Consider the following 54,495-nt stretch of genomic DNA (forward strand, 5'->3'; position numbering starts at 1 on the left):
GCAGCCAACATACCCCCACCGCCGCGCCAACCCCTCCCCCCCCCCCCCCCTCCCCCCCCCCCCCCCCCCCCCCCCCCCCCCCGGCCGTGCTCGTATCCTGTGAGCTCGGGGTTCTGACGCCCGGCCCACCGCACGTTCCCCCACGTGCTTGGAGTCAGCCCATGCCGCACACGTCCGCCATGCTGCGCCGGGGGGCCTCGGTCGCCGTCGTGCTGGGGACGCTGACCATCCCCCTCGTCGCGGCCCCCGCCCCCGCACCCGCACCCGCCGCGGTCGCCGCGCCGTCGCCCACCCCGTCGCCGTCCGGCAGTTCCGGCGTCCGTGCGATGACTCCGGCGGTGGCCCGGCAACTCGACGCGGTCGTCCAGCACGTGATGCGCGAGGCGGACGTGCCCGGCGTGACCGTCGGAGTCTGGACCCCCGGGCAACGCGACTACGTTCGCTCCTTCGGGGTCGCGAACAAGACGACCGGGCAGAAGATGTCCCGCGACCTGTACATGCGGATCGGCAGCGAGACCAAGACGTTCACCGTGACCGCGGTGCTGCAACTCGTCGACCAGGGCAGGGTCGGCCTGGACGACCCCGTCGGCAGGTACCTCGACGGCGTGCCGGGCGGCGACCGGATCACCCTGCGGGACCTGGCCGGGATGCGCAGCGGGCTGTTCGACTACTCGCAGGACGCCGGCTTCTTCAAGGCCCTGACGTCGGATCCGCGACGCTCCTTCACGCCGCGGCAACTGCTCGGGTACGCGTTCCGGCACCCGGCGATGTTCCTGCCCGGCGAGAAGTTCTCCTACTCCAACACCAACCTGATCCTGCTCGGCCTGCTCGTCGAGAAGGTGAGCGGACAGCGGCTCGGGGACTACCTCGAACAGCACGTCCTGAAGCCCGCGGGCCTGCACCACACGCTGTTCCCGACCGGGAACGAGTTCCCCACCCCGCACGCGCAGGGCTACACGGACCAGACGGCGACCGGGAAGGTCGCTGAGACCGCCGGCTGGAACCCGTCCTGGGGCTGGGCCGCCGGCGCGATGATCTCGGACCTGGACGATCTGCACACCTGGGCGGGGACCGTGGCCACCGGCGTCTTCCCCGACGGTACGGCCATGGTCGGGCCGGCCGTCCAGAAGCAGCGGCTGACCACCCCGGCGACCGGCATCCGGGGCGCCGGGTACGGGCTCGGCATCTTCGACGTCCAGGGGTGGATCGGGCACAACGGCTCCCTGCCGGGCTACGAGTCCCTGACCGTCCATCTGCCCTCGACGCACACGACCCTGGTCGTGCTCCTCAACACCGACATCGCCTACAAGGGCGACATCGAGCCCAGCACCCTGTTCGGCGAGGCGGTCACCCGGATCATCTCCCCGGCCCACGTCTTCGACCTGCCGGTGGCCGCCTCCGCCACGCGGTGACGGAACACGGTCACGGAGCCTCAACTCACCTGTTCTGTACGGCATTTCAGACACTTGACACAGAAGCGAACAGTCACCGAACGGATTCGCAGTGATGTAGCGATTCACCGTGCGAGGCCGGTCAATGACGGTGTGTACTGTGCAGCGAGCGCCACACGGGAGGGGCCCGGGCTCCCCCCTGCCCACTGCCGCCCTACCCCCTGGAAACCGATTCCATGATCGAATTACCGGAACTGGTGGCCGGTGGTCTCGCCGCCGGAACGCTCACCGCGCTCGCCTTCGGCGGCAGCCTGCTCAGGTCCCGGCGCCAGAAGGCCGCGCTGCGCGCCGAGGTGACGGAGCTGCGCGCGCGGCTGGAGGGCACCGAAGGCGCGTTCATCACCGAGGTCGAGCATCTCGCCGCCCGCCGGATGCCCGCGGCCGCCGCCCAGCTCGCCCACCCGCACCTGAGGGTGCCGGGGCCTGCCGGGCAGCACACGCCGGGGACTCCCACCGGGATCGCGCTGGAGTACGTGCTCACCGCGCTGCGCGAGGAGCTGACCGCCCAGCGCACCCGGATCGACGCGGCCGCGCAGGCCGGACTGCGCGGCGCCACCAGGGAGATCCAGGCCGCCCTCTACCGGTTGCAGGACGCCCTGCGGGGGCTCCAGCAGCGCTACGACGACCCGGAGCTGGCGCAGACGCTGTTCGCGCTGGACCACGAGAACGAGCAGTCGCTGCGGCGGGCGCAGGTCGCGGCGGTGGTGTGCGGGGCCTGGGTGGGGCTGGCCCGCGAGGAGTCCCACGTGGTGGACGCCGTCACCGGCGGCCAGGCCCGGCTCTCGGGCTACCACCGGGTACGGGTCAACAACCACCTGGAGCCGGGCACCGCCCTGGTGTCGCACGCGGTCGAGCCGGTCGCCATCATCGTCGCCGAACTCCTCGACAACGCGCTGCGCCACTCGGCGCCGGACACCGATGTCGTGGTCGATCTGGAGCACGTCCACCACGGGGTGTGCGTGACCGTCGACGACGCGGGCCTCGGCATGACGCACGACGAACGGGCCCGCGCCCAGCGGCTGGTGGCGGGCAGCGACCCGATCCTGCTGACCGACCTGGGCGACCCGCCGCGCATGGGCCTGGCCGCGATCGGCCAGCTCACCCGCCAGTTCGACCTCAACGTCGACGTCTCCTCACCCTCGCCGTACGGCGGGGTGCGCGCGGTGCTGCGGGTGGACAGCCACCTGCTCGGCCGGATCGACCCGGGCGAACGGCCCCCCTCGGCCAGCGCGCCGCGGTCGACCCGGGAGCGCGCGGTGCGCCGGGAACCGGTGCGGGAGGCCGCGGGGCGCGCGACGCCCGTGCGCGCGGGAGCCGTGCCCGAGGTGCCCGTGCCCGAGGTGCCCGTGCCCGAGACGCCCGTGCCCGAGGTGCCTGGGCCCGGGATCATGCCGGCCGGGTTCCCGGCCGTCGCCGGGCCGGCACCGGACCGGGCCGGGCCGGCCGCCGAGCACGAGCGCACCCCCGCTCCCGGCCGCGGGGACCCCGGGGACCTGGCTGGTCTGCCGCGGCGGCGCCGCCGTACCCCGGCCGCCGCCCCCGACGCGCCGCAGCCGCAGCCGGCCGCGCGCCGGCCCGAGGAGGCGGCGGCCGCGCTCGCGGCCCTGCAGTACGGCACCGCGGCGGCGCGGGCCCCCAAACGGGCGAGCGCGCCCGAACCCCAGCGGACCGACGACGAAGGAGGGGCGGCCGGATGACCAGCCGCGAAGTGGGCGAGACGGCATGGGTGCTGGACCCCGTCCTGCAGGTTCCGCATGTACTGGCCGCCGTCCTGCTCACCCGGGACGGCCTCGCGACCGGCTACACCGACGGGCTGTCCCGGGCGAGTGCCGAGCGGGTCGCCGCGATCACCAGTACCGTGCAGGGTGCCTGCCGGGCCGCGGCGGCCGCGTTCGCGGACCGGGACCGGGCCGACGTACGGCAGGTGGTCATCGAGTCGGACCACGGGTACGTGCTGATCGTGCCGACCGACCACGGCACGTGTGTCGCCGCCTACGGCGACCCGGAGGTGCGCCTGGACCTGCTGGCGCACCGGGTGCACTCGCAGGTGGCCCGGCTGGGCGAGAAGGCGATGGCGGCCGCGCCCAGAGGCTCCGACGGCGGCGCGCCGGCATGACCGGCCGCCGTGGCGGCCGTCCCCTGGTCCCCGCGTACCTGTCGACCGGCGGGGTGGCCCGGCCCAGCCGTCCGCACCTGGAACGGCTGACCGTGCTCACCCGTGCCGGGACTCCCCTGCCCGCCGGTCTGCCGGCGGCCGAACTGGCCCTGCTGGAACTGCTGTTGGGCGGCGCGCTGACGGCGGTGGAGGCGGCGGCGCTGCTGCGGCTGCCGTTCTCCGCCGTGCGGGTGCTGGCCGCCGACCTCGTCGACCGGGACCTGGTCCGGACCCGCGCGCCGATCCCGCCCGCCGAACGGTTCGACCCCGACCTGCTGAAGAGAGTGGCCGATGGCCTCCGCGCCCTCAAACACCGGTGAGCTGCCCCGCAGGGGTGGCACCCATCTCCCCGACGGCGCCCGCGACCTGGTGAAGATCCTGGTCACCGGGCCGTTCGGGGTGGGCAAGACGACCCTCATCGACTCGGTGTCGGAGATCCGGCCCCTGCACACCGAGGAGCATCTGACCGAGGCTTCCGTCCCCGTCGACGACCTCGACGGGGTGCGGGAGAAGGACACGACGACCGTCGCCATCGACTTCGGGCGGATCAGCCTGTCCGGCGGGGTCGTGCTGTACCTGTTCGGGACACCGGGACAGGACCGGTTCCGGACGCTGTGGGACGACATCTCCTACGGGGCGCTCGGGGCGCTGGTCCTGGTCGACAGCCGCCGCATCGACGCCTCGTTCGACGTGCTCGGCCTGCTGGAGGAGGCGGGGCTGCCGTACGCGGTCGCCTTCAACGCGTTCCCCGACGCGCCGAGCCACTACACCGGCGACCAGCTGCGCGCCGCCCTGGACCTGGCGCCGGGCACCCCGATGGTGACCTGTGACGCCCGGGACGCGCACTCCTCGGTGGACGCGCTGCTCGCCCTCGTCCAGCATCTGATCGACGACCGGCCGGCGGAGGCCCGATGAGCGCTCAGCAGTCCTTCACCGTCTCGGGTCCGGTACGGCTGTGGGAGGAGGGGTTCGCCCGCAACCCGCACGGCTACTACGCGGCCCTGCGCGCCCAGGGCCCGGTCGGCTGGGCGGAACTCGCGCCGGGCACCCCGGCGTACGTGGTCACCGAACGCCGCGCCGCCCTCGACGTACTGCGGGACGTGGAGACGTTCTCGCACGACCCGCGGGACTGGGAGGCGACCGTGCCCGAGGACTCCCCGCTGCTCGGCATGATGCGCTGGCGGCCCAACGCCCTGTTCTCCGACGGCGACGCGCACATCCGCTACCGGACCACCCTCATCGACGTGTTCGACCTGATCGAGCCGCACGACCTGCGCCAGCTGGTGCACCGGGCGGTCCGGCTGCTGGTCGACCGGTTCGGGCCCAAGGGGGAGGCGGACCTCGTCACCGACTTCACCCGGCCCCTGATGGCCCTGGTCTTCAACAACCTGTTCGGGCTGCCGGACAGCCAGGGCGACCGGCTCAACGAGGGTCTGCTGAAGATGATGGAGGGCGGCGCCCAGGCGGCCGCGGGCGAGGCGGACTTCGCCGAGTACGTGCTGCGGCTGATCGCCGCCAAGGTGGAGGAGCGCGGTGAGGACCTGCCGAGCATGCTCCTGGACCATCCCGCCCGGCTGACCCCGGAGGAGGTCACCTGGCAGGTGTTCCTCACCCTCGGCGCCGGCTACGAGCCGAGCACGAACCTCGTCTCCAACGCGCTCTCCCGGATCCTCGGCAACCCGGTCTACTACTCCACGCTCACCAGCGGCGCCCGCCCGGTCATGGACGCGGTGATCGAGGTGCTGCACCACGAGACCCCCCTGGCCAACTACGGCATCTACTACGCCCGTCGGCCGGTCTCCTTCCACGGGGCGTGGGTCAGGCCGGCGGTCCCGGTGGTGGTCTCCTTCGGCGCGGTCGGCCTGTTCGCCGAGCGGGAGGTCACCGGCGGCCGGCGCGCGGCGGACGCCTCTCACCTGTCCTGGGGTGCCGGCCCGCACGCCTGCCCGGTCCGGCACCATGCGCTGCTCATCGCGACGGAGGCGATCGAACAGCTGACCCTCTGGCTGCCCGACCTCGACCCGGTCCTGCCCCGCGACAGGCTCAGCTGGCGGCCCGGCCCGTTCCACCGCTCGCTGACCTCGCTGCCCGTCCGGTTCAGCCCCCGCTCCCCCGACCAGCCTGGAGAGTCGCCGTGACCGTCACCGACCGCATCGCTCTCGACCCGTTCGGCTCCGACATCCCGGCGGAGAGCGCCCGGTTGCGCGCCCTCGGCCCCGTCGTGCCCGTCGAACTGCCCGGCGGCATACCGGCCTGGGCCCCCACCGGCTACGACGTCCTGAAGGAACTCATCCTCGATCCCCGGGTCAGCAAGGACCCGCGCAAGCACTGGCGGCTCTGGCCGGAGATCGGCGAACACCCCTCCTGGGGCTGGGTGGTGAGCTGGATCGGCGTGGTGAACATGCTCTCCGCGTACGGCCCCGACCACACCCGGCTGCGCAAGCTGGTGGCGCCGAGCTTCACGCACCGCCGTACCGAGGCGATGCGGCCGCGTGTCACGGCGATCGCCGCGGAACTGCTCGACGGCGTGGCGGCCGCGGGTGCCGACGGCTCGGTGGTGGACCTGCGGGCCGCTCTCGCGCAGCCGCTGCCCATGCGGATGATCTGCGAACTGTTCGGCGTGCCGGACGAGCTGCGGGACGACACCGGCGCGCTGATCGCGGCCATCATGGACACCTCCGACCCGGCCCCCGAGCACGCCGCGTTCGTGCAGGAGCGGATCGGCACGGTCCTCGGCGGGCTGATCGCGTACAAGGTGGAGCACCCGGGCGACGACATGACCACGGAGCTGATCCGGGTCCGCGACGAGGACGGCGACCGGCTCAGCGACGAGGAACTGCTGTACACGCTGCTGCTGGTGATCGGCGCCGGGTTCGAGACCACGGTCAACCTGATCGGCAACGCGGCCGTGGCGCTGCTGACGGATCCGGCGCAGCTGGCGGCGGTGCGGACCGGGGCGGTCGGCTGGGACGCGGTGATCGACGAGACGCTGCGGGTGCATCCGTCCATCGCCTCGCTGCCGCTGCGGTTCGCGGTGAGCGACCTGAAGGTCGGGGGCGTCACCGTTCCGGCCGGGGACGCGATCATCACGACGTACGCCGCGGCCGGCGTGGACCCGGCCCACTACGGGCCGGACGCGGCCGTGTTCGACGCGGCCCGGGGCGGTGACGACCACCTGGCGTTCGGGATCGGCGTGCACCGCTGCATCGGTGCGCCGCTGGCCCGGGCGGAGGCACTGGCCGCACTGCCCGCACTGTTCGAGCGGTTCCCGGGGCTGCGGCTGGCGGTCGGGGCGGACGAGCTGCGGCAGGTGCCGTCGTTCATCGCGTGCGGCTGGCAGGAGATCCCGGTACGCCTGGAGGCGTGAACCGGCGCCGTGGGGGCGGCGCAACGGGGACGGCGGGGGCCTCGACCGGTCCCCCGTTCCGGTCGTGCCCCCGCGCATCGTGACCATACGTCCGGCTCCGGCCGTTGGGTATCGCGCCGATGCCCGTTCGTGCCCGCTGAGGGCTCACCCGTGCACAGGTGAGTCCGGTTGGCCCGGATTCGCCCGCAGCAGGACGGGTGCGGCCAGGTCTCCGAGGGCGAGGTGGGCCAGCACCACCTCGTACAGGTCGGTGCCGGCGGCCAGCAACTGGCGTTCCAGGACGGGTTCGGCGCCCCGGACGTGTTCGCGGACGGTCTGGGCGTGCACGCCCAGGTCCTGGGCGGCGCGTTCGGCGTTGCCGCCGGCGGCGATCCAGGCGCGCAGGGTGCCGCGCAGGTCGCGGCCGTCCCTGACCAGGCGGTCCAGCAGGTCGCGCGCCCAGGCCCGCAGCCCCGGACCGGCCAGCAGGTCGCCGAGGCGGACGCCGGACGGACCCGGCACCGTGGCGGCGAGTTCCTCCGTCAGGGCCGCCTGGGTGTTCAGGGCCAGGTGGGCGGTGGCCCGCACGGTGAGGTCGGAGAAGTCCGCGCCCAGCAGCGCCTCGACCCGGTCCATGCGGGCGCGCACGGTGTTCCGGCTGACGCCGAGCACCTTGGCCGCGCTGACGGCGGTGAACTCCAGGCCGAGACGGGTGGTCGCGAGGAGTTCCGCGCGGGTGTGGTGGGGCAGGGTGTCCAGCGGCCGCAGCACGGCGGCGGACCAGGCGTGCAGTGCGCGCGGGTCCATCAGCCGCTCCGGGTGGGTGCGTTCCGCGTAGACGGCGGCCTGGCCGGGGCGGAAACGGGCGACGGCGAGCGCGCTGAGGGCCTGGCCGTAGGCGGCGGCCGTCTGGGCCAGGTTCTGCCGGACGCTGCCGCCGAGGAAGGTGCCGGGGCGGCCGCCGACGAGCGAGCGCAGCCGCTCCGCCGTCGCGGGCGCGGGACTGAGGACGATGACGTGGCCGTCCATCGCGGGGCAGCGCACGACGAGGGCCTGGCCGCGGGTGACGACCACGCAGTCCTCGGCGAGGCCGTCGCGTTCCGCCGGGTGCCCCTCGACGATGTAGACGCAGGCGCTGTCGGTGTCGAGCAGTCCGGGCCACAGGCCGGCGGCGACCCGGCGGGCGGAGACGGTGTCCTCCACCATCAGCAGCTGCAGGATGGCCAGGCGCAGGTCGGCGGTGGCCCGCCTCAGCCGGTGGCCTGCGGCCGTCAGCTCCCGCTCGCGCAGCAGGAGTTCGACGACGCCGGCGGTGTGGGTGACGATCTCCGCGGCGCGCCGGTCGAAGGGGGTCGCGCGGGCCACGGCGAGCAGTGCGGGGGCGGCCGGACGGGGACCGGGGGCGCGGACCGCGACCAGCCGCAGGTGGCGGTCGCCGTCCTGGACGGCGGCGGCGGAGATCCGCCCGGCGGTCACGTCCGCCACGACATCCGCGTCGAGGGGCACCGGGGTCCCGGCGAGCAGGGTGCCGTCGCCGTCCTGGAGGCAGACGGTCCCCTGCACGGCACCGGCGAGCCAGGCGACGACCCGGCGCGGGTCGCGGGCGCCGGGACGCAGATGGTCGAGGAGCCGCTCGGCCCAGCCGTCGCCGTTCAGTGCCGGGTGCTGGGGGCCCTCGCCTGCTCGGCCTGCCATCTCGCCCTGCCCCTCGTCCCTCGCGTCGGCCTCGGTCCACGGACGTTACCCGATGGCCGAAGCCCGTCCCGACCAGCGGGCACGGCTCCGCCGGCGGCCCTCGGGGGAAGGGCCGCCGACGGAGAAGCCTCACCCGGGGCCGGGGGGAGGGTCCCGGGGTGGCTGACTCTTCGGGTGCCCAGTAATCCACGGGGTATGCACACCGATTTCTGGCCCGCAAACTCCCGGTACGAGGGCAGCGCCCCCGAAGCGGCGCTGGGGGTGCCCCCGGCCGAAGGCTGGGGGAGGAACTGCGCGACCAGCCACAACGGCACCGCAGAGGGCATGTCGCGGCGCGGAGCGCCCGCGAAGGGGCGCGGGGAACTGCGCGACCAGCCACGACGGCGCCGCAGACGGCGGACGGCCTCTCGCGGCACCTGCGGACGGCCTCTCGCGGCACCTCCCGCGGAGCGCCCCGCCCGGCCGGAACTCGCCGTACGGCATAAGCTCGGCGGATGGCGAAGTACTTCGACGTGCACCCCGACAACCCGCAGCCGCGCAGCATCTCGCAGATCGCCGACGCGGTCCGGTCGGGGTCGCTCATCGCATATCCGACCGACTCCTGCTACGCGCTGGGCTGCCAGCTCGGCAGCCGGGACGGCATCGACCGGATCCGCACCATCCGGCATCTCGACGACCGTCACCACTTCACGCTGATGTGCCGGGACTTCGCGCAGCTCGGCCAGTTCGTGCGCGTGGACAACGACGTGTTCCGGGCCGTGAAGGCGTCGACGCCCGGCAGTTACACCTTCATCCTCCCGGCGACCCGGGAGGTCCCCCGCAAGCTGCTGCACCCGAAGAAGAAGACCGTCGGCGTCCGCATCCCGGACCACGTGGTCACCCAGGCGCTGCTGGCGGAGATGGGCGAGCCGCTGCTGTCCAGCACCCTGCTGCTGCCGGACGAGGACGAGCCGCTGACCCAGGGCTGGGAGATCAAGGACCGGCTGGACCACCAGGTGGACGCGGTGGTCGACTCCGGGGAGTGCGGCACCGAGCCGACCACGGTCATCGACTTCTCCGGCGGCGAGGCGGAGATCGTCCGCCGGGGCGCGGGCGACACCTCCCGCTTCGAGTGAACTCGACGATCCCCCGTCCGCGGCTCTCTCACCCTCGCGTGCCACGATGATCGTGACATGCCGCGCCGGGTGTCCCCCACCCCGACGCCGACTCCACAGAGAGGCACTTGCGCCATGACCGCCGTACAGGGAACCGACGTGGACGTCACCACCGAGGACGGCGTCGCCGACGCCTACCTGGCCCACCCCGCCGACGGACTCCCCCACCCGGGCGTGCTCCTGTACCAGGACGCCTACGGGATCCGTCCGCACCTGAAGTCGATGGCGGACCGGCTCGCCGGCGCGGGCTACACGGTCCTGCTTCCGAACGTCTTCTACCGCAGCGGCCGCACGCCGGTCATCGACCTCCCCGAGTTCATCGACCCCTCGGCGGACCCGACGATCTGGCAGCGGATCACGCCGATCATGATGTCGCTGACGCCCGAGCTCAGCGACCGGGACTCGGCCGCGTACCTGAACTGGCTGGCCGAGAGCCCGCTGGTGGCCGACGGGCCGGTGGCGATCACCGGTTACTGCATGGGGGCCCGGCTGGCCGTGCGCACCGCCGCGGCGTTCCCGGACCGGGTGGCGGCCGCGGGCGGCTTCCACGGCGGCCGGATGGTCACCGACGACGCGGACAGCCCGCACCTGCTGGCCGACCGGATCACCGCGGAGCTGTACTTCGGATTCGCGGACCAGGACCAGTCCATGACGGAGGAGCAGATCGCCACCTTCGAGGCGGCGCTCACCGCCGCCGGGGTCCGCAACACCTGCGAGATCTACCGCGGCGCCGACCACGGTTACACGCAGGCCGACACCCCGGCCTATTCCGCCGAGGCCGACGAGCGGCACTGGTCCGCTTTGCTCGACCTGCTGAAGCGCGCCTTCTGAGCCACCCGCCGCACCCGGTTCCGGGGCCCGCCGACCGGCGGGCCCCCATTTTGGTCCACATTGTTGACATGGACTCGACCGGCCGCCAACCTGAGAGCGCTCTCAGAACTGGTCCGGACCAATTTCCGGGCCAACCCCGACCCCACACGGAGGTGGAGAGTGCGCACAGGACTCGTACGCCGGACGCTGCCGCTCACGGCCGCGGCGGCACTGATCGGCGGAGTGCTCACCCTGGGCACGCCGGCACCGGCCGGGGCGGCCGTGCCGGACACCATCCCGCTGAAGATCACCAACAACTCCGGCCGCGGCGACCAGGTCTACGTCTACGACCTCGGCACCCAGCTCTCCTCGGGACAGCAGGGCTGGGCCGACGCGAACGGCACCTTCCACGCCTGGCCGGCCGGCGGCAACCCGCCGACCCCGGCGCCGGACGCCTCGATCACGGGCCCGGCGGCGGGCCAGTCGAAGACGATCCGGATCCCGAAGTTCTCCGGCCGGATCTACTTCTCCTACGGCCAGAAGCTCGACTTCAGGCTGACCACCGGCGGTCTGGTGCAGCCCGCGGTGCAGAACCCGACCGACCCCAACCGGAACATCCTCTTCAACTGGTCCGAGTACACGCTGAACGATGCGGGTCTGTGGATCAACAGCACCCAGGTGGACATGTTCTCGGTGCCGTACGCGGTCGGGGTGCAGCGTTCCGACGGCAGCACGGCGAGCACCGGACACCTCAAGTCGGGCGGCTACAACGCCTTCTTCAGCGCCCTGCGCGGTCAGTCGGGCGGCTGGGCCAACCTGGTGCAGACCCGCTCCGACGGCACCGTGCTCCGCGCGCTCTCCCCGCTCTACGGCGTGGAGACGGGGGCCCTCGCCTCGACCGTCATGGACGACTACGTCAACCGGGTCTGGTCGAAGTACGCGACGTCGACCCTGACCGTCACGCCGTTCGCCGACCAGCCGAACACCAAGTACTACGGCCGGGTCTCGGGGAACGTCATGAACTTCACCAACTCGGCCGGAGCGGTGGTGACGAGCTTCCAGAAGCCCGACGCGAACAGCATCTTCGGCTGCCACAACCTGCTCGACGCGCCCAACGACCAGGTACGCGGGCCGATTTCGCGCACCCTCTGCGCGGGCTTCAACAGGTCGACGCTGCTGACGAGTCCGAACCAGCCGGACACCAACCCGGCCGACTTCTACAAGGACTCGGTGACCAACCAGTACGCGCGCGCCGTCCACGCCCAGATGGCCGACGGCAAGGCGTACGCCTTCGCCTTCGACGACGTCGGCAACCAGGAGTCGCTGGTCAACGACGGCAGTCCGCAGCAGGCGTACCTCACGCTGGACCCGCTGAGCTGACCCGCACGAGTGTCCCGCACCCCGGCTCGCGGGTGCGGGACACTCGGCTGCCGTGCGTCAGCCGGTCGTGACGGCGGTGTCGTCGACGACGAAGCTGGTCTGGAGCGAGGAGTCCTCGGCACCGCTGAACTTCAGGGTGACGGTCGAGCCCGCGTAGGACCCGAGGCTGAAGGACTTCTGCACGTACCCGGAGGCCGCGTTGAGGTTGGAGTACGTGGCCAGGGTGGTCGAACCGGCGGTGACCGTCAGCTTGTCGTACTGGGTGCTGGTGGTGGTCTCGGCCGTGTCGATGTGCAGGTAGAAGGTGAACGTGGTCGCGGTGCAGCCGGACGGGATCGTCACCGACTGGGACAGCGTGTCGGTGTGGGTCGATCCGTAGCCGTCGAGCCACGCCTTGTAGGAGCCGGTACGGGCCGCCTCGCCGCTGTCGGTGGTGATGACCCCGCTGGTCGCGGTCCAGGTCGTGTTGCCCGACTCGAAGCCCGGGTTGCCGAGCAGCTGGGTCGAGGTGCAGGTGCCCCCGCCGCCGCTGGAACTGACGGTCCAGGTGAAGGAGGCCGTGCCGGTGGCGCCCGTCGAGTCGGTCACCGTGACGGTGGTGCTGTAGCTGCCCGCCGTCGTGGGTGTGCCGGTGATGGCGCCGGTCGAGCTGTTGATGGACAGGCCGGTCGGCAGGCCGGTCGCCGCGTAGGTCAGCGAGCCGCTGTTGGTGCTGCTCGCCGATATCTGCAGGCTCACCGCGGTGCCGACGGTCGAGGACTGGCTGCCCGGGTTGGTGACCGTGACGCCCGAGGTGGGCACGGTGATGTGGCTGCCGACGTTGATGCCGGCGAACGCGTTGCCGACACCCGCGTACTGGGTGGAGCTGGTGCCGTAGAGCGCCGCGGCCGCGTTCAGGGCGGCGGTGCGGGCTGCGGAGTAGTTGGTGCTCGACGTCATGTACGTCGTCAGCGCCTTGTACCAGATCTGCAGGGCCGCGGCCCGGCCGATGCCGGCGACGGCGACGCCGTCGGAGGTCGGGCTGTTGTAGGTGACGCCGTTGATGGTCTTGCTGCCGCTGCCCTCGGACAGCAGGTAGAACATGTGGTTCGCCGGGCCCGAGGAGTAGTGCACGTCGAGGTTGCCGACCCCGGAGTACCAGCTGTCGGCCGACGAGCCGTCCTTGCTCGGCTTGTCCATGTAACGCAGCGGCGAGCCGTCGCCGTTGATGTCGATCTTCTCGCCGATGAGGTAGTCGCCGACGTCGGAGGAGTTGTTGGCGTAGAACTCCACACCGGTGCCGAAGATGTCCGAGGTCGCCTCGTTCAACCCGCCGGACTCTCCGGTGTAGTTGAGACCGGCCGTGTTCGAGGTGACGCCGTGGCTCATCTCGTGGCCGGCCACGTCGAGCGAGGTCAGCGCGTGGGTACCGCCGGAACCGTCGCCGTAGGTCATGCAGAAGCAGGAGTCGTCCCAGAAGGCGTTGACGTAGCTGCTGCTGTAGTGGACGCGGGAGTACGCCGCGACACCGTCGTTCTTGATGCCGCTGCGCCCGAAAGTGTTCTTGTAGAAGTCCCAGGTCATCTGGGCGCCGTAGGCCGCGTCGGCGCCGGCGGTCTGGGTGTTGGAGCCGGATCCGGTGCCCCAGACGTCGTCGGAGTCCGTCATCAGGGTGCCGGTGCCCGACGTGCCGTTGTTGAGGTTGTACGTCTTGTGGCCGCCGCGCGTGGTGTCGTACAGCTGGTACGTCGAACCCGACAGCGTGGTGTTGAGCGTCACCGTGCCGCTGTACTGGGTGTTGCCGGTGCCGGTCTGGACGGCCTGGTAGCGGTAGAGCTCCTTGCCGGTGGTGGCGTCCGTGACGACGTGCAGCCTGCTGGGCGTGCCGTCGTCCTGGAAGCCGCCGACCACGGTCTCCCAGGCGAGCTTCGGGGTGCCGCTGCCGGCCCAGATCACCTTGCGGGCGCTGTCGGCGACGGGCTTCTGGGCGTCGAGGGCCTTGGCCGTCCTGAGCGCCTTGGTCTGGGCGGCGGACTTGCTGTAGGCCGCGCTGACCGTGGGCACCGCGACGGTGTGCCTGTTGTTGTTGAAGGTCGTGCTCACGGTGCCGGCCGCGAGCGAGGCGGGCGGGGTGTGCACGATCAGGTCGCCGCCGAGGACCGGCAGACCGGCGTAGGTGCGCTCGTAACGGGTGTGGACGGTGCCGTCGTTGTCCTTGACGACGTCCTTGACGACCAGTTTCTCCTTGGCGCCGAGACCGATGGTGCGGGCGGTCGCGGCGGTCTTCTGCTGGGCGCTCCTGAGCAGCGCGCTGTGCTGGGCGGGGGTGAGCTTGGCCGATACGCCGCCGGTGCGCAAGGGGCTGGGGTGGGGGGCGGCGGGCTTGGCGTTCGCCGGTACCGACTGGATGCCGACGGCGAGGAAGGCCGCGGTGGAGACCAGGGCGGCTCCTACCGTGGCCCGTCTGTGGGGAAGACGTCTCACTCGTACTCCTCCTGCTGCGGCCGCCGGGTCGCGGCCGGTGACAGACCGGGCAGACGGGGATGTGCTGTCCGGGAAGAGCTGAGCTGTGCGGGAACCGGGATCCGGGACCGGGGTGCGTGGTCCGTGATCCGTGGACACGCCGGGGAGAGGGCGCGTGCTGAGCGAGGATTCCAGATTTGACCCGCGCATGTCAGTCAGGCGGGGGCGTTCGAGGGTTTTCCCTATGCACGGCGGGGCGGCCGGGACGGAACGGCGCTCACGGGGACGGCGGACGCACCATGAACACGTCGACCCGGTCCTCGGTCTCGACCACGAACCCGTGGCGCTCGTACAGGCGCCGGGCCGCGCTGCCCTGCAGCACGTTCAGCCGGACGGGGACGCCGTCGCGGTCGCACCGCTCCAGCAGCGCGCGCAGCACGGCCGAGCCGATGCCGTCGCCCTGCGCGTGCGGAGCCAGATAGAAGTGCTCCAGCCACCGGGCATCCCCGGCCGGCCGCAGCGCCACACAGCCGGCGAAGGCGCCGCGCACCTCGATCACCCAGGTGTGGGCCGCACCGAACCCGTCCCGCAGCCGCTGCCTGACCCGCCGCTCGTCGTACCGCCCGAGCCGCTCCAGGTCGCCCCGCATGACGACGGCACGCAGTTCGGCCACCGCCTCGACGTCCGCGTCCGACGCCGGCCGCATCGCCCAGTCCCCCATGTTCGACACGCTATCCGACGCGGCCGGCGGACCGTCGACGCGCAGGCGGCTTCGAGCACCAGCCCGAGCCATGCCAGGCCGACCGATTTATCCTGGTTCAGGACGAACGGGACCGTCGGCAGCTCCCACCGCACGGAAGGGGCTCACGCATGCGGGTCTTCATCGTCGGCACGGGCAACATGGCGGGCGGTATCGCCACCCGGGCCCTGGCGGGCGGGCACACGGTCCGGCTGGTCGGCACGGACCCGGCCAAGGCCATGACACTCGCCGACGCACTGGGCGAGCGGACGCCGGGGGCGGACGTGGCGCCCGCGGTGCCGGACGCGGTCGGGTCGGCGGACGTGGTGGTGCTGGCCGTGCCGTTCGACGCGGCGAGGGAGGTCGTGACCGAGTACGGGGACCGGCTCGCCGGGAAGACCGTCGTCGACATCTCCAATCCCGTGGACTTCTCGACCTTCGACTCGCTGACGGTGCCCGCGGACAGCTCCGCCGCCCAGCAGCTGGCCGAGGCCGCGGCGCCGGGCACGCATCTGGTGAAGGCCTTCAACACCACGTTCGCGGGCTCGCTGGTCGCGGGCGAGGTCGGCGGGCTGCCGCTGGACGTGTTCATCGCCGGCGACGACGCGGCGGCCCGCGACCAGGTGGCCGAGCTGGTCTCGTCCGGCGGCCTCAATCCGGTGGTCGTCGGCGGGCTGCGGCACGCCCGGGAGCTGGAGGGCATCCAGCTGCTGCACATGGCCCTGCAGACCCGGCCCGAGGGGCACGGCTGGATGAGCGCGATCAAGATCGTCGCACCCTGAGCTTCCCGGGCCCGCCCGCACCGCGGCCCTTCGGCGGCGGTTGTGGCCCCTGGTTCCCGACAGGCAGCCGACGTCCCGGCGAATGCCCCGGCCCACACCCCCGGCGCGTAGTACCTTCCCCCACAACAGCAGTGACTCTGGGGGGAGTTGCACACATGCAGGGCACGACGGACGGTTTCCACTACGGCGCGGTGACTCCGGTCGCCGCCTACCTGACGGCCTGTCTGGGCGGGGCGCTGGGGCTGCGCTGCATCGTCAGGTCGCTGTACCACCACGGGGAGTCGTGGCGGCCCGGCTGGCTCGCCCATGGAAGCCGATCATCGCGACGAAGTGCATCGTCCAGATGCCGCAGCCGATCGAGGCCGCCCCCCAGGGGGAGCGACGACCCGCCGGTGGCGCCCGCGAGGACGGCGCGCTGGCGCCCGCCGGGCCGGCCCGGCACGCACACACCCCGGAACCGCACCGGCCGCTCGCCGCGCCCGGCACCCGGCGGCGCGGGCTCGCACGCCACGGCGGCGCACGCCGCGCCCTCCGGCACGGACCGGTACGGCACCCCCGGGCCGCACGGCACCCGGCGCGACCGGCCGGTTCGGCACCCCGGGCCGGCCCGCATCGGGCGGTAACGGCCGGTTCGGCACCCCCGACCACCCGGCGCCCGGTCCGCGGGGGCCGTACGGCGCCCCCTCGAACCCCTACGAGTGGTGACCGGGTCCGGCCCGAACCCCCGTCCCGCGGCCATCCGTTGATCGTTGTACGGTTCCCGCGTGTCTGACTCCTCACGCGATACCGCAGAAGGCGCCGGCTGGGGCGAGGCCGAGCGCGGCGCCTACCGCCAACTGATGCCGGACCATGTCGAGAAGCTGTTCTGGTTCAACCCGAGGACCATGTGGGCCGCGCGCAACGGTGTGCTGGCCTCCTGGTTCGGCGACCCCACCGGCCGTACCCGCAGCCGTTGGGTGGCGCAGCGGGCGGCTGCCGGGGCGCCCGCCGACAAGCTGATCCGGCGTCATGAGGCGGACCGGTTCTCGTTCATGGTGATCGGTGACACCGGTGAGGGCGACGACTCCCAGTACGCCGTCGTGCCGGGGTTCCTGCGGGTGAGTCAGGACACCGACTTCGCGGTGATCGCGAGCGATGTGATCTATCCGGTCGGCGCCACCGACGACTACGGCACCAAGTTCTTCCGCCCCTACCGGGACTATCCGGCGCCTGTCTACGCCATACCGGGCAACCACGACTGGTACGAGGACCTCGGCGCGTTCATGCGCGTCTTCTGCGACGACACCCCGGCGCTGCCGGCCGAACCGGGGCCGCGCCCGCTCACCCGCGCCTGGTGGCGCGCCCTGCTGTGGCACCGCCCGCGTCCTGCGGACGAACAACTCCTGGCCGACGCCAGGAAGATGCGGGGGCAGCAGGAACAGACGGCCGTGCAGCCGGGGCCGTACTGGGCGATCGACGCCGGACCGGTCCGCATCGTCGGCATCGACACCGGCCTGCTCGGCACCATCGACGCCGAACAGGGCGCCTGGCTGCGGGAGGTGTCCCAGGGGCCGCGTCCGAAGATCCTGGTCACCGGCTCCCCGCTGTACGTGGACGGCGAGCACCACCCGTGCGCGATCGAGGGCGGCGGCACGGTCGACGACATCGTCCGCGACCCGGCCCACCACTACGTGGCGGCGATCGGCGGCGACATCCACAACTACCAGCGCTACCCCGTCGACGTGGCCGGGCGCACCATCCAGTACGTGGTCGCGGGCGGCGGCGGCGCCTTCATGCACGCCACCCACACCATCCCCCCGGTGTCGGTCGCGAACGTCACCGAGGACGACTTCCGCTGCTACCCGCTGCGCGGCGACTCGCTAGCGTTCTACAGCCGGCTGTACGGCCGCCGGCTGCGGCTCCGCCGCTTCTTCACGCTCACCGAGGCGGAGGCGACGGCCGTGATCGCCGAGCGCCTCGGCATCCGGCCCGGCCGTACGCCCGCCGAGCAACCCCGGGTCACCCGCCGCGCCCGCCTGGTGGCGACCCTGCTGGGCGCCGGCAGCCGCCCGGACCGCGGGCCGCGCTTCCGGCTGCCCGTGAAGAAGATCTACACACAGCTGTTCTCCCCCGGCTCGGCCACCTACAGCCCGCCCTTCTTCAAGTGCTTCCTGCGCCTCGACGTCAGCCCGGAGGCGGTACGGCTGCGCTGTTTCGCCGCCACCGGGAACCGCCCGCAGGAGCTGGACCCGCCGGTCGAGGACGAGATCACCATCCCGCTGCTCTGATCCGAAGCTGATCACACTCCCGCAATGTTCGGGTGCCACAATCGGGGCAGAACTGACGTACGACCGCTGGAGGACCCGTGCCGTCCACCCCCCGTCCCCTGCGCAGACTGGGCTTCCTCACCATCGGCCTGTTCGACGGCGCGGATCCGGGCCGGGGGCACGAGTCCACGCTGGAGATCATCGAGCTGGGCGAGCGGCTGGGCTTCGACAGCGCGTGGGTGCGCCACCGGCACCTCCAGTACGGCATCTCCTCACCGGTCGCCGTGCTCGCGGCGGCCTCGCAGCGCACCAGCCGCATCGAGCTGGGCACCGCGGTGATCCCGCTGGGCTGGGAGAACCCGCTGCGGCTCGCCGAGGACCTGGCGACCGTCGACCTCCTGTCCGGCGGCCGCCTCAACCCCGGGGTGAGCGTGGGCCCGCCCATGCACTACGAGCAGGTCAGGGAGGCCCTCTACCCGGACACGGCCGACGTCGAGGACTTCAGCTACGAGCGGGTGCGGCGGCTTCTTGACTTCGTCCGGGGCAAGCCGGCCACCGACTTCAGCGGGGTGGAGGGCTTCGAGGTGTTCTCCGACGTCGTCCAGCCGCACTCCGCGGGGCTCGGGCGGCGGCTCTGGTACGGCGGCGGCAGTCTCGGCTCGGCGCGCTGGGCGGGCGAGCACGGCATGAACTTCCTGACCAGCAGTGTCGTACGGGCCGGGGACCCGGCGGACGCGTACGACTTCGCGGAGATCCAGCTCTCGCACATCCGCGAGTTCCGCGCCCGTCACCCGGACGGCGAGGCGGCCCGGGTCTCCCAGGGCCTGGTCGTCATCCCCACCGACTCCGCCACGCCCGAGCAGCGCGCCAAGTACGAGGCCTACGCGGCCAAGCGGCTGCCCCGCACCTCGGCCCCGCAGGGTCCCGGCCGGCTGCTGTTCGCGCCGGACATCGTCGGCACCTCGGCGGAGATCGCCGAACAGCTGCATGCGCACGCCGCCTTCCGCGAGGTCGACGAGGTGGCCTTCGCCCTGCCGTTCACCTTCGAGCACGAGGACTACGTGCAGATCCTCACGGACATGGCGACCCGTCTGGGCCCGGCGCTCGGCTGGCGCCCGGGGGCAGCGCCCTGAGTCACCAGCGGCGCACCTCCGTGCCGGTCACCGGTTCCGACGGCTTGCCGTCCACCCCGACCGGCACCTCGCCGTGCAGCATCACCCGGTGCATGACGCGGGGGAAGCCCAGGTGGGCGTTGTCGCCGGGCGCGAGGTGGATGGTGGCCCTGTTGTCCCAGAAGGCGACGCTGCCGGGCTCCCAGCGGAAGCGGACCGTGTACTCGGGCCGTACGGCCTGTTCGAGCAGCATCTCCAGGAGCGCGGCGCTCTCCGGGCGGGAGACGCCGGCGATCTGCTCGACGTAGTAGCCGTTGACGTACAGCACCCGCTCCCCGCTCTCCGGGTGGACGCGGACCAGCGGGTGCACCGAGGCCACCTGGTGGTCGAGGAGGTGGCGCAGGTAGGAGTCGTCGCCGGGGCGGGGCTGGTAGCCGACGCCGAGGCGGTGCTCGGCGCGCAGGCCGTCGACGAAGGCGCGCACGGGCGCGGAGAGGCCGGCGTAGGCGGCGGCCAGGTTGGCCCAGGTGGTGTCGCCGCCGTAGGGAGGGACGGTCTCGGCGCGCAGGATGGTCGCGGCGGGCGGGTCGATGCGGGCTCCGTGGTCGCAGTGCCAGCCGCGCAGCAGGGTGTGCCGGCGCCGCTGGAGCCACTCCTCGTGCTCCATCCCGAACCGGCCGCCGAGCTCCAGGCGGTCGGCGGTGGTCTCCACCTCGGGGAAGCCGGCCGGTGACGCGCTGCCGCGCCGGCCGAGCACGACCGGTTCGCCGAAGCGGCGGGCGAAGGCGACGTGCCCGGCGTGGTCGAGCCGCTGGTCCCGGAAGAAGACGACCTTCCAGCGCAGCACTGCCTCGCGGATCAGGGCGACCACGGCGTCGTCGAGTTCCGCGGTGAGGTCGACCCCGGTGATCTCGGCCCCGATGTGCCCGGCGACGGGCCTCACCTCGGCTCCGGCGGCGCCCGGTGCCCGTCCTGCCGTACCCCGGTCGGTCGTCATGCGTACTCCGCGTGGTCGTCGGTACCCGTCCAGGAAAGATCGTGTCAGCCCAGCCCGCACCGCGGAAGGGAGCACCCGGCCCGGGGTGATCATCTCCCGCCCGGTCCGCGAGGCCGGAGACACGACACAGCCGAGGGAAGGTCACATCGTGGTCAGCATTCCGGCGTACACGCTGAACGACGGTACGGCGATCCCCGCCACCGGCCTGGGCACCTGGCCCATGGACGACACGCAGGCCGAGCAGGCCGTCCGCCACGGCCTGGAGCTGGGCTACCGGCTCGTGGACACGGCGGTGAACTACCGCAACGAGTCCGGAGCCGGGCGGGGTGTCGCGAGCAGCGGAGTGCCCCGCGAGGAGGTGGTGGTGACGACCAAGCTGCCGGGCCGCCACCAGGGCTACGAGGAGACCCTCGCCTCCTTCGAGGAGTCCCGGCGGCGGCTGGGCCTGGAGTACGTGGACCTGTATCTGATCCACTGGCCCAACCCCCGGGTCGGCAAGTACGTCGATTCCTGGAAGGCGATGATCAAGCTGCGCGAGGACGGTCTGGTGCGCTCGATCGGCGTCTCCAACTTCACCGAGGAGCACCTCACCCGGCTGGAGAAGGAGACCGGGGTGCTGCCCTCGGTGAACCAGGTGGAGCTGCATCCGCTGTTCCCGCAGGAGGGGCTGCGGGCCTTCCACGCGGACAAGGGCATCGTCACCGAGAGCTGGAGCCCGCTGGGCCGGGACGGCCGGCTCCTCGACGACCCGGCAGTCGTCGCCGTGGCGGAGGCGCACGGCGTGACGCCCGCCCAGGCGGTGCTGCGCTGGCACGTCCAGCTCGGTGCCCTGCCCATCCCGAAGTCGGCGGACGCCGGACGGCAGCGGGCCAACCTGGACCTGTTCGGCTTCGAACTGGACGCGGCCCAGATGGCAGCCGTCTCCGAGCGGCGCCACCGGCGGCTCGGCGGCGACCCGGACCGTCACGAGGAGTTCTGAACCGGCCGCCGGGTACCCGGGGCGCAGGTCCGAGGGAAGGAGCCGTGGTGGGTGACAGCGACGACCGGTTGCGTACGTACCGGGACAAGCGGGACTTTCAGCGGACCGGGGAGCCGTCGGGGCAGGCGGCGGAGGCCGGTGACCGGCTCCGGTTCGTGGTGCAGATCCATGACGCGCGCCGGATGCACTTCGACTTCCGGCTGCAGGTCGGCGGCGTCCTGAAGTCCTGGTCGGTCCCGAAGGGCCCGTCCGCCGACCCCGGGGACAAGCGGCTTGCGGTGCCCACCGAGGACCATCCGCTGGAGTACGAGGACTTCGAGGGCGTGATCCCGAAGGGCGAGTACGGCGGTGGCACGGTGATCGTCTGGGACCACGGCTGGTACGAGCCGGTCAGTCACGACCGCAGGGGGCACCCGGTCGGCTTCGCGGAGTCGCTGGAGCGCGGTCACGCCACCTTCCGCCTGCACGGTTCCAAGCTGCACGGCGAGTACGCCCTGACCCGTTTCCGGGGCCGCGACGGCGAGGACGCCTGGTTGCTGGTGAAGAAGGGGGCCGGCCGCCCGGACGGCCACGGCACGCCCGATCCCCGGCGGGCCCGTTCGGTGCGCACCGGCCGCACGCTCGCCCAGGTCGCGGCGGACGCGGGCGAGGCGTGAGGGCGGTGTCCGGCCGGATGAGCGGCAACTCCTCCTGCGTGTACGCGGATTGAGCCATTCCTGCCCCGGTCGGCCGGGCGGGGGCCTATGTTCACGAAGATGCTCGATCTTCGGTTCAGGAGGCCCCCACACATGCGTACCGCGCTCCGTACCGCCGTGGCCGGGGCGGTGGCCGCCGGCACTCTGCTGACCTGCGGCACCGCCCATGCCACCCCCGCCGGACCCGGCGTGACCGGCAGGGTGATCAGCCAGACCACCGTCGGCGACACGGACTACGTCCTGCGGGAGATCACCGTCCCGCCCGGCCAGACCACCGGCTGGCACTACCACGACGGCCCGGTCTACGGGTACGTCCAGAAGGGCACGCTCAGCCACTTCCACTCCGACTGCAAGGAGGACGGCGTCTACCAGCGGGGCGGCACGGTCTACGAGTCGGGCGGGCCGGGCGACGTGCACCTGGGCGCCAACCTCGGCGACACCGACCTGGTCCTGGACGTGCTGTACATCCTGCCGCACGGCTCGCCGTACGCGGAGTCGGTGCCGAACCCGGGCTGCGACTTCGAGTAACGGCGCGCAGCCTTTCACTCGGCGACCGGCAACGAGCTTTCGGGCAGCGGTTGTTCGGCCCAGATCGTCTTGCCGCTGCCTGTCTGCCTGCTGCCCCAGCGCTGGGTGAGCTGGGCGACCAGGAGCAGGCCGCGGCCGCCCTCGTCGAAGGCGTGCGCCCGGCGCAGGTGCGGTGAGGTGGAACTGCCGTCGGAGACCTCGCAGATGAGCGCGCGGTCGCGGATCAGGCGCAGCTGGATGGGCGGTTCGCCGTAGCGGATGGCGTTGGTGACGAGTTCGCTGACGACGAGTTCGGTGACGAACGCCTCCTCGTCCAGGCCCCAGTCGGCGAGCCGTTCGACGGCCGCCTGCCGGAAGTGCGCCACCGCGGCCGGGTCGGGCGGCACGTCCCAGGTGGCGACCCGGTCGGCGCCGAGAGCCCGGGTGCGGGCCAGCAGCAGGGCCACGTCGTCGGCCGGCTGTTCCGGCATGACGGCCTTGAGGACGTAGTCGGCGAGGTCCTCCAGGGAGTCGGCGGACGCGCCCAGGGCGCGGCACATCTCCTCGGTGGCGCGGTCCACGTCCCGGTCGCGGTCCTCGACCAGACCGTCCGTGTAGAGGGCGACGACGGCTCCCTCGGGCAGTTCGAGCTCCGTCGCCTCGAAGGGCAGACCGCCGACGCCGAGCGGCGGCCCTGCGGTCATCGCGACCAGCTCAGCCGCGCCACCCGGCAGCACGACCGCGGGCGCCGGGTGCCCGGCGGCGGCGAGGCTGAGCCGCCGCGAGACGGGGTCGTAGACGGCGTACAGGCAGGTGGCGCCCAGCTCGGCGACCTCCTCGCCGGAGCCGTCGGCGGCCAGGTGGGTGACCAGGTCGTCCAGGTGGGTGAGGAGTTCGTCGGGGGGCAGGTCCACGTCCGCGAGGGTGCGTACGGCGGTGCGCAGGCGGCCCATGGTGGCGGAGGAGCGGATGCCGTGGCCGACGACGTCGCCGACGACCAGGCCGACCCGGCTGCCGGACAGCGGGATCACGTCGAACCAGTCGCCGCCGATGCCGGCCTGCGATCCGCAGGGGAGGTAGCGGTGGGCGACCTCGACGGCGGCCTGGGGCAGGCCACGGGGCAGCAGGCTGTGCTGGAGGGCGAGGGCGGTGGAGCGCTCGCGGGCGAAGCGGCGGGCGTTGTCGATGCAGACGGCCGCGCGGCTGGCGAGTTCCTCGGCGAAGACGGCGTCGTCGGCGACGTAGGCGTCGGGGTGGCGCATGCGCACGCCCACGACGGCACCGAGCAGGACGCCCCGGGCCTGCAGGGGTACGGCGATCATGGAGTGGACGCCCTCGCGGTAGGGCCGGCCGGCGGGCGCGCGGGCGTTGCGCTCGTCGACCCAGCGGTGGAACTCGGGCTCGCCGGCCTGTGCGACCACGGCCCGCCGCTCCCGCAGCGCCCGCGCCGGCGGGGATGCCGCCGGGTGCACCTCGGCGTCGCCCAGCCGGACGGCGGCCTCGGGGGTCCCCTCGGTCGCGGAACCGTGGGCGACCCGGCGCAGCACGATGTCGCCGTCCGGCACGGTGAGCGGTTCCTCGGCGCCGAGGACCCAGTCGAGCAGGTCGACGCCGGCGAAGTCGGCGTACCGGGGGACGAGGAGTTCGACGAGTTCCTCGGCCGTGCGCACCACGTCCAGGGTGGTGCCGATGGAGGTGGCCGCCTCGTTGAGGAGGGCGAGCCGGAGCCGGGCCAGGTACTGCTCGGTGCTGTCGAAGGCGGCGAGGGCGACGGCGGTGAGTTCGCCTGAGGGGTCGCGCAGCGGCCACATCTCGATGCTCCAGGCGTGCTCCCGGTTCAGGGTGGGGGCGCCGGTGAAGCTCTCGTAGCGGACGGGCCGGCCGGTCTCGGCGACCTGGCGCAGATGACGAAGGAAGCCCTCGCTGTGCGGGGCCTCCTCGACGGTGTCCGGGAAGAAACGGCCCAGCAGGGCCTCCTCGGGGACGCCCAGGACGTGGCAGGCGACGTCGTTGGAGCGGAGGTAGCGCTGGCGGAGGTCGAAGACCGACATGGACATGGAGGCCTGCTGGAAGGCCTGGCCGGCGAGGGTGGGGTCGGCCGGAAAGGGCGGGGCGGCGGTGAGCACGTAGCCGGTGGTGCCGCCGTCGGGGCCGAGGACGGGGCAGGCGGTCAGGGCGACGTCCACGCGGCGGCCGTCGGCGCGCCGCAGGGCCACGGTCCCGCGGCGGGCGGCCAGCGCCTCGGCGTGGACCTGCTCGGCGAGGAGGTCGGTGGCGGGTCGCCCCACGACCTCCTCCGCCCGGTGCCCGGTGAGCATCCGCGCACCCTCGCTCCACCCCGTCACCCGGCCCAGGGCATCGATGATCGCCGTGGCGGCGACACGCTCCATACGCCCCAGGATGAGACCTATGTCCCGGCGGATCAAGCGCGGACCAGCGGCGTCGGCTCAGCCCTGGTGGGCGCGCAGGGCGGCCAGCGCCCGGTCGGCGTGGGTGTTCATGCGCAGCTCGCTTCGGACGACCTCCAGGACGGTGCGGTCCTGGGCGATCACGAAGGTGGCCCGTTTGGTCGGGGCGAGCGAGAAGCCCCGCTTCACGCCGAACAGCTCCCGGACGGTGCCGTCCGTGTCGGAGAGCAGCGGCATGCCGAGCGTGTGCTTCCCGGAGAACTCCTGCTGGCGTTCCACGCTGTCCCCGCTGATCCCGACGGGCCGGGCGCCGGCGGCCGCGAACTCGGCGGCGAGGTCCCGGAAGTGGCAGGCCTCGGCGGTGCAGCCGGCCGACAGGGCGGCCGGGTAGAAGAAGAGCACGACCGGCCCGTCGGCCAGCAGTTCCGTGAGGGTCCGCGTGGTACCGGTCTCGTCCGGCAGCGCGAAGTCCTCGATCCTGCTTCCCACCTCGACAGGTGCCGCCATCTATCGGCCCTCCTCGTTGCGTGCGACCCCGCGCGCCCAGAGCACCAGGGGGATCTGGAGCGGCAGCCGGGCGAGGGCCGCGGTCCTGAGCGGCTCGGGCCGCTTCTGCCAGTCGACGGCCATCTGCACGTTGGCCGGGAACACACCTATGAAGAAGGCGGCGGCCGCCCGGGCCGCCGCCTTGCGGGTGCGCGGCAGGGCGATTCCCGCCGCCAGCGCCAGCTCCACGGCCCCGCTGCCGTACGTCCAGGCCCGCGGGGATCCCGGCAGCGCCTTCGGGATCGTCGCGTCGAACTGCTTCGGCGCCGCGAAGTGGGCGACGCCGGCGGTGGCGAGCAGTCCCGCGAGCAGCAGGGGTGAACGTTCGGACAGGGCCACGAAGCCTCCTCTGACGACCTGCCGCCGGATATTACCGGGCGGTACCGGCCCGCCCCGCGCCGGGTCGGCCGTCGCCGCGCCCGCGCCGGGTCGGCGGTCCGCGCGTCCGCGCCGAGTCGGTGGTCCCCCGCGTCCCCGCCGGCGCCTCACGCGGTCCGGGAGGCCGGGGGCGTCGTCCCGGTGGTCTCCTGAACGGCCTCGTCCTCGACCGCGTAGGACAGGAAGTCGTCGACCATACGGTGGAAGAGGACGGCCAGCTGCCGCAGTTCCTCGGGCTCCCAGCCGTTCAGGGCCAGCTGCATGCCCCGTGCCCCGGCGTCCCGGACCCGGTCCACGGCGGCCCGGCCGGCGTCGGTGAGTTCGATCCGCTGGGCGCGGCGGTCGTCGGGGTCGGGGACGCGGGTGACGTAGCCCGAACGCTGGAGCTGCTGCACCGTGCGCGTCACGTGGGACGCCTCCACCCCGAGCCGCTGTGCCAGCTCCCCCGGGCGCAGCGGCTCGGAGTCGGCGACCTGGCGCAGCAGGGCCACCGCGGCGCGGTCCAGCGGCACCCCGGCCAGGGCCATCAGCCGCTCGTGCTGACGGGCCCGGGTGCTGAGGTAGGTGATGCGCGTCAGGGCGCGCTCGATCTCCACGACCTCCGGGGTGGCGGCGGGGACGTCTGGCAGCGGTTCTGTGGGCATACCGGCCAGTTTACCATATCGTTGCGTAACTCAAGTAAATTCCCCGCCGGTCGCAGCTGTCCAGGATGCGCGGCAGCGCACCGAGGGCGGAGCGCCAGGCACCCGGCGCCGAGGTGCAGTCGGAGTCGTGCAGCAGGACTGGGTGAACACCGGTACGTCGAGTCGGCCGGTCAGCCGCAGTCTGCCCAGGACGCGGCCGGCGCCCGGGAGGGCGCCCAGTTCGCCGTGTGCGTGACCGCGCTCAAGGACACGGCGATGCCGGCGCAGCCGCCCCCTGCGGCCACCCGCCCCACGACCACGACGAACCGGGCCCCGACCCACGCTGACCGCGGCGGGGCCCGCCACCGGCGTGCGCGCGGGCGTTCAGGGGCGCGGCACGGTCACGCCCAGCCGGTCCGCATGCTCGGTGAGTTCACGCCAGACCTTCGCGGTCACGGGAACGCCCTTCGCCTCCCGCTCCTCGGCCACCGCCGCGCTGCGCTCACCGGGGTAGAACACGCCGTCGGCGCCCTCCGCGACCGGCAGGCCCTTCAGCGTGCTCAGGGTGTCGTCGACGTTCGCGGTGAACGCCTCCGGATCGCCGAAGGCCGCCGGGTCCACTGCGATGAGCAGGGCGTTCTGGCGGTGCCTGCGGTCGCCGGCGTGGAAGGCCGCGAAGATCGGGGCGCCGACGACGACGCTGGTCAGGAGTTCGAAGGCCAGGGACATGCCGGAGCCCTTCGCGCCACCCAGCGGCAGGGGCATGACCGCCCGTTCCGGGTCGGTCGTCGGGGTGCCGTCCGCCGTGGCGGCCGCGCCCTCCGGCAAGGGTGTGCCGCTGGCCTTCGCCTGCCGGATCTTCCCGAGGGCGATGGTGGCGGTGGCCATGTCGAGGAGGAGGGGTGCGTGTTCGCGGGCGGGTACCGCGACGGCGAGGGGGCTGGTGGCGACGGCCGCGCCCCTGACGCCGGTATAGCCCATGTTGGGCATGCCGGCCACGAACCCGATCCCGACCAGGCCCTGTTCGGCGATCCGGGACACGTAGTAGCCGATGGCGCCGGTGTGGACGGTACGGCGGACGCCGACCGAGGCGATGCCGGACTCCCGGGCCCGTCGTATCGCCTCGTCGGCGGCGGCGGTCAGGGCGACCGGGCCGGGGGCGCGGTCGGCGTCGAGGACGGCGGCGGCCGGGGCCGTCGACTCGGTCGTCATCTCCGGGTGCGCGTTGGCGACGCCCTTGGCGAGCAGGTCCAGGTAGGCGGGGACACGGGCGGTGCCGTGCGAGTCGACGCCGCGCCGCGCGGCCCAGACGAAGACGTCGGCGGTGGTCCGGGCGTGCTCGGCGCTCAGGCCGCCCTTCTCCAGGAGGGCGGCACAGAAGGCGCGCAGGTCGTCGGCGGGCACCAGGATCCTGGCGGGGGTGTGGGACATGGTTGCGGTGTGTCTCCTGGCTAGCGGGTGACTAGGACGTCCACGACGGCGGTCGTGCCCTCGGCCACGGCCTTGAGGGCGCGTTCCAGTGCCGGCGCGAGCGCCTCCGGCGTGTCGACGGTCTCGGTGTGCATGCCGAACGGCTCGGCGAAGGCGGCCAGCCGGGGCAGCCGGTGCAGGTCCGTACCGAGCCATTCGCCGGTCTCGGCTGCCGCACCGTCGGGGTAGAAGCGGCGGTGGTTGAGATTCATCGACTTGTAGACACGGTTGTTGAACACCACGATCAGCAATGGCAGTTCGTACGCGTTCGAGGCGTCGTACGAGGGGATCACCGGGTTGTAGGCGAAGGCGCCGTCGCCGATGGTGAGGACCACCGGGCGCTCCCGCGCGGCGAGTTTGACGCCGAGGGCGACCGCGATGCCCTGACCGAGTCCCCCCTGGACGTAGAAGTAGGAGTCCGGGTCGGCGGTCTGGACGTGACGCCTGACGACGCGGCTGTGGGTGATGGTCTCGTCGACGACGATCGCGTCCTGCCCGTGCAGGAGCCGGCGCAGGGTGGCGGCGACCAGCACCGGGTCGATGCCCTCGGCCTCGGCAGCCTTCGCCTCCGCCGCCGCGATCGCGGACTGCTCTGCGGCGTGCCGCTCCTCCTGCGCCGCCCGGCGCACCGCTGCCGCCCGCTCGTCGAGGTCCTTGGCCCGTTTGGCCAGCTGGCGCAGCGTGTTGGCAACGTTGCCCTCCAGGTAGGTGTCGGCGAACAGCACTTGGTAGACCACGTGCGGGCGTTGCGGGACCTCGTCGATCACCACGATCTTCGCCTTGGACGGACGACGCGAGGGCGGGTAGAAGGGCGCCCGGCAGTTGACGAGGAGGATCAGGTCCGCCTCGTCCATCCAGGGGCCGATGTCACTGCCCGCGTGCAGCGGGTGGGTGCGCGGGAAGTTGCCGCACACCACCGAGTCCGGCTCCACGACCGGGATGTTCCAGGCCTCGGCGAAGGCGACCAGGGCCTCGAAGCCGCCCGCCTCGCGCCCCGCGGTCTCGGTGACCACCACGGGGTTGGCCGCCTCGCGGATCAGCTGCGCGACCGGGTCGGCCTCCTCCGGCGAACTGTGCGTCGAGCCCGGTGGCACGACGGGCTTGGCCTCGCGGCCGTCCCACTCCTCCAGGAGGATCTCCAGGGGGATGTTCAGGTAGGCCGGTCCGGCCGGGGCCCGCCACGCGAGTTCCGCCGCCCGGGTGATCATGGTCGGCAGGGTGTGCACACTGGCGGCCTCGGTCGACCACTTCGTGAACGGCTGGGCGATGCCGTGCGGGCCGCCCACGATCGACAGGTTGCGGTACCACTGGCCGCCCGGGTCGTGCCCGGGGGCGTCGCCGTACGTCGTCGACTCCGAGGAGGCGACCACCATCGGCACGCCGGCCAGCAGTGCGCCGTGCACGGCCATCGAGCCCTGGAGCAGGCCCGGCGCCGCGTGCAGCAGAACGCCCTGCGGACGGCGCGCGATCAGCCCGTACCCGGTCGCCATGCCGACGGCGACCGTCTCGTGGGTCAGGTCGAGGTAGCGCGGGGCGGGCTCGCCGTCGCGGTGGCGGCGGGCCAGCGCCTCCCACACCGGGGCCCATTCGGAGCCCGAGGAGCAGAAGACGTGGTCGGCGCCCGCCGCGTCGAAGGCGGAGACGACGGCGTCGCCGCCGTCGATCCGTGGGGTGTTGGTCATCGCCGGTGTTTCCTCAGCCCTCGATCGGCCAGTTCAGGACCTCGGAGATACCGCGGCCCATGATCCATTCAAGCTCCTCGGCCGTGAAGTCCCAGTGCTTGGTGAACTGCTCGATCGTGTCGGTGTAGGTGATGCCGTGGCCGAGCAGCCGGGTGATGTCGGTGCCGTAGAAGCAGCGCTGCGGGCCCATCCTGTCGACCATCTCGCGCACGTACTTCTGGATGTTGCCGTTCGGGAAGGGCTGCGTGGAGTAGCCCGGCAGCGCCGACACCTTGACGTAGATGTTCGGGTGGACGTGCAGGTCGGCGGTCTCCGAGACCCAGTAGCCGATCGCGTCGTCGACGCAGCGGGCCATGATGCCCATGTGGTCGATGATGATCTTCAGCTCGGGGTGCTTGGCGGCGATCTCGCCCAGCTCGCGCTTCCAGATCGGCGCGTGGACCATGGTCGGGATGCGCAGCTCCTCGGCGATCGGCCAGTACCAGTCGTTGGTGCCGTCGATCATCCAGTTGCGGTCCTGCGGCCGGTGGAAGGTGAGCCGGGTGCCCTTGACGTGCGGGTTCTGGGCGAAGTCCTTGAGCATCGCCCTGCCCTCCTCGGGCTTGTTCTGCGGGATGCGGGCCATGATGCCGAACCGGTCCGGGTGGGCCTCGCAGGCCTCCAGGGCGTAGTCGATGCGGTCGCCCTCCCAGGACGGCGGCAGGATCAGCGCCCGGTTCACGCCGGCCTCGTCCATCAGCTCCAGGGCTTCCTCGTAGGAGAAGGGGTCCTCGCGGTGGCCGTTGAGCCGGATCCGCTCCCGGGCGCCGGGCACCCACGGGCGGTCCGGGGTCTCTTCCTTCCAGATGTGGATCTGCGTGTCGACGACGAACATGTCCGGACTCTTTCTCTCGAAGTACGGGGTGGTGGGGGTGGTGTGGCAGGAACGCTAGGCGGCCGGTGCGCTCTTGCGGAGATCCCGGAGCGCAAGCTGTTGTTGCGCGCAGGTGCGCAGTTCGCCAGGCATGCGGCCGCCGTGTCAGGCGTCGTCGAAGACGGCCGCGGTGATGTGTTCGGCGATCGCCATGGAGGCCGTGGCGGCCGGCGAGGGGGCGTTGCGGACGGCGGTGATCCGGCCGACCCGGTGGATGCGGAAGTCGTCGACGAGTGTGCCGTCGCGGTCCAGCGCCTGGGCGCGCACGCCCGCGCCGCCGCGCACCACGTCACGGACGCCGGCCTCCGGGACGTACAGCTTGGCGTCCTTCATGAAGGCGGTCGCGGAGAAGGACCCGCGGTACTCCTTGATGCCGGTACGCCAGTGCTGCGCGGCCATCCGCCAGGCGCCCGGGTAGGCGGCGAGGGCCAGCAGGTCGCGTGGCGAGACCCTGCTGCGCCGGTACCCCTCCTTGGCGAGGGCGAGGACGGCGTTGGGTCCGACCTCGACCGAGCCGTCGACGCGCGGGGTGAAGTGCACGCCGAGGAAGGGGTAGCGGGGGTCGGGCACCGGGTAGACGAGGCCGCGCACGAGATGGGCCCGGTCCGGCCTGAGCAGCATGTACTCGCCGCGGAACGGGACGATCCGGGGCTCCGGCCCGTCCTGGGCGAGCCTGGCGACGGAGTCGGACTGGAGGCCGGCGCAGAGGATGAGCCGGTCGACGCGGACCCGGTCCTGGCCGGAGGCGACCTCGATGCCGCCGGGCACGGTGCTGATCGAGGTGACCGGGAAGCAGAGGCGCACCTCGCCGCCGGAGTCGACGACGTCCTTCGCGAACGCGCGGGCGATCGCCGGATAGTCGGTGATCGCGGTGCGCGGGGAGTGCAGGGCCGCGATACCGCCGACGTGCGGCTCCAGCTCCCTGATCTCCTCGCGCGAGATCTTCCGCAGCTCCGGTACGTGGTTGTTCCTCGCCCGCTCGTACAGGTTCTGCATCCGGCCGAGTTCGTCCTCGCGGACCGCCACGACCAGCTTGCCGATCTCGTCGTACGGCAACTGCCGGTCCTCGCAGTACGCGCGCAGCAGGGAGACGCCCCGCACGCACAGGTCGGCCTTGAGGCTGCCGGGCGTGTAGTAGATGCCGGCGTGCACCACGCCGGAGTTGTGGCCGGTCTGGTGCCGGGAGACCTCCCGCTCCTTCTCGAACACCACGACCCGGGTGCCGGGGCGGCGCAGCGCGATCTCCCGGGCCGTGGCCAGGCCCACGATCCCGGCGCCGACGACGCCGACCGTCTCGTCAGCCATCGGCCCGCCCCGGGGCACCGAAGTGGACGGCCACCGTCTTGACCCGCGTGGAGAACCTCAGGACTTCCTCGCCCTGCTCCTTGTAGCCGGTGCCGGAGTCGTGGAAGCCGCCGAACGGCAGGTGGACGTCCCAGCCGGTGGTCGTCGTGTTGACCGCGACCTGCCCGCACTCGGCCTCGTCCGCGAAGCGGTACGCCGAGCCGAGGTCACGGGTGAACACGGCTGCGGCGAGCCCGAATTCGGAGTCGTTCACGGCTTCCACGGCCGCGGCGAAGCCGTCGACCGCGCGGAGCGCGAGGACCGGTCCGAAGACCTCCTCCCACCAGATGGCCATCTCCGGGGTGACGCCCGCGAGGACGGTGGGTTCCACGTAGCAGCCGTGGGGCCGTGCGCTGTCCGCCCGGCCGCCGGTGAGCACGGTCGCACCCTGCTCGACCGCCCTGCCCAGGTCGGCGAGGACGCTGTCGCGCTGCTTGGGGCTGGACAGCGGGCACAGGGTGGTGGCCGGGTCGGTGCCGGGGCCGACGGTGAGCGCCGCTGCCTCCGCCACCAGCAGGCCGGCGAACTCGTCGTGGACCGGCCGTTCGACGATCACCCGGCTGGTGGCCGTGCAGCGCTGCCCGGCCTGGCCGAAGGCGGCGGCCACGACGGCCTTCGCCGCGGCCGGCAGATCGGCGTCGCGCAGCACCACCGACGCGTTCTTGCCGCCGAGTTCGCCCTGGAAGCGGACGTTGCGGTCGGCGAGGCGGCGCCGGATGCGGTTGCCGACGGCGTTGGAGCCGGTGAAGGTGATGCCGACGATCCGGGGGTCGTCGAGCAGTGCCTCCTCGATCTCGGCGGTCCGGCCGGTGACGACGTTCAGGACGCCGGCGGGCAGGCCCGCGTCGTGCAGGGCGCGCGCGAAGTGCAGCCCCGCCAGGGGTGTCTCGGTGGCCGGCTTGAACACTGCGGCGTTGCCGGTGGCGAGCAGCGGGGCGAGCTTGCGGGCCGGGGTGATCAGCGGGTCGTTCCAGGGGCTGATCACCAGGATCACGCCGATCGGCTCGCGCTGGGTGTGCGTACGGTGGTCCGGGCGTACGTCGTGCAGGAGGGTGCCGTAGCCCTGGCGGGCGAGTCCGGCGTAGTACTCCAGGAAGTCGGCGGCCTTCAGGGTCTCGCCGGTCGCCTCGGCCAGGGTCTTGCCGTTCTCGGCGGTGATGTCGGCGGCGATGTCCCCGGCCCGGGCCCTGATCAGGCGGGCCGCCTCGGTGAGAACCCGGGCCCGTTCGAAGGGGCTGGTGCGCTTCCAGACGGCGAAACCGCGCTCGGCGTGGTCGTAGGCCCGGGTGACGTCCTTGGCGGACAGGGCCGGGACCCGGGCGAGGGGGGTGCGGACGTCGGCGGGGTCGTGGACGTCGATCCATTCGCCGGTCCTCACCCACTCTCCGCCCGAGAGGGTTTCCAGAGTGCGCATGGAGATCACTTCCTTCGTCGTCCGCGGTGCCGGCCGTGCGGGCCGGTTGCGACGACACACCATGTGGGAGGGGGTCGACCAGCCCCGCGGGGGCAGGCATTGATTGCGCGGTGCGGCGGCCGTCGGGCGCATGATCCATGCTGGAATCGGGCGGGCCGGACACGTCCTGAGGAGAAAACGGATGGCATACACAGTCGTCGCCCACTACCGCTGCGCACCCGCCGACGAGCCCGCGGTACGCGCCGCGCTGCTCAGGGCGCGGGAGGCCACGCGGACGGAGCCCGCGAACCTGATGTACGAGGTGCACGTGGTGGAGGGCGAGCCGGGTGGGTTTCTGTTGTACGAGCGGTACGCCGACCGGGAGGGGTTCGAGGCGCACAAGGCGGCCGAGCACTTCAAGGAGGTCGTCGTGGGGGTGGTGTGGCCGTTGCTCGTGGATCGCACGGTGACATTCGCCGAGGTGATCTAGCGTCTGCCGGGCTGGTGCCGGTGGAGGGGGCGCGGGTTGTGTGTGGTTGCCCGCGCAGTTCCCCGCGTCCCTTCAGGGGCGCGGGGAACCGCGCGACCAGCCACGACGGCGCCGCGGTCAGAACTCGTTGCCCCAGCAGTAGCGGGCGATGGTCTCGACCAGCACCAGCTTGCGGTGCTGGTCCTCCGCGGCCAGCAGAGGCCTCGACGCCACGTCCGCGAAGCCTCGTGAGGGGGATACCGCGCCGTCCTCCAGGTCCTTGAACTCGCCCACCGCGTCGATACGGGACATCACCGTGTCGATGTCCTCCGGCTCCGGCACCGTCGCGTCGACCACGCCGAGGCAGAAGTCACGATCGTCCGGGAGCGTCTCGACCAGGTCGAGTTCGGCCTGCGTGCCCTGGTCGAACGGGAGGATCCAGCGGTCGGCGCCGATGCCCGCGTACAGCTGCTCGGCGCGCGCCCGGTCCACCTCGGCCGGCGCCGCCCAGCCGGGGGCGACCCCGATGCGGACGCCCTCCGGGCGGTCCTCCAGTCGGGCCGCCAGGGCGTCGACCGCCAGCGCGTCCGTGAAGGACAGGGCGCCGGGGCCGGCCGGGTCGGTGCTCAGCTGGGCCAGCAGGAGCGGGTTGTCGAGCTGGACGAGGCGGACGCCGTTCGCGACCAGGAGTTCGATCTCGGCGCGGACGATCTCCGCGAGGGCCTCGCCCAGTTCCCGGGCCGAGGAGACGCCGAGGCCCGGCCGGAAGGTGGTGGCCGCCAGGTACGCCGGAGAGGGCAGCGTGGCCTTCGGGGCGATCACGGTCAGCTCGGCGAACCGCGCGGCCCGGTCGGCGAGCAGGGGGCCGTTGGCCTTGGGCAGGGATTCGGCGACCCAGCGGACCAGGCCGTCCGGGCCGGTCTCGTCGGTACGGCGGAAGCCCGACACGCCGTCGAGGACCGCGCTGCGGAAGTCCTCGCGCGGGAAGTCGCCGTCGGTGACGACGGTGGAGCGCAGCTTGCGCTGGTAGGCGACCGCCTCGCGGACCGCCGCGTCGACGGCCTCCGGGTCGGCGGTTGACAGGCCTGCGGGGCGGACCAGGCTGCCGTGGTGGTCGATGCGGTAGTTGAACGTGTCCGCCATGGTGTCAGTCCCTTCCGCCGGAGCCGGTGACGCCCCAGGCGGCGAACTCCAGCTCGTAGCCGAGCGCCTTCAGGACCTCCTCGGCGATCCGCTGGTCCTCGTCCGCGGTGCCGCCGGCGATGCCGAGCCCGCCGATGATCTCGCCGTCCTTCTTGATGGTGACGCTGCCCTCGGCTGCCATGATCGGCAGTGCGGCGCCGGGGAGTTGCGAGAGCTGGGCGAAGAAGACGGGCTGGCTCTCCTGCCATTTCCTCAGCATGGGTCCCGGGCGCTGCATGACGGCCGCGGTGTAGGCCTTGGCGCGGGCGATGTCGGGGGTGAGCGGGCGGGCGCCGTCGGGGCGGCGGATGGCGATCGGGAAGCCGCCGGCGTCCACGACGGCGACGCTCACCGCCTTGCCGATCTCCCGGGCTCGCTGGTGGGCGGCGCCGATGATCTCCTCGGCGGCGGCCAGGGTGAGGCTGGTCATGCTGCTTCCTTCGGTGCGGTGAGGGTGCGGCGGAGCCGGGCGACGGCGGCGTTGTACGGCCGGGGTGTCTCCCAGTACATGGAGTGCGGGGCGCCCTCGACGATCTCCAGGTGGGAGCCGGGCAGCAGTTCGTGGGCGCGGGTGACCGTCTTGACGCTGAGGACGGCGTCCTTCTCCCCGGCGAGGAAGGCGACCCGCACGCCGGAGGCCTGGATCTCCTCCAGGGTCGGGCCGTCGGTGTCGAGATTGCGCAGGTCCTGCATCCTGGCCACGTTGAACGTGCCCATCTGCTGGAAGAGGAAGGTCAGGTCGGCCCGTTCCCGCTGGAACGACGTGGTCAGCAGCCGGTCGATGACGGGGAGCTTGACGGCCTCCGCGCGGTCCGCGGCGGCCAGCTCCCGCAGCTCGGGGTGGCTGATGCCGCCCAGGGAGTGGCCGAGGACGACCGAGGAGACCCGCTCGGGGCGGAGCAGCCCGGCACGGAGGGCGGCGACGGAGCCGATGGACTGGCCGACCAGCATGGCGTCGGTGACGTCCTCCTGGTCGAGGACGGCGACCACGTCACCGGGGAAGTCCTGGCCGTCGAACTCCGCCATCGACGAGTCGGACCTGCCGAAGCCGCGCAGGTCCACGGTGAGGACCGTGAACTCCCCGCGCAGTGCGGCCACCTGCTGCCACCAGGCGGCGTGGTGGCCGCCGCTGCCGTGCACGAAGAGGATCGCCGGGCCGCTGCCGTGGCGCTCGTAGTAGATGGAGGTGCCGTCGGAGTCGGCGATGGGCATGTGATGAACTCCCGTACTGGTGGGCTCAGTTGGGGCGGCGGCTGTGGTAGACGAGCTCGATCATGGTGTGGTCGGGGTCGTGGATGTAGCAGAACTTGGACTGGTTCTCGGGGCGTTCGATCGGCCGGGTGTGCCGGATGCCCAGCTCCTCGAGGTGGGCGAGGAACTCGTCCCAGTCGTCGACCTCGACGGCGAAGTGGTAGGGCGCCATGCGCTCCATCTCCTCGACAGGGGTGAAGTGCAGGTCGAAGTTGCCCCGGGTCATCAGCACCACGCGGGTGTTGGACTTGGGCTGGATCCGCTTCATCCCGAAGACCTTGGTGTACCAGGCGGCGGTGCGGTCGGGGTCGGTGGTGGGGAAGTTGACGTGGTGGATGTAGCGGGGTGCCGCGGTCATGAGTGGTTCCCTTCCAGGTGTACGGGGTTGGACAGCACGCCGATGCCGCTGATCTCGGCCTCGACGGTGTCGCCGGGTTCGAGTTGGCAGGTGGACTCGGCGCCCATCCACAGCACGTCACCGGGGTGCAGGGTGATGTGCCGGGTGATCTCGACGATGTAGTCGAAGGGGTCGAAGACCATGTCCCCGGTCGGGAACGCGGCGCGCACCTCGCCGTTGACCCGGAGCGTGGTCGTCTGGGCGAGGGCGTCGACGTCGGTCTCGATCCACGGGCCCATCGGCTTGAACGTGTCGCTGTTCTTGCTGCGCCAGAACGTGCGGTCCCGGTGCTGCCAGGTGCGGGCGCTGACGTCGTTGCCGATGGTCCAGCCGAAGACCGACTTCCGGGCGTCGTCGTACGTCGCGTGCCGGGCCGTGCGGCCGATGACGGCGACGAGTTCGGGTTCGGCCTCGAAGCGTCCGGTCACCTCGGCCGGCTTGACGATCGGCGAACGGTGCCCGGTGAGCGCGTTGTTGGCCCGGTAGCCGACCTCGGGGCGCTCGGGTGTCGCGGCCCCGGCGTGCTCGATGTGCCGGGGGTAGTTGTAGCCGACGGCGTAGAACACGCCCGGCACGACGGGCGGCAGCCAGGTGACGCCGGCGACCGGGATCGTACCGAGGACGTCGGGCTCGCCCTCCAGCGGCGACCCGGAGAGCAGTTCGACGCGGGACTCCCCCACCCGGCCCCAGACCGCCCGTCCCTCCACCGAGACTCGCGCGTACCTCATGGCGTCAGCAGGTGGGAGACGCGCTTGGTGACCAGGTAGGCGTCCAGCGCCTCCGGGCCGCCCTCCCGGCCGTACCCGCTGTCCTTGACCCCGCCCGAGGGTGCCTCGTGGACCGAGCCGCCGCAGTGGTTGATCGAGAGGATGCCGGCCTGCAGTGCGTCCGAGAGCTTCTCGGCGGTGGCGGCCGACCTGGTGAAGCCGTAGGCGGCCAGGCCGTACGGCAGGGAGTTGGCGGTGGTCAGCGCGTCGTCGAGGTCGCTGAAGGGCAGGATCGGGGCCAGCGGCCCGAACGGCTCCTCGGAGAGCAGGTCCGCGTCCGCGGGTACGTCGGTGAGGACGGTCGGGGCGAAGAAGTAGCCGGGGCGGTCGAGCCGTTCGCCGCCGGTGCGGACGGTGGCTCCCTTGGTCACCGCGTCCGCCGTCAGCCGCTCGATCGACCGCAGCCGGCGCTCGTTGGCGAGGGGGCCCATCGTGGTGCCCGGGGTGAGTCCGTCGCCGACGACGACCGACTCGGCGGCCTTCACGAACTCGGCGGTGAAGTCCTCGGCCAGCGACTCGTGGACCAGGAAGCGGCTGGGCGAGGTGCACACCTGGCCGGCGTTGAAGAACTTGGCCTGGGCTGCGCGCCGGGCGGCCTGCCCGGGGTCGGCGTCGGCGCAGACGATGACCGGGGCGTGGCCGCCGAGCTCCATCAGGGCGGGCTTCATGACCTTGCCGGCCTCGGCGGCGAGCAGTTTGCCGACGGGCACCGAGCCGGTGAAGGCGATCATGCGGGTGACCGGGGAGGCGATGAGGTGGGCGGAGACCTCGGCGGGTTCCCCGAAGACGAGGTTCAGCACTCCGGCGGGCAGGCCGGCGTCCACGTAGCACTCGACCAGGGCGGCGGCCGTCGCCGGGGTCTCCTCGGAGGCCTTGATGATCAGCGAGCAGCCCGCCGCGAGGGCCGAGGAGATCTTACGGTTGGGGCCGCCGACCGGGAAGTTCCAGGGCACGAACGCGGCGACGGGGCCGATGGGTTCGCGGCGGACGGTGAGGATCGTGCCGGGCGCGGACGGGACGATACGGCCGTACGCGCGGCGGGCGTCCTCGGTGTGCCAGCGCAGGGTGTCGGCGGTGCGCCGTGCCTCGCCCGTCGACTCGGCGAGGGTCTTGCCCTGCTCCAGGGTCATCACACGGCCGATCTCGGCGGCGCGTTCGGCGATCAGGTCGGCGGCCCGGTCGAGGATCGCGGAGCGCCGGGCGACCGAGGTCGCGCGCCACACCTCGAACCCGTGCTCGGCGGATTCGAGTGCGCGGTCGAGGTCGGCCGGGGTGGCGAGGGGGACCTCGCCGATCGTCTCCCCGGTGGCGGGGTCAACGACGGGGGCGGTCCGTCCGGAGCCGCCCCGGCACCACTCGCCCGCTATGTACATGCGGACGGCGGGATAGCCGTGGTCGGTGGTCATGAAGGGGTGCCCTCTCAGGTTCGGGACCAGGGTCAGGAGGCGCTGGGGGCTTCCTGGTCGCGGTTGGTGCGCAGGGCCCAGATGTGGTGCGGCGGGGTCGTCTCGTGGACCCGGGTGCCGTACTTCTCGTCGGCCCGGTCCATGTCGGCGGCGTACTCGACGCGGCCGCCGCACGGGGCGTGCAGGAAGCGGAAGACGTTGGAGCCGATGGTGTGCCGGCCGAGCCTGCGGGCCTCGCGCCAGCCGTGCTCGATCATGCGGTTGCCGCCCTCGATCACGTCGTCGAAGCCGGGCACCTCGTAGGCGACGTGGTTGATCCCCGCCCTGTCGGGGCGGTGGCACAGCAGCATGGTGTGCTGGTCGTCGTCGCCGGGGGCCTGCATGAAGACACCCATCGGCTCGACCACGTCGGTCGGGCGGAATCCGAGCCGGTCGACGTAGAAGCCGACGGCCGCCTCGCGTCCCGCCTTGGGGATGTTCAGGGCGACATGGCACATGCGCAGCGGCCGGATCCGGGTGATCGGCTCCAGGGCGGTGTTCCAGCGGGTGACGCTGCCGAGTGTGTTGGCGGGGCGGGGGGTGACCGGGGCCGGCGTCGGACGGGCCAGGGTCAGGCCGACGCCGAAGCCGGTCTCGTCGACGGTGTGGTGGACGCCGTCGGCGCTCTCGCGGACCGGGCGGTCCCGGGCCGCCTCCGCCACCAGCCGTGCCAGTTCCTCCGGTGTGTCGACGCCCCAGACGACCTCGCGCAGCGTCGGCCCGTCCTCGACGGGGGCCGGCAGCAGGGGCGACGGCAGGGTGTCGAGATGCAGGGTCTGTCCGGTGCGCGTCTCGAACACGGCGTGCTCGTCGGTCCGTTCCACCGGGAACAGTCCGAAGTCGTCGAAGAACCGGACGCAGGTGTCGAGATCGTCAATACCGTAGGTGACCGATTCGATTCTCTGGATTCCCATGGATTCCTCGTTTCCGGGTCGCCTCGCGAGCGTAGATATCGGCCGACGAGGGGCTCAATGGCGTGAGCGGTACGCAATGCGCAAGCGTTTCTTGCGGCTTGGGCCTACGACCGCATCGCGGGAATCGGGTTCTGCGCGAACCACTCGGCGAGGAAGTCCAGGAAGACGCTGATCTTGCGCGGGGTGTCCTGCCCTGGTCCGTAGATCGCGTACAGCGGGCGGTCGGGTACGGGGAGGCCTGGCAGCAGCACCTGGAGGGCACCGGAGACCAGGTCGTCGTAGGCCGGGCGCTGGGGCAGCAGGGCGATGCCGCGGCCGTGCACCGCCGCCTTCTGCAGGGCGATGTAGGAGTTGGACGAGAACGCGATGTTGCGGATCTTGTGCAGGGTGCTGGTGTGCCCGTGGCCGATCCGCCAGACCGGGTCGTTGAGGTGGACCAGGCAGTCGTGGGCGGCGAGGTCGTTGGGGTGGGCGAGCGTGCCGCACCGCTCGATGTACTCCGCGGAGGCGCACAGCACGAACGGCAGCGAGGCGATCTTCTTCAGCCGGACGCTGGAGTCCCTGAGGTCCCGGGTGTGGAACGCGACGTCGAATCCGCTGTCCAGGAAGTCGTAGGTGCGGTCCGACATCCCGCCGAGTTCGAACCTCACCTGGATCTTCGTATGCGTCGCCGCGAACGCGGCGATGGCGTCCCCGAGGTCGAGGCTGCCTATCCACTTGGGGCAGATGACGCTGAGGGTGCCCTCCGGCCGGTCGTGGAGCTGGGCGATGCCGGCGTCCTCGGCCTCGATCTCGTCGAGAATGCGGGCGGCGAACTCCGCGTAGCGCCGGCCGGGCTCGGTCAGGCTCACGGAGCGGGCGGTGCGGTTGACCAGGCGTACGCCGATCTGCCGCTCCAGCTCCGCCACGTGCCGGGACACCAGGGAGCCGGACGAGCCGAGCTTCTTCGCGGCCCCGCTGAAACTGCCGACCTGGGCGACGGTCACGAAGCTGTGCATGAGGAGCAAGCGGTCCATTTTTCCTCCGAACGCGCGTGCGGCTCGCTCGCGCCTGTCACCCACAAAAATCGACTGTCGGCAATTCTGTCAACGGATCCCGGCTTAAAAGATGAGATGCGTTTCTCATGGTCAGGCCGTGGATCGGGCGTCGGAGGGGGTGATCCGGCCGTAGCCGCGGACGTCCGGGAACGGCGGCTCCCGGTCGGCCTGGAGGTCCACCTGGAAGGTGTTCAGGCACATGCCGAGCATGGTGAAGTTGCCGAGCGCGCCGATCGTGTCGACCAGTCCCTTGGGGCCGAAGTGCGCCAGGGCGCGGGCGAAGGTCGCGTCGGTGACGAAGTGCTCCTCGAGGACCTCCCGGCAGAACTGGTAGAACGCCTGGTCGGCCTCGTCCTCGAAGACCGCCTCGCGCTTCTCGGCGATGGCCGCCACGGCCGCTTCCGGGATGCCGGCCTCGACCGCCTGGCGCACGTGGGCGTTCCAGGAGTACTGGGCGTCCCAGTTGCGGGCGGCCATCAGCAGGGTGAGTTCGCGCAGGTGCTTCGGGAGGCTGCAGTCGAAGCGGGCGAAGGCGCCGAGGGAGTCCGCGCGTTCGCACATCTCCGGGCTGTGCAGCCAGACCCGGAACGGGCCGCGGACGGCGCCCCGGCGGCCCGCGATCCGGGCGGCCAGCTCCCGCTGGCGGGGGTTCATGTCGTCTTCACCGAGAACGGGGAGCCTCATGGGCCGGTACCTGCCTTCTCTCGCTCCGGCGGCCGCGGATCTCCGGCGGCCGTGGATTGCCGGGTGTGGACGCTACCGCCGCTCCGCGGCCGCTCACACCTCCCGGAGCGCAAGGTAAAGCTGCACGCCAGGGGGCACCCGTTCGCGTCCGCGCGGCCTAGCGTCGGTCGGCGTGTCAGGTACGTCGTCATGGAGAGGAACCCCCGGATGACCACGATCATCAAGGCCGCGTCCGTACCCCTGCTCGACCGGGGTGGCGCGGTCGTGACGACACCGCTGATCACCACGCCGTCCGCGGGCGGCGAGAACCTGATCACGAGCGGGATGAGCGTGTACCCGGTGGGCTCCGGGGCGCCGTTGCACTCGCACAACTGCGACGAGCACGTGACCGTCCTGGAGGGCGAGGCGGAGGTGTGGGTGGACGGCGAGGTGACCCGGCTGACCCGGTTCGACACCACGTACGTCCCGTCCCCCGTCCCCCACCTGTTCCGCAACGTCGGCGAGACGCCGCTGCGGATCCTGTGGGTGTACTCGTCGGGGTACGTCACGCGGACCTTCACGGCCACCGGGAAGACGGTCGAGCACCTGTCGGCCGAGGACCAGATGGGCTGAGCCCGCGGCGGCCTGGGACGTCCCAGGCGTCCCAGGGCACGCGGGGACGACATGGTGACGGTTCGGCACGGAAACGCTCCGAGTCGTGATCACGCTTCGTGTTCACCGGCACGACAGCACGGAGGTTTCCATGTCCCGTCGGATCCTGAAGAACGGCCTGCTGGCCACGGTCGCGGTGTTCGCGTTCCTGCCCACGGCCGGGGCCGCCACCGCGAGCGCCGCCACCCCGGTCCCCGCACCCCAGGGAATCGTGCAGTACTACAACTACACCACTCTGCCCGCGCCGGCCGGCCACCGCCTCCACACCCGGCACTACACGTACCGGACCGTGGGCCGGGTGACCACGCACCGCGTCCGGCTCAACGTCCGCTCCGGCCCGAGCACCCGCTACCGCGTGGTGAGCCACCGTCACAGCAACCGGCTCGTCTCGCTGTCCTGCAAGACGTACGGCGGCTCGGTGCGCGGAAACCACACCTGGTACCGGCTCCCGCACCACAAGGGGTACGTCTCCGCGCACTACGTCCGGGTCGGCCACGCCGTCCCGTGGTGCTGACGGGCGGTCACCGGCGTACTCCCTGACCGCAGAGGCCTGTTCGGGAACCCGCGTTCCCGAACAGGCCTTCGACATGCACCCCCCGATTCACCGTCTTCACACCTGTTCGCCGATTGCGCCCGGTCCCGATGGGAAGCCATTCCGACAACAGGGGCGAAACGCCCATAGCGTAATGAAGTCGAGGCACGCAACATGCCGCACCCTGAAGGAGCGAGAGCCACCCCGTCGGACCAGTCGCCGGCGGCGAGGCTGCGCGAGCTCAAGGAGAGCACGGGCCTGAGCCTCGCGGCGCTGGCCGCCCGCACCCCGTACAGCAAGTCCGCCTGGCACCGCTATCTCTCCGGCGACAAGCGGCCGCCGCGTGCGGCCGTGGAGGCCCTGGCCAGGCTCGCGGGCGCCGATCCCGCCGCCGTCCTGGCGTGGTGCGAGGCCCCCGAGGGGCCGCCGGCCGCCGAGCCGCCCCGGGAGCGGGGGCCGGCGATACGGTGGTGGCGGCTGCCGCTGACCGCGGTCGCGCTGCTCGCCGTGGCCGGGGTGACCGCGGCGGCCGTGACCGTCTCGGACCGGCGCGGCACACCGGGCGTGCAGCCGGTGTCGGCGGCGCCGCGCTGCCACGGCCGCGCCTGCCAGGGCGAGTTGCCCGACGCGTCGGCGTGCGACCGGGACGCACGGACCAAGAGCCGCGTCACCGGCGTCGCCTACGACGTCCGGCTGCGCTGGTCCCCCGCCTGCGGCACCGCCTGGTCCGAGGTGCGGCTGCACACCCCGGTCGCGCGCGAGGTCTCGGTCCGGGCCGGGGAGGACGTGCTCTCGGCGAGCTATCCCGCCTCGGACTCGGTCGGCTACACCAGCCCGATGCTCGCGGTACCGGCTCCGCGGGGGGTGGAGGCGTGCGCCGAGGTGGCCGGACAGCTGGCGTGCACGGGGCTGGAGGCGGATCCCACCGGGGAACCGTAGGAAGGCGCCGCGCCCGTGGAAGGGGCGCGGCGCCGGACCGGCCCGGGGGGGACCGGTCAGTGGGCGGCGACCAGCTCCTCCCGGTCGTTGCCGGCCTGGGGCTGCCTGGCCGAGCGCAGGGCGGCGATGCCGATGAACACCATCGAGGAGACACCGGCCAGCGCGAAGGCGGTGAAGCCCCAGTCCCCGTTGCCCGCGGCGAGCAGCTGGCCGCCGAGCCACGGGCCGAAGACCGCGCCGAAGCGGCCCATGCCGGAGGTCCAGCCGACGGCGGTGGCGCGGTTGCCGGCCGTGGAGCGGATGGAGACGGTCGCGTAGATCATCGTCTGGGCGCTGTTCAGGAAGACGCCGGTGAGGAAGACGACCAGGGTGGTCAGGCCCATCGGCATGTGGACGCTGAGCAGGTAGACGCCGGCGGCGGTGAGGGCGAACCAGATGGCCGCGATGCGCGGGGCGCCGAACCGGTCGGCGGCGCGGCCCGCGATCAGCATGCCCACGATGCCGCCGAGGTTGAAGACGACGACGAAGGTCAGGGCGTTGGTGAGTTCGTAGCCCTCGGTGCGCATCAGGGTGGGCAGCCAGGTGGCGACGCCGTAGACCAGGAGCAGGCCGCCGAAGGAGGCCAGCCAGTACAGCAGGGTCTGCAGCCACTCGCCGCCGCGGAACAGGCCGAGCAGCGCGTCCCAGCGGTCGGCGGCGGTCTTCCGGGCGGCGACGGCGGGCAGTTCGACCTCGTAGCGGTCGGCCAGGGCGGTGGCCTCCTCGGTGCGGCCCTTGGCGACCAGGAAGCTCAGCGACTCGGGGAGGAGCTTCAGCAGGACGGGGACGAAGAGCAGCGGGAGCACGCAGACCCAGAAGGCGGAGCGCCAGCCGAGGGGGTCGACCAGCCACTTGGCGACGTAGGCGGAGAGGATGCCGCCCGCGTGGTGGGCGGTCATCAGCACGCCGATGGTGAGGGCGATCCGGCCGCCCCTGGCGTAGTCGGAGACCATGCTGATCGCGGTCGGCAGCAGTCCGCCGAGGCCGACGCCGGCCAGGGTGCGGCCGAGGCCGAAGACCGCGAGGCTCCCGGAGACGGCGCAGATGCCGGAGGCGAGCGAGAACAGCGTGACGCAGGCGACCATCAGCTGCTTGCGGCCGATCCGGTCCGCGACCGTGCCCGCGGTCAGGGCGCCCACCAGCATGCCGAAGGTGGCGTAGGAGCCGAGGTCGCCGGCCTCGTCCGGGGTGATGCCGAAGGTCTTGGTCTCCAGCAGGTGGGGCAGCACCGAGCCGTAGATGAACATGTCGAGGCCGTCGAAGAGCACGGCCAGCCAGCACAGGCCGACGACCAGCAGGGCCAGTCTGCTGCCGCGCGCGGACAGGGCGGTTGAGGAGGACATCTTTGTTTTCCTCTCGTCCAGGATGCGTTCCCTGGAGGGGAAGCGGTAGAGGGGGTCGAGACGGCTCGTGCGGCTGACCCGTGGTGCGTAGACGCTAAGGACCGGCAGGCAAAAACGTCAACAGTTTTGTCAACAATCACAGCAACGATCAGGACACCCCAGGTGGCGAAGGGGGTGGGCGACGCGTCGTACCGCGCCACCCACCCCCTGGATGCCTGCTGTGACCGGATCAGCCCACCGGTGGTGTCCCGTGGGTGTGGAAGGACTCGATCGTCTTGAGACCCCATGCCTGGCCCTTGGCGCGTTCCGCCTCGGTCCAGGTGACCAGCGGCCAGTCGGGGGCCAGCACCAGCCGGGTGAGCGGGTTGCACAGCTCGATCCGGTTGCCGCCCGGCTCGTAGACGTACAGGAAGAACGTCTGCTGGATGGCGTGCTTGTGCGGGCCGGTCTCGATGAACACGCCGCTGTCGATGGCGAGGTCGGCCGCGCGCAGGATGTCCTCGCGGCCGTCGGTCGCGAAGGCGATGTGGTGCAGCCGCCCGGTCGAGCCGGTCCAGTCGGACGTGTAGACGACGTCGTACGACTTGTGGGTGAAGGTCAGCCAGCGGGCCGCGATCGTCCCGTTGTCGAGGCGGACCTGCTCGGTCGACCGGGCTCCGAGGACCTGTTCCTGGAACTCGGCGTTGGCGAGCACGTCGGCGGCCAGGAAGTTGACGTGGTCGAGACGGCGCACACCGACGCCCCGGTTGGGTTTGGCCTGCGGCTGGTTCTTCAGCGCGGGCTTCAGCTCGTCCGGCGCCCGGTAGTGCTCGCTCTCCCAGTAGAGGGCGTGCTCGTGGCCGTCCGGGTCGGTGGTGACGTAGAGCTTGCCGAGGCCGGGTTCGTCCTCCGCCCAGTGGCCGCTCCCGCCCGCTTCCTCGACCGCCTTCACACGGCGGTTCAGGGCCTCCTGGCTGGAGGTGCGCAGGGCGAGCCGGCCGAGGCCGGGCCGGTCGCGGGCGGTGAGGACCAGGCTGTGGTGCTCGTAGTCGTCGTACGTCCGCAGATAGACCGTGTCGCCGTCCTGGCCGTGGACGGTCAGGCCGAGGAAGTCGGTGAAGAAGGCGACGCTGGCGTCCAGGTCCGGGGTGAACAGCTGGGCATGGCCGACATGGGCGATGTCACCGAGGGGCGGAGCCATCGTTGCCTCCTTGAGGTTGTGCGGGAAGGGCGGCGGCGCGCGGGAAGACGGTGCCGTCGAAGATCTTGCGGGCGGTGCGGACGACCGCGGTGCGGCGGGCGGCCGGCGGGGAGCCGTCAAAACCCGGGTCGACGCTGGTGTCGATCTCCAGGAATCCGGTGGGGTGTTCGATGCGGACGCGGTCGCCGTGCTCCGGGAGCCGGGCGATCCCCTGTGCCACGCTGCCGGGCAGCCTGAGCCCCGCGGCCACACTGGCGGCGCCGAGGACGCCGATCGAGGTGTGGCAGCGGACGGGGATGAAGGTCCGGGTGGTGACCGCGCCGCCGTCGCGAGGCGGTGCGAGGAGGCTGAGCTTGGGCACGGTGGCCGTCTCGACGTCGCCGAGGCCCATGAGCTTGCCCGCCGCCAGCCGGATCTCGTGGAGGCGGTCGGCGACGGCCAGGTCCTCCTCCAGGTCCCTGGGCTCCTCGTACCCGGTGACGCCGAGGTCGGCTGCAGCGATGAGCACGGTCGGCATGCCGTTGTCGACACAGGTCACCGCCGTGCCCGCGACGGTGTCGAGGACGTTGCCGGTGGGCAGCAGCGGGCTCCCGGCGGGCGGGAACTCGATCACCACCGGGGCCGCCGTGCCGGGCACTCCGGAGATCTCGGCGTCCCCCGTGTAGTCGACGCGCCCGCCCGGGGTCGGGAAGGTCGCGACGGCCGGCTCCCCCGTGTTGAGCATCCGGATCCGTACCGAGGTCTCGCCGTCAGCGGCGGCCACGAGCCCCCGCTCCACGGCGAACGGCCCCACCCCGGCGAGGATGTTCCCGCAGTTCTGGCGGTCCGTCACTTCCGACCGGTCGACGGCGACCTGGAGGAACAGGTAGTCGACGTCCGCCTCCGGGTCGTCCGGCACCGAGACGACCGCCACCTTGCTGGTGAGGGGGTGCGCCCCGCCCAGGCCGTCGATCTGGCGCGGGTCGGGGCTGCCCATCACCCGCAGCAGCAGGTCGTCCCGGGCGGCGGGGTCCGCGGGCAGGTCCTCGGCCAGGAAGTACGCGCCCTTGGAGGTGCCGCCGCGCATCAGCATGCAGCGCACCTCCGCGGGCCCGGTCATGCGCCCCGCTCCTGGTGCTCCTCGTACGTCCGGTACTCGACGCCGAGCCGCTGGAGGGTCTCGCGCAGCCCGTACCGGTCGAGGCCGAGCTGGCCCTCGACGAACGCGGCGCGGGTCGCGGCCTCCTTGGCCTCCCGGGCCTCGGACTTCTCGGCCGTCTCGCGGACGCGCTCGCGGGGTACGACCACGACCCCGTCGTCGTCGGCGAGGACGACGTCGCCCGGACGGATCACCTGGCCGTCGATCGCGATCGGCACGTTGACCGAGCCGCCGGTGGCCTTCACCGTGCCCTGCGAGGAGACCGCCCGGGACCAGGCGGCGAAGCCCATGTCCCGCAGCTCCTGGGTGTCGCGGATGCCGGTGTTGAGGACGGCCCCACGCACCCCGCGCTGCTGCAGCGCGGTCGCGAACAGCTCGCCGAACAGGCCGTCCGTGCAGGGCGAGGTGGTGGTGACGACCAGGATGTCGCCCTCGCCGCACTGCTCGACGGCCGCGTGGATCATGAGGTTGTCGCCGGGCCAGCTGAGCACGGTGACGGCCGTGCCCGCGACCCGCACGCCCTGCTGGACCGGGCGGATCCCCGGGCCCAGCAGACCGGTCCGGCCCATGGCCTCGCTCACGGTGGCCACACCGAAGCCGGCGAGGACGTCGACGTCCTTCAGCTCCGCCTTCGGCGGGTTGGTGACGATCACGCCGCTCATGCCAGCTCCTTCGCGATCTGCGGGAACGGCCGCATGAACGCCTCGGCCATGGTGGTGTGCGCCAGGCCCAGGTTGGGCCCGGCGTTCCGCTTGAGCTGGACGCCCCGCCGGGCGGCGAGGTCCGTGTAGTACGCCCACAGGTGCTGCTGGGCGCCGAGGCACTCCATCGCCTTGCGCTTGGTCTCCCAGACCTCGGTGATGTCGAGCAGGACCTCCGGCCGGAAGCCGCTCATCTCGGGCTGGTGCGGCTCGAAGTAGAAGACCGGCGGGGCGCCGATGATGTCGCCCGCGCCGGGGTAGCCGATGGCCTGCGCGAGGATGCGGGCCTCGAGGGCCACGCGGTTGGCGGCCGGGTGGTCACCGTTGTAGGGGTCCTCGACGGGGTGGGTGAGCACGACGTCGGGCTGGGTCTCCCGGTAGACGGCGACCAGCTGGTCGGTCAGCTCGGCGGTGGCGACCAGCGGGTAGTCACCGGCGTCGAAGAACCGGACCTCGGCGCCGAGAGCGGCGGCGGCCTTCTCGGCCTCCTCCCGGCGAATCGCCTTGATCTCCTCCAGGTTTTTGCCCTCGCGCCACGCCTTGGCGGACTCGCCGCGCTCACCGAAGGTCAGACACGCGATGGTGACCTTCTCGCCCCGGGACGCGGCCAGGGCGATGGCTCCACCCGCCCGCCACACGAAGTCCCCGGCGTGCGCGGTGACGACCAGGGTGGATCGTGGTGGGATGGTGGCGGGCGCGTTGGCGTGCGTCATGGAAAACTCTCCTTGGTGGACAGGTGTGCGCCCACCCGGCCCGGGCGTGCTCAGTCGCGCAGTGCTTCGATCACGCTCGTGAGGTGGGCGCGGACGGCCGCCTCGGCCGCCTGCGGGTCCCTGGCCCTGATCGCCTCGATCATCGCCAGGTGCTCGCTCAGGGAGTGCTGCGGACGCCCCGGTCGCAGCGCCAGCTGGAAGCGGTGCCGCACCAGTTGGGCGTTGAGCCGCTCCAGCAGTTCCACGGCGGTCTGCTGGCCGGAGATCGTCCGGATCCTGGCGTGGAGTTCCTGGTTGAGCTCGGAGTAGGTGACCGGTTCGCCGTCCGCGACGGCCTTGGTCATGGCCGTACCGAGGTCGGCGAGTTCGGCGAGCTGCTCGTCGCTGGCCGCGACGGCCGCCTTGGCCGCACAGAGTCCCTCCAGCACCATGCGGCACTCCGTGATGGCGACCGCTTCCTCCACGGTCACCACCCGCACCCGCGAACCGCGGTTGCGGATCCGCTCGACCAGTCCCTGCGCCTCCAGATCGATCAGCGCCGCACGGATGCTGGCCCGCGTCACACCGAACTCCTCGGCGAGCTCGTTCTCCACCAGCCGCTGGGCCGGGGCCATCTCGCCGTGCAGGATCGCCTGCCGCAGCTGCGTGAACGCATGCTGCTTGGCCTGCTCTCCGGTGCTCGGACGGGCTTCCTTCGGCATTGCGCCCTCCCTGAGTGAGTGCCTGTCGAACGTAAATCTAGCCAAACAAGATTGTCAACAATTTTGTCTGCCGTATTGCCGGGAAAATCTGGCGCCCGGCGCGCTCAGCCGGTGCGGTACAGGTCGCTGAGCAGTTCGACAACGGCCTGGTGGGCGGGGTGCGGATCGTCCCGCCACCAGGCCAGCCGGACGGCGACGGGTGCGGCGTCCCGGACCGGCCGGTAGACGATGCCGGGCCGCGGGTACTGGTTGGCGGTCGACTCGGCGGTCACGCCGACCGCGCGGCCGGCCCCGATGGCGGTGAGCCAGTCGTCGACGTCGTGCGTCTCCTCGACGGCCGGCCGCGACTCGGGCGGCCACAGCTCCGGGGTGGTGGTGCCGGTGCGCCGGTCGACCAGGAGGACCCTGCCGGTGAGGTCCGCCAGCCGTACGGACCTGCGCCGGGCCAGCGGGTCGTCGGCGGCCAGCGCACACAGCCGCCGCTCCAGCCCGACGATGGCCGAGGCGAACCGCCGGTCCTCCAGCGGCCGCCGCAGGACGGCGAGGTCGCAGGCCCCTTCGCCGAGCCCGGCGGAGGCCGTGTTCACCCGGACGAGATGCAGTTCGGTCCCGGGGTGCGCGGCGGTCCAGCCGCGCTGGAAGGCCACGGTGTGCCGCCCCACCGCCGACCAGGCGTAGCCGATCCGCAGCACGGTGTGCCCCGAGCCGGCCTCCTGGACCAGGCCGTCGACGTCCGCCAGCACCCGCCGGGCGCGCGCCACCACCCGCAGTCCGGTGGCCGTCGGGGTCACCGCCCGCGAGGTGCGCCGCAACAGCCTTACCCCCAGGACGCGTTCGAGCGCCGCCAGCGTACGGGAGACGGCCGCCTGGGACACCCCCAGGGCGATCGCCGCGTCCGTGAAGGTGCCCTCGTCGACGATGGCGACGAGACAGCGCAGCTGCCGCAGCTCGACCTCATGCATACGCTAAGCGTATAGACCGGGGAGCGCATGCATTTTACGCAAGCTCCGGGCGGGCGGACTCTGCTGTCATGCGACGAGTTCTCGACCGCCCGGCCCCCACGACCGCGGCCCCGGAGCAGGGACGGGCGGCCGGTGTGGCGGCCATGGTCGGCAGCGGCCTGGCCAACCAGACCGGCGCGGCCATCGGTTCCCTGGCCTTCCCGGTCCTCGGCCCGCTGGGCGTGGTGGCGGTACGGCAGTACGTGGCCGCACTCGTCCTGGTGGCCGTCGGCCGCCCACGGCTGCGTGCCTTCACCTGGCGGCAGTGGTGGCCGGTGCTGCTGCTGGCGGCGGTCTTCGGGACGATGAACCTGAGCCTGTACACCGCGATCGACCGCGTCGGCCTGGGGCTTGCGGTCACCCTGGAGTTCCTGGGCCCGCTCGCCATCGCCCTGTCCGCGTCCCGCCGCCGGCTGGACGCGGGGTGCGCCGTGCTGGCGGCGGCCGGCGTGGTCGTACTGATGCGCCCGCGACCGTCCACGGACTACGCGGGGATGGCGCTGGGCCTGGTCGCCGCGGGCTGCTGGGCGTCGTACATCCTGCTCAACCGAGTGGTCGGCCGCCGGATACCGGGTGCCCAGGGCCCGGCCGCGGCCGCGAGCGTGTCCGCGCTGACGTTCCTGCCGGTCGGGGCCGTGGTGGTGGTACGGCATCCGCCGACGGCCGCTGCGGTGCTCTGTGCGGTGGCGGCGGGCGTGCTGTCGTCGGCGGTGCCGTACCTGGCCGACCTGCTGACCCTGCGCCGGGTCCCGCCCCAGACCTTCGGCCTGTTCATGAGCGTCAACCCGGTGCTGGCATCGGTGGTCGGCCAGGTGGTGCTGGGGCAGAGCCTGGGCGTGCCGGAATGGATGGGGACAGGAGCAGTGGTCGTTGCGAACGCCGTCAGCCTGGCGCCCCGATAGGGGCGCTGGGGGTACCCCCGGCCGAAAGGCCGGGGGAGGAAACGCGCGACCAGCCCCCGCCGGCCCGCAGTTCACCCTGAACCGAACCCACCCTTCACCGCACGGCCTCCTCCCAAGCCGCTCCCACGGCAACGGCCTGCCGCCACCCCCGAAGCACCTTCGGCGGCACCCCCACCGCCAGCACCCCACCCAACCGCTCCCCCCTCCGGTACGCGGCGACGAACCGCCCTTCCTCCAACTCCCCGTCCACGACCCGCACTTCGTCGTGGCCCCGCAGATACCCGTACGCCTGGACCTTCATGTCGTACTGGTCCGACCAGAAGTACGGCACCGGCGCGAACGGCTTGCGCGCCTCGGGATTGAGGAGGTTGCGTGCCGCGGCCATCCCCTGTTCCGCCGCGTTCGTCCGGTGCTCGATCCGCATGGAGACCCCGAACAGCGGGTTGTACCAGCGAGCGACGTCACCGGCCGCGTACACCGTCTTCGCGGCCTCGCAGTACTCGTCGCAGATCACCCCGTCGCCCACGCCGAGCCCGCTGCCGGCCAGCCACTCGACGTTCGGCAGCGAGCCGATCGCGACCAGCACCTCGTCGGCGTCGATCGTCTCCCCGTCGGCGAGCCGCACGCCGTCCTCGGTCACCTCGGTGACGGCGGTGCCGGTCCGCAGGTCCACGCCGCGCTCGAGATGGGCCCGGGTCAGCACCTGCCCCACCGCCTCGCCGACCGCGTGCGCGAGCGGTACCGGCGCCGGTTCGAGGAGGGTGACCTGTGCACCGAGCTTCCAGGCGACGGCGGCGGCCTCGGCGCCGAGGAACCCGGCGCCGACCACCACCAGCCGCTGCCCCGGCCCGATGCGCTCCCGGAGGGTCAGCGCGTCGTCGAGGGTGCGCAGCACGTGCGCCCCCTCTCCGGGCAGCCGGCGCGGCCGCACCCCGGTGGCCACGACAAGCCCGTCGTACGGCAGCAGGGAGCCGTCGGCCAGGCGTACCGTACGGTCCGTCACGTCCAGCCCGGTCGCCGCCACCCCGAGCCGCAACTCCAGTTCCAGGGCATCCAGTTCGGTCGGCGCCCGCAGCACCGCCCGGTCCGGCGCCCACTCGGCCGACAGCACCTGCTTGGACAGCGGCGGTCTGTCGTACGGCGGGTGCAGCTCGTCGCCGACCAGGGTGAGCGTGCCGTCGTAGCCCTCGCGGCGGAGCGTCTCGACCGCCGCGAGTCCCGCGGCCGAGGCTCCGATGACCACGATCCGGTTCATCGCTCCACCAGTCGGATCGCGGCGGCGGGGCAGACCGCCACGGCCTCGCGGACGTCGTCGAGGCTCTCCTCGGCGGGTTCCGCCTCCAGCACGAAGGCGATCCCGTCCTCGTCCCGCTGGTCGAAGACCTCGGGGGCGGCGAGCACGCACTGCCCGGATGCGACGCACTTCGGTTCGTCCAGTTCGACATGCATGGCGTTCTCCTTGCTGAGCTTGCTTCTCGTGGGGGCCGGTCCTGCTTCTTGGGGGGCTGTTCCTGCTTCTCGCGGGGCGGGTTACCAGGCGACCGGGAGTTCGTGGACTCCGTACACGCCGCCGTTGTGCTTGAAGGGCAGGTCGGCGAGGTCGGCGGCGAGCCTGAGGGTGGGGATGCGGCGGTAGAGCGTGCCGTAGACCACCTGGAGCTCCATCCGGGCCAGCGGCTGGCCCAGGCACTGGTGGACGCCGAAGCCGAAGGCGACATGGCGGCGGGCGTCGCGGCTCAGGTCGAGGCGGTCCGGGTCCGGGAAGGCCTCGGGGTCGCGGTTGGCGATGTCGCCGGCCAGGATCACGCCCTCGCCCGCCCTGATCACCTGTCCGGCGACCTCGATGTCCGCGAGGACCGCGCGGCGCCGGCCGCTGTGCACGATGCTCAGGTAGCGCAGCAGCTCCTCGACCGCACCGGCGATCAGCTTCGGGTCGTCGCTGTCGCGCAGCAGGGCGAGCTGCTCGGGGTGTTCGAGCAGGGCGAGGGTACCGAGGCTGATCATGTTGGCGGTGGTCTCGTGCCCCGCGAGCAGCAGCAGGACACCCATCTGCGCGGCGTCCAGCCGGGTCAGCTCACCGGCCTCGACGCGGGCTACCAGGCCGGAGAACAGGTCCTCGGCGGGATGCTTCATCTTCTCGCCCATCAGCCGGTCGAGGTACTCGACCAGCCTGCCGTGTGCCGCCGTCCGGTCCTCGACGGCCGTGTCCCGGGTGATGAGGAGCTTGCTGTTCGCCTGGAAGAAGTCGTGGTCGTCGTAGGGCACCCCGAGCAGGGCGCAGATCACCAGCGAGGGCACCGGCAGCGCGAAGGCCTCGACCAGGTCGACGGGGCTGGGGCCGGCCAGCATGTCGTCGATCAGTTCGTCGACGATCCGCTGTACGGCGGGCCGCATGGCGTCGACGCGCTTGACCGCGAACGGTGCGGTGACCATGCGCCGCAGCCGGGCGTGCTCGGGGTCGTCCATCATGATGAAGCTGATGTTGTTCTTGCCGTTGCTGGGTGCCTGGAGCGGGTATCCGGGACGGTCGGGCTCGGCGCTGACCCTCGGGTCGAGCAGCATGGCCCGCTGGTCGGCGTACCGGGTGACCAGCCAGTAGTCCTTGCCGTCCCAGAGCCGGACCCTGGCGAGGGGGCCCGCCTCCTGGGCGGCCTGCAGCGCCGGGGGCGGGTCGAAGGGGCAGCGCATGGACCGGGGCATCGGGAAGTCGGGCGTCTGCGCGGAGGCTCCGGGTGCTGAGCCGGTCAGGGTGTCGGCCATCTGTGTCTCCTCGAGGGGGCTCCGCTCGGTGCGGAGCGCCGGGACGGTGGGTACGAGGCCTCAATGAGCACATGCAAACAGGTGAGGCTGTCCGCTTCCGGTCAGTTCCCTGACATCGAGCTGACGTGGGCCAGGTCACATGGCGCCGATGTCGCGGTGTCGCGTGCGGCAGGAAGGGCCACCACAACTCCATTAGAAATGTGGAACGTTGAGGCGGAGGAACACGTCACGCGGCCCCCCGGCCGGTTGGCGCTCCGCCGCCCTGGTGCCGTCACCCGGCAGAGGACAGAAGGCGTGCTTCGGTTTGCTCCCGGATTCCATCGCGAAGGACTCACGCGTCCCGCGGAGTCTCCCCCAGCCAGTAGCCGAAGCCCCGCCGGGTGTGGATGAGCGCGGGCCCGTGCGGGTCCACCTTGCGGCGGAGCCGGGAGACCAGCTGCTCGATGGCGTTGTCGCCCCGGAACTCGCCCCAGACGTACCGGCCGATCTGCTCCTTGGACAG

Annotated in this window: 54 protein-coding genes and 1 pseudogene (1 of these 55 cut by a window edge); 22 read left to right on the forward strand and 33 right to left on the reverse strand. The window is 72.3% G+C overall.

Annotated elements, in window-relative coordinates:
• The first annotated feature begins 161 nt into the window (after positions 1–161).
• The 7 genes from ACZ63F_RS32950 (at position 162) to ACZ63F_RS32980 (ending at position 6,973) form a co-directional block, all read left to right on the forward strand.
• Complete coding sequence (locus ACZ63F_RS32950) at positions 162–1,412, forward strand: serine hydrolase domain-containing protein (protein WP_469716669.1); 1,251 nt, start codon at positions 162–164, stop codon at positions 1,410–1,412.
• Positions 1,413–1,627: 215 nt separating this feature from the next.
• Positions 1,628–3,148 carry an ATP-binding protein gene (locus tag ACZ63F_RS32955; RefSeq protein ID WP_469716672.1) on the forward strand — a complete coding sequence of 507 codons (1,521 nt, stop codon included), beginning with the start codon at positions 1,628–1,630 and terminating at the stop codon, positions 3,146–3,148.
• Positions 3,145–3,567 (forward strand): roadblock/LC7 domain-containing protein, encoded by a 423-nt coding sequence (locus ACZ63F_RS32960; RefSeq protein ID WP_382727458.1) that lies wholly within the window; start codon positions 3,145–3,147, stop codon positions 3,565–3,567. Before ACZ63F_RS32955 ends, ACZ63F_RS32960 begins: the two co-directional genes overlap by 4 nt.
• A complete protein-coding gene (locus ACZ63F_RS32965) occupies positions 3,564–3,926 on the forward strand; it encodes a DUF742 domain-containing protein (protein WP_469716675.1) in 363 nt (120 codons plus the stop codon). The genes ACZ63F_RS32960 and ACZ63F_RS32965 overlap by 4 nt, the downstream gene beginning before the upstream one ends.
• Positions 3,898–4,521: a GTP-binding protein gene (locus ACZ63F_RS32970; protein ID WP_352367461.1), complete on the forward strand. Its 624-nt coding sequence runs from the start codon at positions 3,898–3,900 to the stop codon at positions 4,519–4,521. The genes ACZ63F_RS32965 and ACZ63F_RS32970 overlap by 29 nt, the downstream gene beginning before the upstream one ends.
• Positions 4,518–5,744 (forward strand): cytochrome P450 family protein, encoded by a 1,227-nt coding sequence (locus ACZ63F_RS32975; RefSeq protein WP_469716677.1) that lies wholly within the window; start codon positions 4,518–4,520, stop codon positions 5,742–5,744. The genes ACZ63F_RS32970 and ACZ63F_RS32975 overlap by 4 nt, the downstream gene beginning before the upstream one ends.
• Positions 5,741–6,973: a cytochrome P450 family protein gene (locus tag ACZ63F_RS32980; RefSeq protein ID WP_469716680.1), complete on the forward strand. Its 1,233-nt coding sequence runs from the start codon at positions 5,741–5,743 to the stop codon at positions 6,971–6,973. Before ACZ63F_RS32975 ends, ACZ63F_RS32980 begins: the two co-directional genes overlap by 4 nt.
• 144 nt (positions 6,974–7,117) lie before the next feature.
• Here ACZ63F_RS32980 and ACZ63F_RS32985 read toward each other — a convergent pair whose 3' ends face one another.
• Positions 7,118–8,647: a helix-turn-helix domain-containing protein gene (locus tag ACZ63F_RS32985; RefSeq protein ID WP_469716682.1), complete on the reverse strand. Its 1,530-nt coding sequence runs from the start codon at positions 8,645–8,647 to the stop codon at positions 7,118–7,120.
• A gap of 494 nt (positions 8,648–9,141) precedes the next feature.
• Here ACZ63F_RS32985 and ACZ63F_RS32990 point away from each other — a divergent pair, with 494 nt between their 5' ends.
• From ACZ63F_RS32990 to ACZ63F_RS33000, 3 genes are all read left to right on the forward strand, one after another.
• Positions 9,142–9,762 (forward strand): L-threonylcarbamoyladenylate synthase, encoded by a 621-nt coding sequence (locus tag ACZ63F_RS32990; RefSeq protein ID WP_351961436.1) that lies wholly within the window; start codon positions 9,142–9,144, stop codon positions 9,760–9,762.
• Positions 9,763–9,876: 114 nt separating this feature from the next.
• The gene (locus ACZ63F_RS32995; RefSeq protein ID WP_469716686.1) at positions 9,877–10,632 is read left to right on the forward strand and encodes a dienelactone hydrolase family protein; all 756 of its coding nucleotides are present in this window, start codon (positions 9,877–9,879) and stop codon (positions 10,630–10,632) included.
• Positions 10,633–10,791: 159 nt separating this feature from the next.
• Positions 10,792–11,991 (forward strand): glycoside hydrolase family 64 protein, encoded by a 1,200-nt coding sequence (locus ACZ63F_RS33000; protein WP_469716688.1) that lies wholly within the window; start codon positions 10,792–10,794, stop codon positions 11,989–11,991.
• Positions 11,992–12,048: 57 nt separating this feature from the next.
• Here ACZ63F_RS33000 and ACZ63F_RS33005 read toward each other — a convergent pair whose 3' ends face one another.
• Complete coding sequence (locus ACZ63F_RS33005) at positions 12,049–14,454, reverse strand: M4 family metallopeptidase (protein WP_469716690.1); 2,406 nt, start codon at positions 14,452–14,454, stop codon at positions 12,049–12,051.
• Between the two features lie 256 nt (positions 14,455–14,710).
• Positions 14,711–15,154 carry a GNAT family N-acetyltransferase gene (locus tag ACZ63F_RS33010; RefSeq protein ID WP_469716692.1) on the reverse strand — a complete coding sequence of 148 codons (444 nt, stop codon included), beginning with the start codon at positions 15,152–15,154 and terminating at the stop codon, positions 14,711–14,713.
• A gap of 149 nt (positions 15,155–15,303) precedes the next feature.
• Between ACZ63F_RS33010 and ACZ63F_RS33015 the strand changes: the two genes are divergently transcribed.
• The 4 genes and pseudogenes from ACZ63F_RS33015 (at position 15,304) to ACZ63F_RS33030 (ending at position 19,333) form a co-directional block, all read left to right on the forward strand.
• On the forward strand, positions 15,304–15,954 hold the full coding sequence (locus tag ACZ63F_RS33015) for an NADPH-dependent F420 reductase (protein ID WP_469716695.1): 651 nt from the start codon (positions 15,304–15,306) through the stop codon (positions 15,952–15,954).
• A gap of 155 nt (positions 15,955–16,109) precedes the next feature.
• Positions 16,110–16,274 (forward strand): annotated as a pseudogene (locus ACZ63F_RS33020) (MHYT domain-containing protein); the annotation flags it as partial.
• A 444-nt stretch (positions 16,275–16,718) separates the two neighbouring features.
• On the forward strand, positions 16,719–18,221 hold the full coding sequence (locus tag ACZ63F_RS33025; RefSeq protein ID WP_469716697.1) for a metallophosphoesterase family protein: 1,503 nt from the start codon (positions 16,719–16,721) through the stop codon (positions 18,219–18,221).
• A gap of 77 nt (positions 18,222–18,298) precedes the next feature.
• Positions 18,299–19,333 carry an LLM class flavin-dependent oxidoreductase gene (locus ACZ63F_RS33030; RefSeq protein ID WP_469716699.1) on the forward strand — a complete coding sequence of 345 codons (1,035 nt, stop codon included), beginning with the start codon at positions 18,299–18,301 and terminating at the stop codon, positions 19,331–19,333.
• 1 nt (position 19,334) lies between these two features.
• On the opposite strand, the gene ACZ63F_RS33035 is transcribed toward ACZ63F_RS33030, so the two are convergent.
• Positions 19,335–20,309, reverse strand: a complete 975-nt coding sequence (locus tag ACZ63F_RS33035; RefSeq protein WP_469716701.1) for a TauD/TfdA dioxygenase family protein — start codon at positions 20,307–20,309, stop codon at positions 19,335–19,337.
• Positions 20,310–20,457: 148 nt separating this feature from the next.
• Between ACZ63F_RS33035 and ACZ63F_RS33040 the strand changes: the two genes are divergently transcribed.
• The 3 genes from ACZ63F_RS33040 (at position 20,458) to ACZ63F_RS33050 (ending at position 22,511) form a co-directional block, all read left to right on the forward strand.
• Positions 20,458–21,288 carry an aldo/keto reductase gene (locus ACZ63F_RS33040; RefSeq protein ID WP_469716703.1) on the forward strand — a complete coding sequence of 277 codons (831 nt, stop codon included), beginning with the start codon at positions 20,458–20,460 and terminating at the stop codon, positions 21,286–21,288.
• Positions 21,289–21,335: 47 nt separating this feature from the next.
• Complete coding sequence (locus tag ACZ63F_RS33045; RefSeq protein WP_469716705.1) at positions 21,336–21,944, forward strand: DNA polymerase ligase N-terminal domain-containing protein; 609 nt, start codon at positions 21,336–21,338, stop codon at positions 21,942–21,944.
• A gap of 132 nt (positions 21,945–22,076) precedes the next feature.
• Complete coding sequence (locus tag ACZ63F_RS33050; protein ID WP_469716708.1) at positions 22,077–22,511, forward strand: cupin domain-containing protein; 435 nt, start codon at positions 22,077–22,079, stop codon at positions 22,509–22,511.
• A 14-nt stretch (positions 22,512–22,525) separates the two neighbouring features.
• Here the strand turns inward: ACZ63F_RS33050 and ACZ63F_RS33055 are convergent, their stop codons facing one another.
• The 9 genes from ACZ63F_RS33055 to ACZ63F_RS33095 all read right to left on the reverse strand — a co-directional run bounded on the left by ACZ63F_RS33055 (position 22,526) and on the right by ACZ63F_RS33095 (position 33,268).
• Positions 22,526–24,880 (reverse strand): ATP-binding SpoIIE family protein phosphatase, encoded by a 2,355-nt coding sequence (locus tag ACZ63F_RS33055; protein WP_469716710.1) that lies wholly within the window; start codon positions 24,878–24,880, stop codon positions 22,526–22,528.
• 57 nt (positions 24,881–24,937) lie between these two features.
• Complete coding sequence (locus ACZ63F_RS33060) at positions 24,938–25,405, reverse strand: peroxiredoxin (protein WP_469716712.1); 468 nt, start codon at positions 25,403–25,405, stop codon at positions 24,938–24,940.
• On the reverse strand, positions 25,406–25,783 hold the full coding sequence (locus ACZ63F_RS33065) for a DoxX family protein (RefSeq protein WP_469716714.1): 378 nt from the start codon (positions 25,781–25,783) through the stop codon (positions 25,406–25,408).
• Between the two features lie 146 nt (positions 25,784–25,929).
• Positions 25,930–26,466, reverse strand: a complete 537-nt coding sequence (locus ACZ63F_RS33070) for a MarR family winged helix-turn-helix transcriptional regulator (protein ID WP_469716716.1) — start codon at positions 26,464–26,466, stop codon at positions 25,930–25,932.
• 363 nt (positions 26,467–26,829) lie between these two features.
• Positions 26,830–27,876 carry an Ldh family oxidoreductase gene (locus tag ACZ63F_RS33075; RefSeq protein ID WP_469716719.1) on the reverse strand — a complete coding sequence of 349 codons (1,047 nt, stop codon included), beginning with the start codon at positions 27,874–27,876 and terminating at the stop codon, positions 26,830–26,832.
• A 20-nt stretch (positions 27,877–27,896) separates the two neighbouring features.
• The gene (locus ACZ63F_RS33080) at positions 27,897–29,597 is read right to left on the reverse strand and encodes a thiamine pyrophosphate-dependent enzyme (RefSeq protein ID WP_469716721.1); all 1,701 of its coding nucleotides are present in this window, start codon (positions 29,595–29,597) and stop codon (positions 27,897–27,899) included.
• A gap of 13 nt (positions 29,598–29,610) precedes the next feature.
• The gene (locus ACZ63F_RS33085) at positions 29,611–30,471 is read right to left on the reverse strand and encodes an amidohydrolase family protein (protein ID WP_469716723.1); all 861 of its coding nucleotides are present in this window, start codon (positions 30,469–30,471) and stop codon (positions 29,611–29,613) included.
• Between the two features lie 144 nt (positions 30,472–30,615).
• Complete coding sequence (gene lhgO, locus ACZ63F_RS33090) at positions 30,616–31,815, reverse strand: L-2-hydroxyglutarate oxidase (protein WP_469716725.1); 1,200 nt, start codon at positions 31,813–31,815, stop codon at positions 30,616–30,618.
• Positions 31,808–33,268: an aldehyde dehydrogenase family protein gene (locus tag ACZ63F_RS33095; RefSeq protein ID WP_469716727.1), complete on the reverse strand. Its 1,461-nt coding sequence runs from the start codon at positions 33,266–33,268 to the stop codon at positions 31,808–31,810. The genes lhgO and ACZ63F_RS33095 overlap by 8 nt, the downstream gene beginning before the upstream one ends.
• 181 nt (positions 33,269–33,449) lie before the next feature.
• Here ACZ63F_RS33095 and ACZ63F_RS33100 point away from each other — a divergent pair, with 181 nt between their 5' ends.
• The gene (locus ACZ63F_RS33100) at positions 33,450–33,737 is read left to right on the forward strand and encodes a putative quinol monooxygenase (protein ID WP_469716729.1); all 288 of its coding nucleotides are present in this window, start codon (positions 33,450–33,452) and stop codon (positions 33,735–33,737) included.
• Between the two features lie 117 nt (positions 33,738–33,854).
• Here the strand turns inward: ACZ63F_RS33100 and ACZ63F_RS33105 are convergent, their stop codons facing one another.
• The 9 genes from ACZ63F_RS33105 to ACZ63F_RS33145 form a co-directional block, all read right to left on the reverse strand.
• Complete coding sequence (locus ACZ63F_RS33105) at positions 33,855–34,859, reverse strand: uroporphyrinogen decarboxylase/cobalamine-independent methonine synthase family protein (RefSeq protein WP_469716731.1); 1,005 nt, start codon at positions 34,857–34,859, stop codon at positions 33,855–33,857.
• Between the two features lie 4 nt (positions 34,860–34,863).
• On the reverse strand, positions 34,864–35,328 hold the full coding sequence (locus ACZ63F_RS33110; protein WP_351961465.1) for a GlcG/HbpS family heme-binding protein: 465 nt from the start codon (positions 35,326–35,328) through the stop codon (positions 34,864–34,866).
• Positions 35,325–36,110: an alpha/beta fold hydrolase gene (locus tag ACZ63F_RS33115; protein WP_469716734.1), complete on the reverse strand. Its 786-nt coding sequence runs from the start codon at positions 36,108–36,110 to the stop codon at positions 35,325–35,327. The genes ACZ63F_RS33110 and ACZ63F_RS33115 overlap by 4 nt, the downstream gene beginning before the upstream one ends.
• Positions 36,111–36,135: 25 nt before the next feature.
• Positions 36,136–36,507: a VOC family protein gene (locus ACZ63F_RS33120; RefSeq protein ID WP_469716736.1), complete on the reverse strand. Its 372-nt coding sequence runs from the start codon at positions 36,505–36,507 to the stop codon at positions 36,136–36,138.
• Positions 36,504–37,274 (reverse strand): fumarylacetoacetate hydrolase family protein, encoded by a 771-nt coding sequence (locus ACZ63F_RS33125; RefSeq protein ID WP_469716738.1) that lies wholly within the window; start codon positions 37,272–37,274, stop codon positions 36,504–36,506. Before ACZ63F_RS33125 ends, ACZ63F_RS33120 begins: the two co-directional genes overlap by 4 nt.
• Entirely contained in the window at positions 37,271–38,719 is a 1,449-nt protein-coding gene (locus ACZ63F_RS33130; RefSeq protein WP_469716741.1) for an NAD-dependent succinate-semialdehyde dehydrogenase, read from the reverse strand. The genes ACZ63F_RS33125 and ACZ63F_RS33130 overlap by 4 nt, the downstream gene beginning before the upstream one ends.
• Positions 38,720–38,751: 32 nt before the next feature.
• Complete coding sequence (locus ACZ63F_RS33135; protein ID WP_469716743.1) at positions 38,752–39,672, reverse strand: VOC family protein; 921 nt, start codon at positions 39,670–39,672, stop codon at positions 38,752–38,754.
• Between the two features lie 104 nt (positions 39,673–39,776).
• Positions 39,777–40,688, reverse strand: a complete 912-nt coding sequence (locus ACZ63F_RS33140; protein WP_469716745.1) for a LysR family transcriptional regulator — start codon at positions 40,686–40,688, stop codon at positions 39,777–39,779.
• Between the two features lie 111 nt (positions 40,689–40,799).
• On the reverse strand, positions 40,800–41,363 hold the full coding sequence (locus ACZ63F_RS33145) for a carboxymuconolactone decarboxylase family protein (RefSeq protein WP_469716812.1): 564 nt from the start codon (positions 41,361–41,363) through the stop codon (positions 40,800–40,802).
• Positions 41,364–41,600: 237 nt separating this feature from the next.
• Between ACZ63F_RS33145 and ACZ63F_RS33150 the strand changes: the two genes are divergently transcribed.
• From ACZ63F_RS33150 to ACZ63F_RS33160, 3 genes are all read left to right on the forward strand, one after another.
• Positions 41,601–42,005: a cupin domain-containing protein gene (locus ACZ63F_RS33150; RefSeq protein WP_469716747.1), complete on the forward strand. Its 405-nt coding sequence runs from the start codon at positions 41,601–41,603 to the stop codon at positions 42,003–42,005.
• Positions 42,006–42,135: 130 nt separating this feature from the next.
• Positions 42,136–42,558, forward strand: coding sequence for an SH3 domain-containing protein (locus ACZ63F_RS33155; protein ID WP_352367076.1), 423 nt, complete (start codon positions 42,136–42,138; stop codon positions 42,556–42,558).
• A gap of 192 nt (positions 42,559–42,750) precedes the next feature.
• Positions 42,751–43,515, forward strand: coding sequence for a helix-turn-helix domain-containing protein (locus ACZ63F_RS33160; protein ID WP_469716748.1), 765 nt, complete (start codon positions 42,751–42,753; stop codon positions 43,513–43,515).
• 56 nt (positions 43,516–43,571) lie between these two features.
• On the opposite strand, the gene ACZ63F_RS33165 is transcribed toward ACZ63F_RS33160, so the two are convergent.
• The 7 genes from ACZ63F_RS33165 to ACZ63F_RS33195 all read right to left on the reverse strand — a co-directional run bounded on the left by ACZ63F_RS33165 (position 43,572) and on the right by ACZ63F_RS33195 (position 50,292).
• Positions 43,572–44,897 (reverse strand): MFS transporter, encoded by a 1,326-nt coding sequence (locus ACZ63F_RS33165; RefSeq protein ID WP_469716750.1) that lies wholly within the window; start codon positions 44,895–44,897, stop codon positions 43,572–43,574.
• 229 nt (positions 44,898–45,126) lie between these two features.
• On the reverse strand, positions 45,127–46,077 hold the full coding sequence (locus tag ACZ63F_RS33170; RefSeq protein WP_469716752.1) for a catechol 2,3-dioxygenase: 951 nt from the start codon (positions 46,075–46,077) through the stop codon (positions 45,127–45,129).
• Positions 46,058–47,176 (reverse strand): 4-oxalomesaconate tautomerase, encoded by a 1,119-nt coding sequence (locus ACZ63F_RS33175; protein WP_469716754.1) that lies wholly within the window; start codon positions 47,174–47,176, stop codon positions 46,058–46,060. The genes ACZ63F_RS33170 and ACZ63F_RS33175 overlap by 20 nt, the downstream gene beginning before the upstream one ends.
• Positions 47,173–47,877 (reverse strand): 4-carboxy-4-hydroxy-2-oxoadipate aldolase/oxaloacetate decarboxylase, encoded by a 705-nt coding sequence (locus ACZ63F_RS33180; RefSeq protein WP_469716757.1) that lies wholly within the window; start codon positions 47,875–47,877, stop codon positions 47,173–47,175. Before ACZ63F_RS33180 ends, ACZ63F_RS33175 begins: the two co-directional genes overlap by 4 nt.
• A complete protein-coding gene (locus ACZ63F_RS33185; RefSeq protein WP_469716759.1) occupies positions 47,874–48,629 on the reverse strand; it encodes a PIG-L deacetylase family protein in 756 nt (251 codons plus the stop codon). Before ACZ63F_RS33185 ends, ACZ63F_RS33180 begins: the two co-directional genes overlap by 4 nt.
• 50 nt (positions 48,630–48,679) lie before the next feature.
• The gene (locus tag ACZ63F_RS33190; protein ID WP_457701921.1) at positions 48,680–49,330 is read right to left on the reverse strand and encodes a GntR family transcriptional regulator; all 651 of its coding nucleotides are present in this window, start codon (positions 49,328–49,330) and stop codon (positions 48,680–48,682) included.
• A gap of 104 nt (positions 49,331–49,434) precedes the next feature.
• A complete protein-coding gene (locus tag ACZ63F_RS33195) occupies positions 49,435–50,292 on the reverse strand; it encodes a LysR family transcriptional regulator (protein WP_469716761.1) in 858 nt (285 codons plus the stop codon).
• Positions 50,293–50,426: 134 nt separating this feature from the next.
• Between ACZ63F_RS33195 and ACZ63F_RS33200 the strand changes: the two genes are divergently transcribed.
• Positions 50,427–51,233, forward strand: coding sequence for an EamA family transporter (locus ACZ63F_RS33200; RefSeq protein WP_469716814.1), 807 nt, complete (start codon positions 50,427–50,429; stop codon positions 51,231–51,233).
• Between the two features lie 94 nt (positions 51,234–51,327).
• On the opposite strand, the gene ACZ63F_RS33205 is transcribed toward ACZ63F_RS33200, so the two are convergent.
• The 4 genes from ACZ63F_RS33205 to ACZ63F_RS33220 form a co-directional block, all read right to left on the reverse strand.
• Positions 51,328–52,488, reverse strand: coding sequence for an NAD(P)/FAD-dependent oxidoreductase (locus tag ACZ63F_RS33205; RefSeq protein WP_469716763.1), 1,161 nt, complete (start codon positions 52,486–52,488; stop codon positions 51,328–51,330).
• Positions 52,485–52,682, reverse strand: a complete 198-nt coding sequence (locus ACZ63F_RS33210) for a ferredoxin (RefSeq protein WP_469716765.1) — start codon at positions 52,680–52,682, stop codon at positions 52,485–52,487. The genes ACZ63F_RS33205 and ACZ63F_RS33210 overlap by 4 nt, the downstream gene beginning before the upstream one ends.
• Positions 52,683–52,763: 81 nt before the next feature.
• Positions 52,764–53,993, reverse strand: coding sequence for a cytochrome P450 (locus ACZ63F_RS33215; protein ID WP_469716767.1), 1,230 nt, complete (start codon positions 53,991–53,993; stop codon positions 52,764–52,766).
• A gap of 331 nt (positions 53,994–54,324) precedes the next feature.
• A protein-coding gene (locus tag ACZ63F_RS33220; RefSeq protein ID WP_469716816.1) for a response regulator transcription factor crosses the window boundary here: on the reverse strand, positions 54,325–54,495 show its 3' end. 552 nt of this gene lie beyond the right edge of the window; the window shows 171 of its 723 coding nt (coding positions 553–723); the start codon falls outside the window, past its right edge; the stop codon is at positions 54,325–54,327.

The organism is Streptomyces sp. NPDC104761 (assembly GCF_055583445.1).

Excerpts from the sequence above, each read along its gene's own strand:
- ACZ63F_RS32950 (WP_469716669.1), top strand. The coding sequence starts at position 162 with ATGCCGCACACGTCCGCCATGCTGCGCCGGGGGGCCTCGGTCGCCGTC.
- ACZ63F_RS32955 (WP_469716672.1), top strand. The coding sequence starts at position 1,628 with ATGATCGAATTACCGGAACTGGTGGCCGGTGGTCTCGCCGCCGGAACG.
- ACZ63F_RS32960 (WP_382727458.1), top strand. The coding sequence starts at position 3,145 with ATGACCAGCCGCGAAGTGGGCGAGACGGCATGGGTGCTGGACCCCGTC.
- ACZ63F_RS32965 (WP_469716675.1), top strand. The coding sequence starts at position 3,564 with ATGACCGGCCGCCGTGGCGGCCGTCCCCTGGTCCCCGCGTACCTGTCG.
- ACZ63F_RS32970 (WP_352367461.1), top strand. The coding sequence starts at position 3,898 with ATGGCCTCCGCGCCCTCAAACACCGGTGAGCTGCCCCGCAGGGGTGGC.
- ACZ63F_RS32975 (WP_469716677.1), top strand. The coding sequence starts at position 4,518 with ATGAGCGCTCAGCAGTCCTTCACCGTCTCGGGTCCGGTACGGCTGTGG.
- ACZ63F_RS32985 (WP_469716682.1), bottom strand. The coding sequence starts at position 8,647 with ATGGCAGGCCGAGCAGGCGAGGGCCCCCAGCACCCGGCACTGAACGGC.
- ACZ63F_RS32990 (WP_351961436.1), top strand. The coding sequence starts at position 9,142 with ATGGCGAAGTACTTCGACGTGCACCCCGACAACCCGCAGCCGCGCAGC.
- ACZ63F_RS32995 (WP_469716686.1), top strand. The coding sequence starts at position 9,877 with ATGACCGCCGTACAGGGAACCGACGTGGACGTCACCACCGAGGACGGC.
- ACZ63F_RS33010 (WP_469716692.1), bottom strand. The coding sequence starts at position 15,154 with ATGGGGGACTGGGCGATGCGGCCGGCGTCGGACGCGGACGTCGAGGCG.
- ACZ63F_RS33015 (WP_469716695.1), top strand. The coding sequence starts at position 15,304 with ATGCGGGTCTTCATCGTCGGCACGGGCAACATGGCGGGCGGTATCGCC.
- ACZ63F_RS33035 (WP_469716701.1), bottom strand. The coding sequence starts at position 20,309 with ATGACGACCGACCGGGGTACGGCAGGACGGGCACCGGGCGCCGCCGGA.
- ACZ63F_RS33050 (WP_469716708.1), top strand. The coding sequence starts at position 22,077 with ATGCGTACCGCGCTCCGTACCGCCGTGGCCGGGGCGGTGGCCGCCGGC.
- ACZ63F_RS33055 (WP_469716710.1), bottom strand. The coding sequence starts at position 24,880 with ATGGAGCGTGTCGCCGCCACGGCGATCATCGATGCCCTGGGCCGGGTG.
- ACZ63F_RS33060 (WP_469716712.1), bottom strand. The coding sequence starts at position 25,405 with ATGGCGGCACCTGTCGAGGTGGGAAGCAGGATCGAGGACTTCGCGCTG.
- ACZ63F_RS33070 (WP_469716716.1), bottom strand. The coding sequence starts at position 26,466 with ATGCCCACAGAACCGCTGCCAGACGTCCCCGCCGCCACCCCGGAGGTC.
- ACZ63F_RS33075 (WP_469716719.1), bottom strand. The coding sequence starts at position 27,876 with ATGTCCCACACCCCCGCCAGGATCCTGGTGCCCGCCGACGACCTGCGC.
- ACZ63F_RS33080 (WP_469716721.1), bottom strand. The coding sequence starts at position 29,597 with ATGACCAACACCCCACGGATCGACGGCGGCGACGCCGTCGTCTCCGCC.
- ACZ63F_RS33085 (WP_469716723.1), bottom strand. The coding sequence starts at position 30,471 with ATGTTCGTCGTCGACACGCAGATCCACATCTGGAAGGAAGAGACCCCG.
- lhgO (WP_469716725.1), bottom strand. The coding sequence starts at position 31,815 with ATGGCTGACGAGACGGTCGGCGTCGTCGGCGCCGGGATCGTGGGCCTG.
- ACZ63F_RS33095 (WP_469716727.1), bottom strand. The coding sequence starts at position 33,268 with ATGCGCACTCTGGAAACCCTCTCGGGCGGAGAGTGGGTGAGGACCGGC.
- ACZ63F_RS33100 (WP_469716729.1), top strand. The coding sequence starts at position 33,450 with ATGGCATACACAGTCGTCGCCCACTACCGCTGCGCACCCGCCGACGAG.
- ACZ63F_RS33105 (WP_469716731.1), bottom strand. The coding sequence starts at position 34,859 with ATGGCGGACACGTTCAACTACCGCATCGACCACCACGGCAGCCTGGTC.
- ACZ63F_RS33110 (WP_351961465.1), bottom strand. The coding sequence starts at position 35,328 with ATGACCAGCCTCACCCTGGCCGCCGCCGAGGAGATCATCGGCGCCGCC.
- ACZ63F_RS33115 (WP_469716734.1), bottom strand. The coding sequence starts at position 36,110 with ATGCCCATCGCCGACTCCGACGGCACCTCCATCTACTACGAGCGCCAC.
- ACZ63F_RS33120 (WP_469716736.1), bottom strand. The coding sequence starts at position 36,507 with ATGACCGCGGCACCCCGCTACATCCACCACGTCAACTTCCCCACCACC.
- ACZ63F_RS33125 (WP_469716738.1), bottom strand. The coding sequence starts at position 37,274 with ATGAGGTACGCGCGAGTCTCGGTGGAGGGACGGGCGGTCTGGGGCCGG.
- ACZ63F_RS33130 (WP_469716741.1), bottom strand. The coding sequence starts at position 38,719 with ATGACCACCGACCACGGCTATCCCGCCGTCCGCATGTACATAGCGGGC.
- ACZ63F_RS33135 (WP_469716743.1), bottom strand. The coding sequence starts at position 39,672 with ATGGGAATCCAGAGAATCGAATCGGTCACCTACGGTATTGACGATCTC.
- ACZ63F_RS33140 (WP_469716745.1), bottom strand. The coding sequence starts at position 40,688 with ATGGACCGCTTGCTCCTCATGCACAGCTTCGTGACCGTCGCCCAGGTC.
- ACZ63F_RS33145 (WP_469716812.1), bottom strand. The coding sequence starts at position 41,363 with ATGAACCCCCGCCAGCGGGAGCTGGCCGCCCGGATCGCGGGCCGCCGG.
- ACZ63F_RS33150 (WP_469716747.1), top strand. The coding sequence starts at position 41,601 with ATGACCACGATCATCAAGGCCGCGTCCGTACCCCTGCTCGACCGGGGT.
- ACZ63F_RS33155 (WP_352367076.1), top strand. The coding sequence starts at position 42,136 with ATGTCCCGTCGGATCCTGAAGAACGGCCTGCTGGCCACGGTCGCGGTG.
- ACZ63F_RS33160 (WP_469716748.1), top strand. The coding sequence starts at position 42,751 with ATGCCGCACCCTGAAGGAGCGAGAGCCACCCCGTCGGACCAGTCGCCG.
- ACZ63F_RS33165 (WP_469716750.1), bottom strand. The coding sequence starts at position 44,897 with ATGTCCTCCTCAACCGCCCTGTCCGCGCGCGGCAGCAGACTGGCCCTG.
- ACZ63F_RS33170 (WP_469716752.1), bottom strand. The coding sequence starts at position 46,077 with ATGGCTCCGCCCCTCGGTGACATCGCCCATGTCGGCCATGCCCAGCTG.
- ACZ63F_RS33175 (WP_469716754.1), bottom strand. The coding sequence starts at position 47,176 with ATGACCGGGCCCGCGGAGGTGCGCTGCATGCTGATGCGCGGCGGCACC.
- ACZ63F_RS33180 (WP_469716757.1), bottom strand. The coding sequence starts at position 47,877 with ATGAGCGGCGTGATCGTCACCAACCCGCCGAAGGCGGAGCTGAAGGAC.
- ACZ63F_RS33185 (WP_469716759.1), bottom strand. The coding sequence starts at position 48,629 with ATGACGCACGCCAACGCGCCCGCCACCATCCCACCACGATCCACCCTG.
- ACZ63F_RS33190 (WP_457701921.1), bottom strand. The coding sequence starts at position 49,330 with ATGCCGAAGGAAGCCCGTCCGAGCACCGGAGAGCAGGCCAAGCAGCAT.
- ACZ63F_RS33195 (WP_469716761.1), bottom strand. The coding sequence starts at position 50,292 with ATGCATGAGGTCGAGCTGCGGCAGCTGCGCTGTCTCGTCGCCATCGTC.
- ACZ63F_RS33205 (WP_469716763.1), bottom strand. The coding sequence starts at position 52,488 with ATGAACCGGATCGTGGTCATCGGAGCCTCGGCCGCGGGACTCGCGGCG.
- ACZ63F_RS33210 (WP_469716765.1), bottom strand. The coding sequence starts at position 52,682 with ATGCATGTCGAACTGGACGAACCGAAGTGCGTCGCATCCGGGCAGTGC.
- ACZ63F_RS33215 (WP_469716767.1), bottom strand. The coding sequence starts at position 53,993 with ATGGCCGACACCCTGACCGGCTCAGCACCCGGAGCCTCCGCGCAGACG.